The 42071-nt window shown below is 60.6% G+C and carries 38 protein-coding genes; 15 read left to right on the forward strand and 23 right to left on the reverse strand.

The genetic code is table 11. The annotated features are described in order from the left end of the window. The first annotated feature begins 159 nt into the window (after positions 1-159). From gluQRS to OKC27_RS18825, 7 genes are all read left to right on the forward strand, one after another. Positions 160-1068, forward strand: a complete 909-nt coding sequence (gene gluQRS, locus OKC27_RS18795; protein ID WP_270806589.1) for a tRNA glutamyl-Q(34) synthetase GluQRS — start codon at positions 160-162, stop codon at positions 1066-1068. 344 nt (positions 1069-1412) lie between these two features. Further along, positions 1413-2888 (forward strand): polynucleotide adenylyltransferase PcnB, encoded by a 1476-nt coding sequence (pcnB, locus tag OKC27_RS18800; protein ID WP_058052520.1) that lies wholly within the window; start codon positions 1413-1415, stop codon positions 2886-2888. Positions 2889-2899: 11 nt separating this feature from the next. Then, positions 2900-3409 carry a 2-amino-4-hydroxy-6-hydroxymethyldihydropteridine diphosphokinase gene (gene folK, locus OKC27_RS18805; RefSeq protein WP_234664634.1) on the forward strand — a complete coding sequence of 170 codons (510 nt, stop codon included), beginning with the start codon at positions 2900-2902 and terminating at the stop codon, positions 3407-3409. After that, positions 3406-4200, forward strand: a complete 795-nt coding sequence (panB, locus tag OKC27_RS18810) for a 3-methyl-2-oxobutanoate hydroxymethyltransferase (protein ID WP_042063124.1) — start codon at positions 3406-3408, stop codon at positions 4198-4200. Before folK ends, panB begins: the two co-directional genes overlap by 4 nt. Before the next feature lie 201 nt (positions 4201-4401). Then, complete coding sequence (panC, locus tag OKC27_RS18815; protein WP_270806590.1) at positions 4402-5259, forward strand: pantoate--beta-alanine ligase; 858 nt, start codon at positions 4402-4404, stop codon at positions 5257-5259. A gap of 24 nt (positions 5260-5283) precedes the next feature. Further along, positions 5284-5634, forward strand: a complete 351-nt coding sequence (locus OKC27_RS18820; protein WP_270806591.1) for a putative quinol monooxygenase — start codon at positions 5284-5286, stop codon at positions 5632-5634. Positions 5635-5778: 144 nt separating this feature from the next. Next, positions 5779-7143: a cation:dicarboxylate symporter family transporter gene (locus tag OKC27_RS18825; RefSeq protein WP_270806592.1), complete on the forward strand. Its 1365-nt coding sequence runs from the start codon at positions 5779-5781 to the stop codon at positions 7141-7143. Between the two features lie 82 nt (positions 7144-7225). On the opposite strand, the gene OKC27_RS18830 is transcribed toward OKC27_RS18825, so the two are convergent. From OKC27_RS18830 to OKC27_RS18840, 3 genes are all read right to left on the reverse strand, one after another. Continuing rightward, a complete protein-coding gene (locus OKC27_RS18830) occupies positions 7226-7753 on the reverse strand; it encodes a rhodanese-like domain-containing protein (RefSeq protein ID WP_042063117.1) in 528 nt (175 codons plus the stop codon). Positions 7754-7757: 4 nt separating this feature from the next. Next, the gene (locus tag OKC27_RS18835; protein WP_270806593.1) at positions 7758-8177 is read right to left on the reverse strand and encodes a MauE/DoxX family redox-associated membrane protein; all 420 of its coding nucleotides are present in this window, start codon (positions 8175-8177) and stop codon (positions 7758-7760) included. A gap of 120 nt (positions 8178-8297) precedes the next feature. Further along, positions 8298-8702 carry a hypothetical protein gene (locus OKC27_RS18840; protein WP_270806594.1) on the reverse strand — a complete coding sequence of 135 codons (405 nt, stop codon included), beginning with the start codon at positions 8700-8702 and terminating at the stop codon, positions 8298-8300. A 245-nt stretch (positions 8703-8947) separates the two neighbouring features. Between OKC27_RS18840 and OKC27_RS18845 the strand changes: the two genes are divergently transcribed. Beyond that, a complete protein-coding gene (locus OKC27_RS18845) occupies positions 8948-11050 on the forward strand; it encodes a hypothetical protein (RefSeq protein ID WP_270806595.1) in 2103 nt (700 codons plus the stop codon). A 73-nt stretch (positions 11051-11123) separates the two neighbouring features. Here the strand turns inward: OKC27_RS18845 and melA are convergent, their stop codons facing one another. From melA to hpt, 10 genes are all read right to left on the reverse strand, one after another. Next, on the reverse strand, positions 11124-12485 hold the full coding sequence (melA, locus tag OKC27_RS18850) for an alpha-galactosidase (RefSeq protein ID WP_270806596.1): 1362 nt from the start codon (positions 12483-12485) through the stop codon (positions 11124-11126). Positions 12486-12494: 9 nt separating this feature from the next. Further along, complete coding sequence (locus OKC27_RS18855; RefSeq protein WP_270806597.1) at positions 12495-13478, reverse strand: ABC transporter permease; 984 nt, start codon at positions 13476-13478, stop codon at positions 12495-12497. Next, complete coding sequence (locus OKC27_RS18860) at positions 13475-14233, reverse strand: ATP-binding cassette domain-containing protein (protein ID WP_270806598.1); 759 nt, start codon at positions 14231-14233, stop codon at positions 13475-13477. Before OKC27_RS18860 ends, OKC27_RS18855 begins: the two co-directional genes overlap by 4 nt. Then, entirely contained in the window at positions 14234-15244 is a 1011-nt protein-coding gene (locus OKC27_RS18865; RefSeq protein ID WP_270806599.1) for a sugar ABC transporter substrate-binding protein, read from the reverse strand. 134 nt (positions 15245-15378) lie between these two features. Beyond that, on the reverse strand, positions 15379-15636 hold the full coding sequence (locus OKC27_RS18870; RefSeq protein WP_270806600.1) for a DUF3343 domain-containing protein: 258 nt from the start codon (positions 15634-15636) through the stop codon (positions 15379-15381). Next, a complete protein-coding gene (locus tag OKC27_RS18875; RefSeq protein ID WP_270806601.1) occupies positions 15633-16415 on the reverse strand; it encodes an acyl-CoA dehydratase activase in 783 nt (260 codons plus the stop codon). The genes OKC27_RS18870 and OKC27_RS18875 overlap by 4 nt, the downstream gene beginning before the upstream one ends. Before the next feature lie 9 nt (positions 16416-16424). After that, positions 16425-17576, reverse strand: coding sequence for a double-cubane-cluster-containing anaerobic reductase (locus OKC27_RS18880; RefSeq protein WP_270806602.1), 1152 nt, complete (start codon positions 17574-17576; stop codon positions 16425-16427). Between the two features lie 218 nt (positions 17577-17794). Next, positions 17795-18568, reverse strand: coding sequence for an ABC transporter permease (locus tag OKC27_RS18885; protein WP_064341711.1), 774 nt, complete (start codon positions 18566-18568; stop codon positions 17795-17797). Next, a complete protein-coding gene (locus OKC27_RS18890; RefSeq protein WP_270806603.1) occupies positions 18565-19482 on the reverse strand; it encodes an ABC transporter ATP-binding protein in 918 nt (305 codons plus the stop codon). The genes OKC27_RS18885 and OKC27_RS18890 overlap by 4 nt, the downstream gene beginning before the upstream one ends. Positions 19483-19593: 111 nt before the next feature. Further along, a complete protein-coding gene (gene hpt / locus OKC27_RS18895) occupies positions 19594-20124 on the reverse strand; it encodes a hypoxanthine phosphoribosyltransferase (RefSeq protein WP_005335618.1) in 531 nt (176 codons plus the stop codon). Positions 20125-20325: 201 nt separating this feature from the next. Between hpt and OKC27_RS18900 the strand changes: the two genes are divergently transcribed. Further along, on the forward strand, positions 20326-20940 hold the full coding sequence (locus OKC27_RS18900) for a TetR/AcrR family transcriptional regulator (RefSeq protein ID WP_042656644.1): 615 nt from the start codon (positions 20326-20328) through the stop codon (positions 20938-20940). Positions 20941-21008: 68 nt separating this feature from the next. On the opposite strand, the gene OKC27_RS18905 is transcribed toward OKC27_RS18900, so the two are convergent. Further along, positions 21009-21620: a flavin prenyltransferase UbiX gene (locus OKC27_RS18905; protein ID WP_270806604.1), complete on the reverse strand. Its 612-nt coding sequence runs from the start codon at positions 21618-21620 to the stop codon at positions 21009-21011. Next, entirely contained in the window at positions 21617-22987 is a 1371-nt protein-coding gene (mpl, locus tag OKC27_RS18910; RefSeq protein WP_042030470.1) for a UDP-N-acetylmuramate:L-alanyl-gamma-D-glutamyl-meso-diaminopimelate ligase, read from the reverse strand. Before mpl ends, OKC27_RS18905 begins: the two co-directional genes overlap by 4 nt. A 258-nt stretch (positions 22988-23245) precedes the next feature. Between mpl and OKC27_RS18915 the strand changes: the two genes are divergently transcribed. Further along, positions 23246-23947, forward strand: a complete 702-nt coding sequence (locus OKC27_RS18915) for a phosphatase PAP2 family protein (RefSeq protein WP_270806605.1) — start codon at positions 23246-23248, stop codon at positions 23945-23947. A 70-nt stretch (positions 23948-24017) separates the two neighbouring features. Here the strand turns inward: OKC27_RS18915 and galE are convergent, their stop codons facing one another. The 7 genes from galE to barA form a co-directional block, all read right to left on the reverse strand. Continuing rightward, the gene (galE, locus tag OKC27_RS18920) at positions 24018-25031 is read right to left on the reverse strand and encodes a UDP-glucose 4-epimerase GalE (protein ID WP_270806606.1); all 1014 of its coding nucleotides are present in this window, start codon (positions 25029-25031) and stop codon (positions 24018-24020) included. A gap of 95 nt (positions 25032-25126) precedes the next feature. Next, positions 25127-26116, reverse strand: coding sequence for a hybrid-cluster NAD(P)-dependent oxidoreductase (locus OKC27_RS18925; RefSeq protein ID WP_270806607.1), 990 nt, complete (start codon positions 26114-26116; stop codon positions 25127-25129). A gap of 131 nt (positions 26117-26247) precedes the next feature. Next, on the reverse strand, positions 26248-27897 hold the full coding sequence (gene hcp / locus OKC27_RS18930) for a hydroxylamine reductase (RefSeq protein ID WP_270806608.1): 1650 nt from the start codon (positions 27895-27897) through the stop codon (positions 26248-26250). Positions 27898-28187: 290 nt separating this feature from the next. Next, positions 28188-28655, reverse strand: coding sequence for a Dps family protein (locus tag OKC27_RS18935; RefSeq protein WP_021229540.1), 468 nt, complete (start codon positions 28653-28655; stop codon positions 28188-28190). 155 nt (positions 28656-28810) lie between these two features. Next, positions 28811-29698 carry an N-acetylmuramoyl-L-alanine amidase gene (locus OKC27_RS18940; RefSeq protein ID WP_270806609.1) on the reverse strand — a complete coding sequence of 296 codons (888 nt, stop codon included), beginning with the start codon at positions 29696-29698 and terminating at the stop codon, positions 28811-28813. Between the two features lie 34 nt (positions 29699-29732). Further along, the gene (locus OKC27_RS18945; RefSeq protein WP_042063090.1) at positions 29733-30212 is read right to left on the reverse strand and encodes a DUF1456 family protein; all 480 of its coding nucleotides are present in this window, start codon (positions 30210-30212) and stop codon (positions 29733-29735) included. An 89-nt stretch (positions 30213-30301) separates the two neighbouring features. After that, entirely contained in the window at positions 30302-33019 is a 2718-nt protein-coding gene (gene barA / locus OKC27_RS18950; RefSeq protein ID WP_270806610.1) for a two-component sensor histidine kinase BarA, read from the reverse strand. Positions 33020-33172: 153 nt separating this feature from the next. Here barA and rlmD point away from each other — a divergent pair, with 153 nt between their 5' ends. The 5 genes from rlmD to eno all read left to right on the forward strand — a co-directional run bounded on the left by rlmD (position 33173) and on the right by eno (position 41288). After that, a complete protein-coding gene (gene rlmD / locus OKC27_RS18955; protein ID WP_270806611.1) occupies positions 33173-34495 on the forward strand; it encodes a 23S rRNA (uracil(1939)-C(5))-methyltransferase RlmD in 1323 nt (440 codons plus the stop codon). A gap of 432 nt (positions 34496-34927) precedes the next feature. Continuing rightward, the gene (relA, locus tag OKC27_RS18960; RefSeq protein ID WP_042063087.1) at positions 34928-37141 is read left to right on the forward strand and encodes a GTP diphosphokinase; all 2214 of its coding nucleotides are present in this window, start codon (positions 34928-34930) and stop codon (positions 37139-37141) included. Between the two features lie 180 nt (positions 37142-37321). Next, positions 37322-38119 (forward strand): nucleoside triphosphate pyrophosphohydrolase, encoded by a 798-nt coding sequence (gene mazG / locus OKC27_RS18965; RefSeq protein ID WP_270806612.1) that lies wholly within the window; start codon positions 37322-37324, stop codon positions 38117-38119. Positions 38120-38260: 141 nt separating this feature from the next. Beyond that, the gene (gene pyrG, locus OKC27_RS18970; protein WP_042656787.1) at positions 38261-39898 is read left to right on the forward strand and encodes a glutamine hydrolyzing CTP synthase; all 1638 of its coding nucleotides are present in this window, start codon (positions 38261-38263) and stop codon (positions 39896-39898) included. Positions 39899-39986: 88 nt separating this feature from the next. Continuing rightward, a complete protein-coding gene (gene eno / locus OKC27_RS18975; protein ID WP_042063085.1) occupies positions 39987-41288 on the forward strand; it encodes a phosphopyruvate hydratase in 1302 nt (433 codons plus the stop codon). Between the two features lie 123 nt (positions 41289-41411). Here eno and OKC27_RS18980 read toward each other — a convergent pair whose 3' ends face one another. Then, positions 41412-41897, reverse strand: coding sequence for a GNAT family N-acetyltransferase (locus tag OKC27_RS18980; RefSeq protein WP_270806613.1), 486 nt, complete (start codon positions 41895-41897; stop codon positions 41412-41414). Positions 41898-42071: the final 174 nt, after the last annotated feature.

Raw genomic sequence — 42071 nt, forward strand, 5'->3', positions numbered from 1 at the left:
AAGCCAAGGCCCCAGAGGTATAGTGTGAAAAAAGCCAATAAAAACAATGCCAGTCAGGCTTAACTGACTGGCATTAAGCTCGCGGGCTCCCTTTTTTATTGAGCTTTTGGCGGTCGCCCCCCAGAATGCAGCCTCAATGAATCGCTTACCCGAACAGTCATGCCCGTGAATACCCCGTCCTCACCCCTTGTGTGTCCCTATGTCGGCCGCTTTGCTCCCTCTCCTTCCGGCCCGCTCCACTTCGGTTCGCTGATCGCCGCCCTCGGCAGCTTTTTGCAGGCCAGATCCCGGCGGGGGCGCTGGCTGGTGCGTATCGAAGATATCGATCCGCCGCGGGAGATGGCAGGCGCGGCGGCTCTGATCCTCAAAACCCTTGAGGCATACGGCCTCGAGTGGGATGGGGAGGTGATGTTCCAGAGCGCGCGCCACGGCCGTTATGACGAGATCATCGACCAGCTCTACCGGGCTGGCGATCTCTACTGGTGCCGCTGTACCCGGCGCGAAATCATGGCTGCGGGCGGTTTCTACAGCGGCCACTGCCGCACTCTCGGGCTGGCGGCAGAGGGGTGTGCTGCCCGGCTGCGCCAGCACCATCCGGTCTACCACTTCGACGATCGCTTGCAGGGCCATATTGCGGTGCCAGCGGCGCTCGCCGAGGAGGATTTCATTATCCGCCGCCGCGACGGGCTCTACGCCTACAACCTGGCGGTGGTGGTGGATGATATGGACAGCGGCATCACCGAGATAGTGCGCGGCGCCGATCTGCTGGAGCCCACGGTGCGCCAGATTGCCCTCTATCAGACCCTGGGGGCGCCGGTGCCCGATTGGGTGCACCTGCCGCTGGCGGTGCTGGCCGATGGCAACAAGCTCTCCAAGCAGAACCATGCGCCGGCACTGGCACTCGATGAGGTGCGCCCGGCCCTGTGGCAGGCGCTGCACTTCCTCGGTCAGTGCCCGCCCCCCGAGCTGATGGCAAGCCGGATCGACGAGATCATAGGTTGGGGCATCGCCAACTGGCAGCTCGACCGGGTGCCCGCCAGCCAGAAGATCCCGCTGGACGTTGAGTAAAGAGAGCCGGTTTTCGTGTAATAGGACGTGAGCTGGGCGCAGATAGACCGCTATTTTGGCTGGCGACCTGTTTCATTCGGGTTCAATTGCCAGCACGGTTTTTCATTTGGTCAGGTGTGAGCTATGCACAGGTAGACCGCTATTTTTGCTGGCGACCTGTTTCATTCGGGATCAATTGCCAGCACGGTTTTTCATTTGGTCAGGCGTGAGCTATGTGCAGATTGACCGCTATTTTTGCTGGCGCCCTGTTTCATTCGGGATCAATTGTCAGCACGGTTTTTCATTTGGTTAGGCGTGAGCTATGATAGGCCGCTATTTTTTGGCCTCCCGTCAATTTAGAAGTCATGAAGAGGTGTACCATTTTTTCCCAGATCGCAAACTTTTGCCGCAAGGTGCTCGGCAAGGAAGATGGCGAGCAGCCGGTGGAATCCCCCATTCCAGCCCGTGTCGCCGGTCAACGTCGTACCTTAAGCCGTGATCAGCACCCTGTTTCGCGCAAAGAGATCAGCGAGAATGCCCTCAAGGTGCTCTATCGCCTGAACAAAGGGGGCTATGAGGCCTACCTGGTCGGCGGCGGAGTCCGGGATATTCTGCTCGGGAAGACGCCCAAGGATTTCGACATCGCAACCGATGCGACGCCGGAGCAGATCAAGGCGCTGTTCAGCAACTGCCGCCTGATTGGCCGTCGTTTCCGCCTTGCCCACATTGTCTTTGGTCGTGACGTGATCGAAGTGGCCACCTTCCGGGGTCACCACCATCAGGTCAATACCAGCAAACATGTGTCGGCCCAGTCTGATGAAGGCATGCTGCTGCGCGACAACGTCTACGGCACCATCGAAGAGGATGCCGAGCGCCGCGACTTTACCGTCAACGCCCTCTACTACAGCGCCAAAGATTTCACCCTGCACGATTTCGAAGGGGGGCTGGAAGATCTGGCCGAGCGCAAGCTTGAGCTGATCGGTGATCCCGAGACCCGTTATCGTGAGGATCCGGTGCGGATGCTGCGCGCCGTGCGCTTTGCCGCCAAGCTGGACATGACCATCAGCCCGCGAACCGCCGCCCCCATCAAGGAGCTGGCACCGCTGCTGCAAGACATCCCTGCTGCCCGCCTGTTTGAGGAAACGCTCAAGCTGTTCCTGGCTGGCGATGGTCTGGCGACCTACAAGCTGCTGCGCGAGTATGGTCTGTTCCAGCAGCTGTTCCCGCAAGTGGCGGCGCTGTTTACCCCGCACGGCAACTCGCCCTGTGAGCAGCTGATTGAGCTGGCGCTGATCGATACCGACACTCGCGTTCGTGAAGACAAGCGCGTCACCCCCGCCTTCCTCTACGCCACCCTGCTGTGGGGCGCTGTCGAGGCCCGTGGTCGAGTGCTGGAGAACGAGAGCGGCCTGCCCTGGTATGACGCCTTCATGCTGGCGATCAACGAGGTGCTGGACAATCAGGTGCGGATCATCGCCGTTCCCCGCCGTTTCACCACCGATGTGCGCGACATCTGGGCACTGCAACAGCGGCTGACCCGTCGTCAGGGCAAGCACCCCGAGCGCGCCATGGAGCATCCCAAGTTCCGCGCGGCGTACGACTTCCTGTTGCTGCGCAACCGGGTCGAGCGTGGTCTCGGCGAGCTGGCCAGCTGGTGGGAGCGCTATGTCGCCTCCAATCCGGATGTGCGCCCGCAACTGCAGCGCGAAGCGACCCGCCGCCCGGCGAGCGGTGAGCGTGCCCCGGCCGGTGAGGCCCGCAGCAACGATGGCGAGAAGCGCAGCAGCAACAGCCGCAACCGTCGTCGCCCCCGTCGCCGCAAACCGAAAGTGGCTGAGTGACAACAGACGTGATGACCGAGGTCTTCATCGCCATAGGTTCCAACCTGTCTGACCCGCTGGGTCAGGCTCGTCGCGCCGTTGCCGCGTTGGCAAGGTTGCCGGAATCTGTGCTGGTGGAGGCCTCGTCGTTTTACAGCAGCCGCCCCATGGGGCCTGCTGACCAACCGGACTACGTCAATGCCGTAGCCCGGCTCAACACCCGGCTGGCGCCCCTTGCGCTGCTGGATCAATTACAAAAAATCGAGCTGGAACAGGGACGTGTGCGCAAAGATGAGCGGTGGGGGCCGAGAACCCTGGATCTCGATCTGCTGCTCTATGGGGATCAGGTGATCAACCATGAGCGGCTGATCGTACCCCACTACGGCATGAAGGAGCGGGAGTTCGTGCTGCTGCCCCTTGCCGAAATTGCGCCTGCTCTGGTGCTGCCCTGCGGCACCCCGCTCGCCCGACTGGTTGCCCGCTGCCCGCACAATGATTTGGCCATCATTGCCCCGCGTGCAGATCTACAGGAGCCTCTATGAGCAAGATCACCACCGCCAGCCTGCTGAAAATGAAGCAGGACGGTCAAAAGTTCACCGCCATCACCGCCTATGATGCCACCTTTGCCAAGCTGTTCGACGACGAGGGCGCGCACGTGCTGCTCATCGGCGATTCGCTGGGCATGGTGCTGCAAGGGGGTCAGGATACCCTGGCGGTCAACATGGATGAGATGGTCTATCACACCCGCTGTGTGGCGCGCGGTGCCAGCAAGGCACTGGTGGTCGCCGACATGCCGTTCATGAGCTACGCCACGCCGGAGCAGACTTACCAGAACGCCGCCCGCCTGATGGCGGCCGGTGCCCGCATGGTGAAGATGGAAGGGGGCGACTGGCTGTGCGATTCCATCCGCCACCTCACCCGCAACGGGGTGCCGGTGTGCGGTCACCTCGGTCTCACCCCGCAATCCGTCCATGTCTTTGGCGGCTTCAAGGTGCAGGGGCGCGATGAGTTTCAGGCCCAGGAAATTTACCGTCAGGCCCTCGAACTGCAAGCGGCCGGTATCCAGCTGCTGGTGCTCGAGTGTGTGCCCACTGCGCTGGCCGAGCGCATCACCAAGGCGCTGCGCATCCCGGTGATCGGTATCGGAGCCGGTCCCGCGACCGATGGCCAGATCCTGGTGATGCACGATGCCTTTGGTGTCACCTCCGGCTATGTGCCCAAGTTCACCAAGAACTTCCTGGCCGAGACCGGTGATGTGCGTGCCGCCATCCGCCTCTATGTCCAGCAGGTGAGCGAGGGAAGCTTCCCCGGCCCGGAGCACTGCTTCAACTGATCCTGGCGGTTGCACGATGGGGGCTGCGGCCCCCGTCTCTGCTTGTCAGCCTCGTACAGTTAATCCGTATAGCTAATCCGTATCTTATTGATTCATCTAAAGGTGAACTGCTGATAGCCATGCTCGTGCCCCATCCCGCCCGAGCGCTAGCGGTGGATGCAACCCGTCTCTCTTTTTGATTTATCGGAAGGTGAACTGCTGATGTTGGTCGTAAATAATCCCGTCGTTCTGCGTGAGCAGATCAGCCAATGGCGCCGTGAAGGGCGTGCCATCGCATTCGTGCCTACTATGGGCAACCTGCATCAGGGCCACCTGACCCTGGTGAAAGAGGCGCACAGCCACGCCGAGAAGGTGGTGGTCAGCATTTTCGTCAACCCGATGCAGTTCGACAAGGCCGAGGATCTCGCCAACTACCCGCGCACTCTCGAGCAGGATTGCGCTGCGCTGGAAGTCGCCGGTGTCGATATGGTGTTCACCCCGACCCCGGAGATCATGTATCCGCAGGGGCTGGCGAGCCAGACCTTCGTCGAGGTGCCGGGCCTCTCCGGCCTGCTGGAAGGGGCGCTGCGCCCCGGTCACTTCCGTGGGGTCAGCACCGTCGTCACCAAGCTGTTCAATCTGGTGCAGCCGGATGTGGCCTGCTTTGGCCAGAAGGATTACCAGCAGCTGGCGCTTATTCGCAAGATGGTGGCCGATATGGCGATGCCCATCGAGATCGTCGGTGTGCCGACTGTGCGGGCCGAAGACGGGCTGGCGCTCTCCTCGCGCAACGGCTACCTGACTGCCGGCGAGCGGGCCATTGCCCCCGAGCTCGCGCGCACCATGAACTGGATCGCCGAGCAGATTGAAGCGGGTGACCACCACCTGCCCTCCTTGGTGGCGCAGGCCAGTCAGCGTCTCGACAATGCCGGTTTCCGTACCGATGCCATCGACATCGTCGATGCGGCCACCCTCGAATCCGCCACTGACGAGAGCGCGCAGCTGGTGATCCTGATGGCCGCTTATCTTGGCAAGGCCCGCCTTATCGACAATCAAGTGGTCACGCTGCAGCAAGCCTGAGCCCGCCACAACCAGGAGGACCTCATGTCCAAGAAGGTTTACTGCATTGCCCAATTCCTGCCGAAACCCGGTCAGGAGCAAGCCCTGTTTCAGGTGCTGCAGGCGCTCGAGCCCAATACCCTGCGTGAGGATGGCTGCCTGCAATATCGGGTCACCCGCCACATCCCGAGTCCGTTTGCCGAGGGGGAGAGCTTCCCCATCGTGTTCAACGAGATTTGGCAAGATATGGCAGCCTTTGAAGCTCACTGCCAGCGCGCCGAGATCTCCGCGTTCTTCGAGCGTTACTGCCTGGCCGATGATGGTTTGGCCGCCAAGTGGAATGTCTGCGTCTATAGCGACGAACCCGAACAGTACGACGCCCCCGTAAAGAAGTAATTCCCCCGATTGCCAGCGGACGCCCCCTCGGGCGTCCGCTGCTTTTTCACGCCTGCCATTTGGCGTTTTCCCCAGCGACCCTGCTCGCACCCGTTGTTTTCTCTCTCAACAATCGGCCCTGATGGCCGCTACAGGTGTTTATTTATGTTTACCTTGTTTGCTTCGTTGCTCTTCTGTCTGCTCTGTTTTGCCCTGACCCGGCTGCCCGCCACGGTGCCGTTGTCGCGCAAGGTGCTCGCCGGTCTGCTGCTGGGGGGGCTGTTTGGTCTCGGTCTGCAACTGGGCTGGGGCGCCGATGATGCCGGTGTCCAGCAGACCCTGGAGTGGGTCAATATCGTTGGCGGCGGCTATGTCAGCCTGCTCAAGGTGGTGATGATGCCACTGGTGTTCACCTCCATCCTCTCCGCCATCAACAAGCTGGAGCAGGCCCAGTCCCTCGGCAAGATCAGCGCCGTGCTGATCGGCTCCATGCTGACCCTGGTGATGATTGCCGGTGTGGTGGGGATGACCATCACCCATCTGAGCGGTCTCACTGCCGAGGGGCTGCTGAGCCACGGTAGCGACAGCGCCGCCCTGCAACAGAGCATGAGTACCATCGACAGTGCCCAGACCCTGCCCGCCCTGCTGCTCTCGCTGGTGCCCACCAACTTTGCCGCCGACATGGCAGGTAGTCGCGGCCTCTCGGTGATCGGGGTGGTGATCTTCACCGTGCTGGCCGGGGTTGCCCTGCTGCAGCTGAAGGCGGAGCACCCGGATGCGGGGGCTCGCGCCGCCGTCGCCATCGATACCCTGCAGCTGTGGGTGATGAAGATGGTACGGGTGGTGATTGCACTTACCCCCTATGGCGTGATGGCGCTGATCGCCCGGGTGGTGGCGCACTATCCGCTGAGCGAGATCCTCAATCTGCTCGGCTTTATTCTGGTCTGCTATGTCGCCATTCTGGCGATGTTTGCGGTACACATGGTGATCCTGCTGCTGCTCGGCCAGAACCCGCTGCACTATTTGCGGGAAGTGTGGGGCGTGCTCACCTTCGCCTTTATCTCCCGCAGCAGCGCAGCTTCCATTCCGCTTAGCATCGAGACCCAGCAGCGCCTTGGGGTGCCCGCCAGCATCGCCAACTTTGCCGCGTCGTTCGGTGCCAATCTGGGTCAAAATGGCTGCGCCGGTATCTATCCGGCCATGATGGTGGCGATGATCGCCCCCATGCTCGGCATCAACCCGTTTGATCCCCTGTTCCTGCTGACCCTGCTGCCGGTCATTGCGCTCGGCTCCATCGGGGTGGCTGGCGTCGGCGGCGGTGGCACTTTCGCCGCGCTGATCGTGCTCTCCACCCTCAACTTCCCCATCGCGCTGGTGGGGGTGATGATCGCCATCGAGCCGCTGGTGGACATGGGCCGTACCGCCCTCAACGTCAACGGCTCCATCATGGCGGCGATGATCACCAAGCGCTTGCTGGGCAAACAGCAGTTGGCCGAGACGCAGGTGTTGGAGCAGCAGGCCGCCAGCTAACCCCGAGCGTTACCCAATATGAAAGAAGCCCGCAGTTGCGGGCTTCTTTATGTCGGCTGTGTTGCCCTGTGGGCAGGCGCGGTTACTCGGCAGAGACGGGGTAACCGGCTCCTTTCCAGGCGAAGATACCGCCCGGCACCCGATAGACCTGCTGATAGCCCTGAGTCACCGCCCAGGCGGCGGCGTTGTGGCTGCGACCGCACTTGACGAAGCCGCAGTAGATCACCACAGGGCGGGACTTGTCTTCACCCAACAGCGCCTGGAACTGCTCCGCCGTGCCGCTTCCCTCGACGATCTCGCTCCAGTTGTCGCCAGACTTGGCCTCCTTCACGAAGACAAAGTTCTTGGCGCCCGGGATGTGCTCTTTCTTGTAGGAGTCCTCATAGGGCATGGTGTCGATGATCACCAGCTCCTCGCCCTTGTCCATCCGGGTCTTCAGCTCGGCCACGGTCAGCAGCTGATAGCCCCCCTGCTGTGTCTCTTGCGCCAGTTGTACCGCCGACTGCTCCAGCTTCACCTCCTGCTCGAACTGGTTGTCGCCACAGCCACCGAGGGCAAAACTGGCGGCGATCAGCGAGGCCAGCAGGGTGCGGGATCGCAATGTCATCATGTCACTACTCCTTAGGAACGGGAAAAACGGGACGGGAAGTTCGCAGCAGGGCGCCCGCAAGCGTCAGTAGCAGCAGATCCCGCAGGATGGCCTCCGGCAACGAGCTGAGATCAGCCCTGCCAAGACAGCCGCAAGAGATGTCGAGTCCGATGGCAACGCCATAGCTCAACACCGGAATAAACAGGGCGAGCAGCCCGATCACCAGCCACAATCCCCAGCGCCGGTTGGCGATGACTGCGAGCCCGGCACAGAGCTCCAGCGTGATCAGCCCCCAGGCCACCGGCGGGATCAGTGACGGCCAGATCAGCCCGAAGGCCGCGATCTGTTCGACAAACAGGGCGGGGGATACCAGCTTGAACCCGGCCGAGGCGACGAAGAAGCCACCCAGTGCCAGATTGGCCAGCATGCGCAACAAAGCAGGCATGTTCTACCTCTTTATAGAGAGGGGTGAATTCTAACAATTCCCGATTGAGCCGCAATGGCTAACCCCATACCGAACAAGATAAATCTCGATTTTGCGGGACAGTGACCAGAATGGAGTGCGCTAGACCCTGATGGTGGCGGTTGTGGGGGCGTGTTGTTGCAGTGTCGATTGTTCCCGATCGTGCTGATGGGTCAGCAGTTCGGCAGCCAGCTCGACGGCCCGCTCGAGCAGTACCAGCAGGCTGTCGATCGTCAGGTGATCGAGCCACTCGCGGGCCCAGATCAGGGTCTCTCCCTGCCCGGTCTGATCCAACAGAAACACCGGCTCGTCGCCAAGGTGGTTGAGCAGGGGCGTGTTAGGCATGGCGTGACCCGGTAGCAGCAGATAGATCACCAGATGGCCCTCATCCTCTGCCAGCGTTAGCACCAGCTCATCGTTGATGGCCAGGGTGGTGACTGTCTGTCCGGCCACCGGGACCGGAAGTCCAAGTTGTGTGTACAGGGCGGTGATGAGTGTGTGATACATGGCCAAACCTCGGGCAGGGGGAGAGTGACACCCTATGCGGCTGATCGGTGGCTGATTATCACTTGTCGTCATTTTTTTATCGTTTTTGGTCGGAGGGGCGAGTGGTTGTGCCGAAATTGTGAGCTGACAGACATCTTTTACGGGTCAGTCCGAATCCTAAAAAAGCGGGACCATCGCTGACAGGGTGACAAGGGGGGGCGGCGTACGCTGAGGCTCTTCTCTCTCATCAACGCAGGTTTCTTGCCATGAAAATTGCCTCCCCAGATATCGATGCTACCCGCCATCAGCGGCCAACCCCTGATGCGACAACGCCTGCTACCGCTCGCCTTGGCAACGCCAGATTGCGGCTGCTGGATGCCGGTAACCGGGAGTTTGAAAAGGGGATCCGCCGTGGTGTTGGCCATCGGCAGAGCCCGGAGCTCAAGGCGGTCAAGCAGGCGGTGCGGCACTACCAGGCCCAGCCAACGCCTTCACTGGCCGGGCTGGCGAAGATCGAACAGGCGCTGCAGTTCTGGATCGAGTCGGGCAAGAACCGCTCCCGTCAGCAGGATCCCGTATTGCAAAAACTGGTCGATGACATCGCTGTCCGCCGTCAGGCATTGGCGCAGGGCGGCAAGCCTCCCTTATTTCAGCTGGCGTGGGTCTGCAACGAACAGGGGAGGGTCAATCAGCCTATCGAGAGTAACCAGCAGATCCGCCAGTGGTGCAGCGAGTTGGCTCGCCTGCAACAGGAGGGGGCCAACGACCTGTTCAAGCGGGAGCTGCAAGGGGGGCTCGATCTGATGTTCGGGGTGAGTGAGGGGATGATGGCGCGACGGCTGGAACGGGCGCCGACCCGTGAAGAGGTCGCAGCAAGTCACGAGTGGCAGCTGTTTTGCGGTACCTTGCGTCAGTCTCTGCCCGCATTGGGTGAGCTCAAGCCACAAGCCACTGCCGAGGAGAATGGCCGCGATATCCTGCTGACCCACAGTCAGTTGCTGGAGCTGGGTCACCTCAAGGAGGTGCTGGATCTCAGCATTCAGCAGCAGGTGAGCCAGCAGGGGGAGATTGGCCTGCTCAGGACCGAGCTGCTGACCGCGCTGGTGGATGGACTGGATGAGCCATGGCTTGCACGCCAGGCGCAGGATAAGGCGCTCTGGCAGGAAGAAACCACGTCAGGCAAGCACTATCAGAGCGGCGTGCGGGCCGAGCTCAAGAGCCCCCTCTCTGCCGCCAGCAAGGAGCTGAAACCGGGTGAGCCTGTGAGCCAGAAGGCCTTTGGCGGGCTAGGGCTGGTCAGTGCAAGTGCGCTGGTGGAGGCCTTCGCCAAGATCGAGATTGGCAAGTGGGAGGGGCGTCGCGACACGCCGGTAGGAGAGTTTGCCGGCAAGGTGGCCCTGACTCAGGAGAACAAGGCGAGTGCCAAGGCCGAGCTGGTGATTGGCAAGGCGGAGGGCTCATTGGTGTTCAATCCGGTGAACAAGATCGTCAATGATACCGACGGGTCGCGTTACACCCCGGGTCCCCATGACCTTAGTCTGCTGCGTATTGGTGCCAGTGCCGAGCTGGTGAGCAGGCTGGGGCTGTCGGTGGAGGGGAGTTGGACCATCGGCAATCTGCTTAACGCCAAGTTGGCAGGCTCGGCCGAGGTGGGGGTCAACGCCAAGCTGGAAGCCGGTGCTGCGGCTATCATGACCCCCAATGGGCCAGTGGTCAGCGTGACGGCCAACGCCTCGGCCTTTGCTGGTATGAAAGCGGAGGGAAGCGCCCAGCTCAATCTGCTCAAGAGCCAGTATGCGGATGCCTATAGCCTTTCGGCCAAGGTACGCGCCTCCGCCAATCTGGGTGTCGGTGCATCGGCTGGTGCCACAGCGGCTTTCGGGCCGGAGGGGGCCAAGTTCCATACTACCCTTGGCGTGACGTTGGGTGTGGGTTCCGATGTCGGCTGGGAGGGCGGAGTCAACGCCATGGCAACCAAGGCTTATGCACTGGAGCTGGCCGCTCGTGCGGTAAGCAACTTTGATCAGCGCAAAGGGGAGCTGCTAGATGGACTGGCGATGGCGGCAGGGAATGAAAACCGTCTCGTCGAGCTGGCCCAGCGGGTCGCTAGCCGGATTGCCGCCCTCGGCGGCCAGTTGGACGAACTGCAGCTGGCGGCCAGCGAGAACCGGATCCGGATGCAGGAGAGCCCGACCGATCCCGATATCGCCGCTGGCCGCACCGCCATGGCGCAGGCCATCGACGATGCCTTCGGGCAGGAGCGGGTCGATGAACAGGGGGTCGTCACTGTCCCCGAGCGGGCTACCGAGCGCAACGAGAAGTTGGAGCTCACCGCCCGGTTGCTGCGGGATCACGCCATCAAGGTGTAACCGCCAGTGTGGGCAGTTGATCAAAAAGAGGGGCTCCCGCGCGGGAGCCCCTCTGTCATTGCGGCGTACCGGTTCAGGCGAACTGGGGTAGCCACTGACGTTGGGCAGCGTACATCTCGTCGAACATCTGCTGGATTTGCTCCAGGGTACAGACGGTGGCGGTGACCGGATCGAGGGCCAGCGCGTAGCGGGCGGCATCGAGATCGCCGGTCAGGGCCGCCTGCACAATCAGCTCCTGCACCGCAGTGTTGCTCTTGCACAGGCTGGCGCACTGGGTCGGCAGCCGCCCCATCGCCTGCGGTTGCAGCCCCTTCTCATCGACCCAGATCGGCACCTCTACCACGCAGTCGGCGGGCAGGTTCTCCACCAGCAGTCCCTCGGGCTGGCAGTTGGCCAGATTGCCGTTGATGCGGGTGCGCTCGCCGCTCACCATGGCGTGGATCAGCTTGGGCCCGTTGAGCATGTTGGGGGCGATGACGAAGGGTTTCTCCCCCGCCAGCTGGGCGGCGATCTCCGCCTTGCCGGCAGCGTGGACCTGCTCTTCCAGGGCCAGCAGATTCCAGCGTTGGGGCAGGAAGTGGTTGATCATCGCCTCGTTCTTGCGGAAATAGGGCAGGTAATCGCTGCAGTGCCAGTGGTTCTCGGTGCACCAGAGGCCAAAGAACTTCAGCACTTCGCAGCGCACGCCGTCCGCCTCGCGGGTTTTCGGATCATTCACCAGCGCCCGGATCTTCGGCTGCATATCTTCGCCATGGATGGCAAAGCGGGTGATCCAGGTCATGTGGTTGATCCCGGCGAACTCGTACTCCACCTCGGCGGGTACATCGTGATACATCAGGCGCTGCCAGCGTTCCGGGGTGGAGGGGTGATCCACCCAGGGGCCGACCCCCAGATAACCGGCCAGTTGGGCGACGGTGTAGCGCACCCCGTAGCAGAGGCCGATGGACTGGATGGTGCTTGCCTCCTTGGCGGCCCAGGTGAGGGGCGCCAGCGGGTTGGCGTAGTTGATGAAGATAGCGTTCGGACAGAGTTCCTCCATATCCCGCAGGATCGCCAGCATGGGCGGAATGTGGCGCAGGGCGCGGAAGATGCCGCCCGGTCCCATGGTGTCGCCCACTTCCTGGATCACCCCGTATTTGGCCGGGATCGCCATGTTCAGCTTCCAGGGGGCGAGGCCGCCCACCTGAATGGCGCTGATGACGAAGTCCGCATGGCGAATCGCATCGCGCTGGCTGGTGGTCTGGCTCACCTGCATCGGCAGGCCGGATTGCGCCACCATCATGGTGATGAGACGGTGGCTCTGGGCCAGCACCTCGGGATTGAGATCCATCAACACCAGCTCGGTGCCCGCCATGGCAGGGTAGGAGAGCAGAGCCGAGACGATCTGGCGGGTAAACATGACGCTGCCTGCGCCAATAATGGTGATTTTGCTCATGTCAGAACCTTATTTGAAAAAACGGGAACGCCAGCGTCCCTGTTGAAGTTGCAGCATGCTGCCGTGGATCATCAGGGCGGCGAGGATCATCACCCCGTAGACCAGTCGGGTCCAGAAGCCGTCGAGACCGGCGCTGATGATGCCCGCCTCCAGCATGCCGATGATGCAGGCGCCAAACAGGCTGCCCAGCAGAGTGCCTCTGCCCCCCAGTACCGAGGTGCCGCCGATGAACACGGAGGCAAAAACCAGCAGCATGTAACCCTGCCCCTGATTGGGCCACCAGCTGCTCATCTCGACGCTGATCAGCACCCCGACCAGCGCGGCGAGCAGCCCCATCAGCATGAAGAGGCCGAGCCGCATCCGGTTGACCGGCACCCCCATCAGGCGGGCTGCCTCCGGGTTGTCGCCGATGAAGTTGATGTTGTCACCCAGCTCGTGATGGGCCAACAGCAGCCAGAGCAGCAGTGCTGCCAGCAGGCTCCAGAGAGCCTGGGCGGGCAGCCACTCCCACGCTCTGCCAGTCAGCAGGGTATGGAGCAGGGTGTCGCGGATCTCGGGCAGGCTGAGGGCCAGCCCGTCGGCCAGCACAGTGGTGAGGCCGCCGATAAAGAACTGGGTACCGATAGTGGCGATGATGGAGGGGATCTGGAACTGCACGATCAGCAGGGCATTGAGCAGCCCGCATAGCAGCCCGCCCGCCATCGCCCCCAGCAGCGCCAGCAGCGGCGAGCCGGTGTGCTGGAACAGCCAGGCGAAGATAAATCCCCCCAGCGCGATAACCGCCGGAAAGCTCATGTCGATCTCGCGGGCGATGATCAACAGGGTCATGCCCAACGCCAGCAGGATGGTCAGCGGAATAGTCGAGAGCAGGGAGGTGTAGATCCGGCCATGGAAAAAGGTGACCGGACTGATGCTGGCAAACAGCCCCCACAACAGCAACAGGATCAGCCCGGTCAGTAAAGGCGCGCGATGGGCGAGCAGGACGTGTCTCATTGGCTGCCCCTTCTGACGGCATCCAGCAGCGCCTGTTGCAGGGCTGGGAGGGTCATGTCGGCCTTGTGGTACTGGGCGACGATGGCGCCCCTGTCCATCACTACGAAGCGGTCGGCAACCCGGTAGGCATCGGCCATGTTGTGGGTGATCAGCAGGCAGGCGCGGCCCTGGGCCCGCAACTGTTCGATAAAGCTGAGCACCTTCTCTACCTCACCGAGGGAGAGGGCGGTGGTCGGCTCATCGAGGATCACCAGCCGGGCATCAAACAGCATGGCGCGGCCGATGGCCAGCCCCTGCCGTTCGCCGCCGGAGAGCAGGCTGACCGGCGCATCGACGTTGGCACCGATGCCGCGAAAATGGAGCACCCGCAGCAGCTCGGCGGCCCGGCGTCGCTCTTCTTGCCGGTCGATAAAGCCCCAGCGATTGCGCAGATGGCGTCCCAGAAAGAGGTTGCGCCAGACGCTCTGCTGCTCGCCGAGGGCGCCGCTCTGATAGACGGTCTCGATGCCGAGCCGACGGGCGGTGGGCACATCGTAGCGATCGCCTGCCACCGTCTGCCCGGCAACGGTCAGGGTGCCGCTGCCGAACGGTTCGGCACCGGCAATGACCCGGATCAGGGTCGATTTGCCCGCGCCATTGTCGCCAAGCAGGGCCACCACTTCACCCGCCCGCTGCTGGAAATGGATATCCCGCAGGGCCTGCACCGGGCCGAACCATTTGTTCAGCCCGTGCAGCTCGAGGGCCAGTGGCGCCATTTAGCGCAGACCTTTGGCCGCCAGCGGGGCGATGAGCGCGATGTTGTCTTTGGTGACAAAACCGGCCCCGGTGTTGATGTCCAGCCCGGCAAAGCCGTAACGCTCGCTCAGCACCAGCTGGACCACCGATAGGTAACCCATCAGGTAGGGTTGGCAATCGGCTACCAGTTGCACATAACCGGACTGGATCCCGTCTGCGGTGGCGGGGGAGAGGCTGAAACCGGCGACAAACAGCTCACCGGGTTTGACGGCGGCGTTGCGCAGGAAGTTGCCCATCTGGGCGGTCAGGGCACCGTGATCCACCAGCACCATCTTCACGTCGGGGTGGGTTGCCAGATAGGAGGTGACGACCGGGGCACCCAGGGACGGGTCTTTGTCCACTTCCTGCGAGATCTGGATGAAGTCGACCTTCATGCCCGCCTCTTCCAGGGTCTTGATCAGGCCACGGGTAGAGTCGCTGCGCTGGGCGATATCCTTGATGCCCCACACCATGGCGCGGTCACCCTTCTTCAGGCCGCTGCGGCGCAGGGCCTCTTTGGCCAGATTGATGCCGCGGGTGGCGTTGTTGTCGCCCACGTAGCCAAAGCCGTTGCTCAATTCATTGGCCATGGTGCCGGAAAGCTCGGTGTCCACCGACGTCACCTTGATCCCCTTGGTGATGGCGTCGGCAATCAGCGGCTGGTAGGCGCTGTCACCGGGGTGGCCCATCACCACGATGCCGGTGGGCTTGGCGGCCACTGCCTGCTTGAAGTTCTCGATCATTTTCTGGGGTTGCCAGTCGGAGTAGACCAGTCGCAGATCCACCCCCAGATCTTCAGCCGCCTGTTTGGCGCCATTCTGCACCACGGTGACGTAGGATTCGCCGACCGGGCCGCCGAGATCAAACCAGATGGTCATATCCTTGCCGGAGGGGGCCGCGCCCACCTGGGAGGCGAGCCGGCAGCCGGACATCAGCAGGCCGGTCAGCCAGCGTTTGGCCGTGTGAGTATTGCCAGTGTGCGTGTTGTGCATTGTGTTTCTCCTTGTTGTAAATGTGGGCGCGGTGGATCGTCTGCGGTGAGGCTCAGGCCATTCAAAGCGCCGGGTAAATGTGGTTGCTGCCACGATCGGGTGTCGGGCGGTCAAATGGGGTGGGCCCAGCAGGCTCACGCGGCCGGATAGCGGGCCAGCTCCTGATAGTCGCCGTCCGCTTCGCAGCGAAAGACGGCGGCGGTTTCGCCGCGCTGGCACCACTGTTGCCATTCCTCAGGCGGGCAGTGGAGGCGGATGGCGAGGCCGCAGCCAGCGCTGAGCTGGCGCGGTACGTCGCAGACCCGAAATGACTGGCCATGCTGCTCCAGCCGCTTGCGCAGCCTGACCGTGCCGAGGGTGGAGTGGAACAGGTAGAGGAACTCCTGATTCATGGTTTGGCTCCCGTGCTGGCGCGCGCGCCAAACAGCGCGGCCCCCAGCGCACCGGCAAACTGGGCATCCGGATGGGTGGCGACCTCGCAGCCCAGCCCTTCGGCCAGATAGTGGCGGAAGGTGGCACAGTGGCTGACGCCGCCGGTGAAGAGCACCGTCGGTCTGGCGCCGAGGCGGCCGATGAAGTTGGCACTGCGCCGGGCCATGGATCGGACGATGCCAGCGAGGATCGACTCGGCCGGAATACCCGCCGAGCGCAGGCTGATCGCCTCCGATTCGGCAAACACGGTGCACATGCTGCTGATGTCGTGGGGCTCGGCCCCTTGCAGCAGTTCGTCAAGCTGCTCGACCCGCGCCCCCATGGTGCGGGTGATCACCTCGAGAAAGCGGCCGGTACCGGCGGCGCACTTGTCGTTCATCAGAAAGTCGGTGAGGTTGCCGTCGCCATCGAGCTGGATCACCTTGCTGTCCTGGCCGCCGATGTCGATGACGGTGTGTACCGATGGGCAGAGCAGGCGGGCACCCAGCCCGTGGCAGGAGATCTCGGTAACCCGGCGATCGGCGAACGACGCCAGATCCCGGCCATAGCCGGTCAGGGTCAGATGGGGGCGTTCTGGCAGATCGGCCGAGAGTTCGGCCCAGCCTTGCTCGATGGCGGCCAACGGACGAAAGGGGGTCGGCACCAGAAAACGGCGGACGATGCGTCCGCCATCCCGGCTGTCGAACAGGATCCCTTTGGTCGCGGTGGAGCCCGAGTCAATCCCGATGGAGAGTGACACGGCGCCTCCTTACAGCATTTCGATAAAGGCGGCCAGCCGGGTTGCCAATTGTCCCTTGTCGGCGCTGGAGTAGTCGGTCTCGACAGCCATGTAGGGGATGCCGTGGCGTTCGCGCACGTGGCGCTTGATGGCCAGTGACTCCACCGCATAGGTGTGGCAAGCCTGCAGGATCACGTCGATCACCCCGTCCGCCTGATACTCCTCCACCATCTGGCTCAGCAGCGTCATGCGCTGGTGGTTGGGGGAGATGCAGGAGCAGCCGATGGCCAGATACTTGTCGGTCAACGCATCGAACGGGTCACCCTGTTCGCTGACGCACTGTTCGGTCGCCTTGGCGCCGGTGCAGTTCTCGTAGCCCACCACCCAGCCACCGTGCTCCTCGATAAGGCGCACCACCTTGTCGGCGGCGCCGCCGATGGGGCAGCCGGTAATGAGAATGCGCGGACGGGCGTCGAGCCGCTTGCCGTCGGCATACTCGGCCTTGATGCGGCGAGTCATCTCCTGCAGCTCGCTGATGAGCTGCTCCTTGTCGAAGCGGAAGGTGGCGCCATAGACCACCTTGAGCAGGTCGGTGCCGCTCAGTGCCGGGGGATTGAGCTGGCCCAGCCGGTAGAAGTCGGCCAGCGCGCGGCGTTCGCGGTTTTTCAGCACGATCGCCTCGTGCAGCGCTTGCTCGCTGATGGGGTTGCCGAACTGCTGCTCCAGCAGCGCCTTGAAGCGGACGATCTCGCTGCGCCACAGGGTGCGGGAGGCCTCGTCATCGGCGCGGTTAGGCAGTTGCATCACGTGCACCGGTTTGAACTCGGCCATGTACTCGTACATCTTCTTCTTGCCGTCGCAGGTGGTCTCACCCACCACCAGATCGGAGAAGTAGAAGTAGGGGCACTTGTCGGTCTTGCCGAAACCGTAGCTGCTCTTGATCAGCGGGCAGAGGTTGCGGGGCAGGTCTTTCTCGGCCTCTTCGATGGTCTCGTCGCTGGTGGAGCAGAGCGATACCACCACGGCGCCGGCGGCCATCGCCACTTCTTGTGGCATAAAGGTGCAGTAGGTACCAACCAGGGGGATCTGTCGCTCCTTGAGTGCCATCACAGCCAGAAAGCCCTGACGACGGGCATCTGAAAAACTCTCGAAAATGGCTGGCAACTCGGTGATCAGTGACATAAGCGATCCTGTCCTGCTGGGAAATGAGAGAGAGGAAGAGGCCGTCCATCACGGCTCTTCCAACCGCGGGAATTATACCTTTGGGGGTAATCCGAAAATTGCGGTGGATCACAAGGTGCCGGATAAAGCCTTAATAACAGGGAGGTTATCTGATGTGTGATGAAGAGAGGGGGGATGAGAATAAACAATGGGCACCGCGAGGTGCCCGTTGCATGTCATCAGTGACGCAGCCCGGTGCCGCGAGAGATGAGCCACCAGGCGATACCGTAGAGGGCCACGATAAAGCCGATGATGATGAGGTAGGCGGTGCCGAGCGGCACGTCGGAGATACCGAGGAAGCCGTAACGGAACGCGTTCACCATGTAGATGATGGGGTTCACCTGGGAGACCCCTTGCCAGAACGGGGGCAGCAGGCTGATGGAGTAGAACACCCCGCCCAGATAGGTGAGCGGCGTCAGCACGAAGGTGGGGATGATGCTAATGTCGTCGAAGGTCTTGGCAAACACCGCATTGATCAGCCCGCCCAGCGAGAAGAGGATCGAGGTGAGCAGCACGGTGAAGCAGACGCTGAACAGATGGTGGATCTGCAGCGGTACGAAGAACAGCGACACCAGGGTGACGATGAGGCCGACACAGAGGCCGCGCGCCACGCCACCGCCCACGTAACCGGCGATGATGACGTAGTTGGGCACCGGCGCCACCAGCATCTCCTCGATATTGCGCTGGAACTTGGCGCTGAAGAAGGAGGAGGCGACGTTGGAGTAGGAGTTGGTGATCACCGACATCATGATGAGGCCGGGCACGATGAACTCCATGTAGCTGAAGCCACCCATGTCACCGATGCGTGAACCGATCAGGTTGCCGAAGATGACGAAGTAGAGGCTCATGGTGATGGCCGGTGGCACCAGGGTCTGGATCCAGATCCGGGTAAAGCGGCTCACTTCCTTGGCCAGAATGCTCTTGAAGGCGATGTAATAGATGGCCAGATTCATGCTTTTCTCCCCTCTTCGACCAGATTGACGAACAGCTCTTCCAGCCGGTTGGCCTTGTTGCGCATGCTCACGACCTGCACCTGCTGGTTCGACAGCTGCTCGAACAGGCTGTTGAGTGACTGGCTCTTGTCGAGATCCACCTCGAGGGTGCGCTCATCCGGCATGCGGCCGTTGAACTCTGGCACCTCGGGTACGGCAGAACCTGGCGCAAGGTCGAGCAGGAAGGTCTCGCGACCCAGCTTGCCCAGCAGGTTTTTCATGCTGGTGTTCTCGATCAGGCGACCCTTGTCGATGATGCCGATGTTGCGGCAAAGCATCTCGGCCTCTTCCAGATAGTGGGTGGTGAGGATGATGGTGACGCCCTGCTCGTTGAGCTCCTTGAGGAAGGTCCACATGGAGCGGCGGATCTCGATATCGACCCCGGCGGTCGGTTCATCGAGGATCAGCAGTTTGGGCTCGTGCATCAGGGCGCGGGCGATCATCAGGCGGCGCTTCATACCGCCGGAGAGGGTGCGGGCAGGCATGTCGCGCTTTTCCCACAGATCGAGCTGGCGCAGGTACTTCTCGGCGCGGATCTTCGCTTCCGCCTTGGGTACGCCGTAGAAACCGGCCTGATGGGTGACAATCTGGATCACCTTCTCGAACTGGCTGAAGTTGAACTCCTGCGGCACCAGCCCGAGTTGGGCCTTGGCCTGTTCCAGATCGCTGTCGATGTCGTAGCCAAACACCTTCACCTTGCCGGCGCTCTTGTTCACCAGCGAGCTGATGACGCCGATGGTGGTGGACTTGCCCGCGCCGTTCGGGCCGAGCAGGGCGAAGAAATCCCCCTGCTTGACGCTAAGATCGATGCCTTTAAGGGCTTCGACGCCCCCCTGATAGGTCTTTTTCAGGCCGCTGATTTCCAGTGCGTTCATTGCAACCTCTGTGATGGTTGAATCCGGCTCGATACAGAAAAGGCGGCCAAGGCCGCCTGCACAGAGTAAAGGGCGCAAGGCCACTTCACCCGTGATATTCCTGAACCTGGCTTACTCCTGGGGTACCACTTTGCCGATAAACGGCAGGTTGCGGTACTTCTGGGCGTAGTCGATGCCACAGCCGACCACGAATTCGTCCGGGATGGCGAAGCCAATCCAGTCGACCGGCACCTGCACCTCGCGGCGGGAGGGTTTGTCCAGCAGGGTGCAGATGGCCAGGGATTTCGGCTCGCGCAGGGAGAGGATCTCGCGCACCTTGTTGAGGGTGTAACCGGTGTCGATGATGTCTTCCACGATCACCACATCCTTGCCCTTGATGTCATCGTCCAGGTCTTTGAGGATGCGGACGTCACGGGTGCTGTGCATGCCGGAGCCGTAGCTGGAGGCGGTCATGAAGTCCAGGGTGATGGGCAGCTGGCACTGGCGGCAGAGGTCGGCCAGGAAGATGCAGGAACCGCGCAGCAGCGCAATCATCACGACTTCGTCAGAACCCTGATAGCGGGCGGTGATCTCTTCACCCAATTTGGCGATCCGGGCGGCTACTTCAGCCTCGGAGATCATCACCTCGACGGTGTGTTTCATCACTTACTCCCATAAGGCCAAAGGGGATTTGGCCGTTCATGAATATCAAAACCGATGATTCTACCACTCATGTCGAAGGGTGCTAGAGATACGTGGTGCTTTTATCGGCTTATTTTAATTGATAGAGTTAGCAGGCACTCAGGCATGATTAGTTAAAATACTATAAACACCATAATCAATAACTATTAGATGATAAAAACTATGGAACCACGCGCAGAAATAAGACGTCGTACCCGGCTGTCGCCGGAAGCTCGTCGCTCCCAATTGATGGAATGTGCCATCGAGGTGTTCTCCCGTCGCGGCATTGGCCGTGCCGGTCACGCCGAGATTGCCGAACAGGCCAAGGTCTCTGTGGCTACCGTCTTCAACTATTTCAACACCCGCGAGGAGTTGGTAGATGAGGTGCTGGCCGAGATCGAACGCTTTGTGAACCAGATGCTGTCGCAGGCATATGGTGACCAGGGCTCAATTTTCGACAAGATCCAGCGTCATGTACGCCTCTCTGTCGATGCCGCCTACGATCAACCGGATTATGCCGGTATCTGGCTGGAGTGGAGTTCATCGGTTCGGGAAGAGGTATGGCCCCGCTATACCCGGCTGCTCGATCAGTGCCTTGAGCTGATCGCCAGCGAGCTGCAAACCGCCATGGATGCAGGGGAGATCACCAGCGTGCTGTCGGCACAGGATCTGGCCCGCTCTTTGACCGGTTTTGGCTATGTGATGATGCAGATGATCAATCAACCCCAGCGCCCGGCGCGCGAAGAGGTGACTGATTTCCTGTTCAAGTACGTGACGGCACCTATTCAGGCTTGCTGATACGGCTTAACGAAAAAAGGCGCCCCTCATCGAGGGGCGCCTTTTTTTATCCGGTTTATCTGGCTAGCTCAGCCGTGGCCATAGCCCCAGCGGTTGGTCAGCTCATGCTCGACACCCAGATGATCGAGGATGCGGGCGACCATAAAGTCCACCAGGTCCTCGATACTTTTCGGTTCATGATAGAAACCGGGGGCGGCAGGCATGATGGTCACCCCGAGCCGCGCCAGTTTCAGCATGTTCTCCAGATGGATCGCCGAGAAGGGGGTTTCGCGGGGCACCAGGATCAGCTGGCCGCGCTCCTTGATCACTACATCCGCCGCCCGCTCCAGCAGATTGTCGGAGGTGCCGTTGGCAATGGCCGAGACGGTGCCCATGGAGCAGGGGCAGACCACCATCTGCTTGGGCGCTGCCGAGCCGGAGGCGACCGGCGAGAACCACTCCTCCTTGCCGCAGGCCACGATCTGCCCCTCCTGGGCGCCATATTGGCGACAGAGATAGGCAGAGAGTTCCTTCGGCGAGCCGGGCCAATCCTGCTGCTGCTCGGTCTTGAGTACTACCCGTGCCGCCGAGGAGGCGAGCAGGTAGACCCGATAGTCCGCCTGCACCAGACACTGGAGCAGGCGCAGGGCGTAGGGGGCGCCGGAGGCACCGGTCAGCGCCAGGGTGATCGCTTTGTTCATAGCTCGCCGTGGTAATCCTTGAGGCGGGCGATCAGCTTGTCATGAATGCCGCCGAAGCCGCCGTTGCTCATGATCAGAATATGGTCGCCATCGCGGCTCTCGGCCACCAGCCGGTTGATCAGGGTCTCCAGATCGTTGAACACCTTGGCGGGTCGGGTCATATGGGCCGTCACCTCGCCGAGATCCCAGCCGATGTTGGGCGGCTGGAAGAAGAACACCTCGTCGGCGCCATCGAAGCAGCCAGCCAACTCCTCCTTGTGAACCCCCAGCTTCATGGTGTTGGAGCGTGGCTCCAGCACCGCCAGAATGCGGGCCTCACCCACCTTGGCGCGCAGGCCGCCGAGGGTGGTCTCGATGGCGGTGGGGTGGTGGGCAAAGTCGTCATAGACGCTGATGCCGGCCACTTCCCCTTTCAGCTCCATCCGCCGCTTGGGGGATTTGAACTGGCAGAGCGCCGCGATGCCGTGCTCCACCATGACGCCAGCATGGCGGGCGGCCGCGATGGCCATCAGGCCGTTGTTGACGTTGTGTTCGCCGATGCACTCCCAGTGCACCTCACCCTGTTTTTCGCCATCCAGCCAAACTTCGAAGGCGGAGCCGTCATCGGCCAGTTTGACCGCCTTCCACTTGGCGTCGTCCTGACCGACCAGCTCCACTTCGCTCCAGCAGCCCATCTTGCGCACGGCGGTGAGGTTGTCATCGGCTTGCGGGAACAGCACCCGGCCATTGCTCGGTACGGTGCGCATCAGGTGGTGGAACTGGCGCTGGATGGCGGCAAGATCCGGGAAGATATCCGCGTGGTCGAACTCCAGGTTGTTCATCACCAAGGTGCGCGGGTGGTAGTGGACGAACTTGGAGCGCTTGTCGAAGAAGGCGCAGTCATACTCGTCCGCTTCGATGACGAAGAAGGGGGCGGAGCCCAAGCGGGCCGAGACCGGGAAGTTGCCCGGCACGCCGCCGATCAGGAAACCGGGCTCCAGCTTGGCGTACTCCAGCACCCATGCCAGCATGCTGGCGGTGGTGGTCTTGCCGTGGGTGCCGGCAACGGCCAGTACCCAGCGATCTTGCAGCACGTGCTCCAGCAGCCACTGGGGGCCGGAGATATAGGGCAGATTGCGATCCAGCACATATTCAACACAGGGGTTGCCGCGGCTCATGGCGTTGCCGATCACCACCAGATCCGGCGCCGGATCAAGCTGAGAAGGATCATAGCCTTCGGTCAGTTCGATGCCCTGTTGCTCGAGCTGGGTGCTCATGGGGGGATAGACATTGGCGTCCGAGCCGGTCACCCGGTAACCAAGCTGTTTTGCCAACACCGCCAGACCACCCATAAAGGTGCCGCAGATCCCGAGAATGTGAATATGCATACCGCTTCCTTTCGCAGTAAAGGGAAGTGCGCATTCTAGGGGGTGTTGCGGTGGTGGCACAAGCCGCACTCATGGTGAGAGACCCACAGATGCGGCACCGGAGGCAGAAATCTTGTCGCCGTCGGGGTGTGCGAGACTGGAATGGGTTGCTGGGCTTTCTTTGAGGCTTGATTTTGTGTCGCACTTTCTTACAATTCTTCGGTTTTGTGACGCACTCTACAGTTTTACCATATCGCACTTTTCCAACGGAGAGTCTCCATGGGCAAGTTCCTGCTTTGCTATCTGGTCGGTGGTCTGCTGGCCATCAGTTGGGCTGCGCTGCCCGCTCATGGTCCCTGGGATCAGTGGGACCTTGCGATTTTTCATACCGTTAACGGCTGGCTCGGGCAGTCGCCGTTGTGGGCCGATCTGGTGGCCATCACCAATAACCGGCTGTTCGATCTGGCGGTACTCGCCTGCATGGGGCTGATCCTGGCCCGCTGTTTCTTCGCCCGGGATCTGGCGGGGCGTCGCCAGCTGGTGGCGATGGGCATTGTGATGCTGCTGAGTGCGCTGGCGATCAATCAGCTTGGTCATCAACTGCCGGTGGAGCGCCCCAGCCCGACTCTGATGGTGGCCGATGCGCTGCGGGTGACCCAGATCAGCGGCATTCCGACCAAGGACTCTTCCGGCGATAGCTTCCCGGGGGATCACGCTCTGTTCCTGATGATCTTCGCCGGTTTTGCCCTGCGCTATCTGCCGCGCTGGGCCGGTGTCAGTGCATTGCTGATGGTGCCGATCTTTTCCGCGCCGCGCATTCTGGCGGGCGCCCACTGGTTTACCGACGTCTATGTCGGCGCACTGGGGCTGGCGACCCTCTGCCTGCCCTGGTTACTGCTGACCCCGATGGCGGATCGGCTGATCGCGCGAATCGTTCCCTATCTCGCACCATTGCCGTTGCTGCGCAGCCAGACCCACTGATTGAGCGTCGCAAAATAAAACGCCCCGACATCTTGATGTCGGGGCGTTTTATTATCAGCCCGCTAGAGTATCAGCCTTGATAGCCGTTCGGGTTGTTGCTTTGCCAGCGCCAGGTATCGACCATCATCTGCTCCAGACCTCGCTCTGCCTGCCAGCCCAGCTCGGCACGGGCCAGCGTCGGCTCGGCCCAGCACTCGGCGATGTCGCCCGGGCGACGGGGTTTGATCTGGTAGGGAATGGGGCGGCCGCTGGCGGCCTCGAACGCCTTGACCATCTCCAGTACCGAGTAACCCTGACCGGTGCCCAGATTGTAGGTGAAGACGCCGGTATCGCTCTTGATGCGCGCCAGTGCTTTCAGGTGGCCGATGGCCAGATCCACTACATGGATGTAATCGCGCACGCCGGTGCCGTCTGGCGTCGGGTAGTCATTACCAAATACCCCCAGCTCCTTGAGCTTGCCGACACCCACCTGGCTGATATAAGGCAGCAGGTTGTTGGGGATGCCGTTGGGATCTTCACCAATCAGGCCGCTTTCGTGAGCGCCGACCGGGTTGAAGTAGCGCAGCAGCACGATGGCCCAGCGGGGATCGGACTTTGACAAGTCGCGCAGGATCTCTTCCACCATCAGCTTGGAGCGACCATAGGGGTTGGTGGCACTGGTGGGGAAATCTTCCCGTAGCGGTACCGAAGCGGGATCGCCATAGACGGTGGCAGAAGAGCTGAACACCAGCCGGAAGACGCCCGCCTTGGCCATCTCTTCGCACAGTACCAGAGTGCCGCTGATGTTGTTCTGGTAGTAGGTGAGCGGGATCTGGCTCGACTCTCCGACTGCCTTGAGGCCCGCGAAGTGGATCACCGATTCGATCTGGTGGTTGGCAAACAGCTGCTGCAGGCAGGCTCTGTCCAGCACATCCCCTTCGACGAAGGTGACCGGCTGGCCGGTGATCTGCTCGACCCGCTTGAGTGACTCCGGTGAGGAGTTGGAGAGGTTGTCGAGTACCACGACCTGCTGCCCCGTGCCGAGCAGCTCAACCAGGGTGTGGGAGCCGATATAGCCGGCGCCCCCTGTGACCAGTATTGTCATTTTTTATCCCGTGTTCTGGTGAAACTGGGGGCAGAGTCTACCCGTCCTGCCTGCTCTGGAAAAGCTTGGGATGCCAATGAACCCCTTTGTGTATCTCAATAATCGAGACTGATATCCCCTTTCACGGTGCAGGAGCAGGCCAGGGCCACGCCGCTCTCCAGATCCTGCGCACTCAGCGTCATCACGCTCTGGCGCTCGATGTCTCCCTCTGTAGTACAGCGGCAGGCGCCGCAGACACCGGCGCGACAAGCTGCCATCATGGTTTCACCCGCCATTTCTAGCGCCGCCAGCAGGGTCTGGCCCGGCAGGATCTTCACCTTTTTGCCGCTCTTTTTCAGGGTCAGCCAGAAGTGGTCGCTGGTGGTCGTGGCGGGCTCTGCGGGGGGAAGACCAAAGGACTCCTGATGCAACTGCTCCGGTGGCAATCCCAGCTCCGCCAGCATGGTGCTGACCGCCGCCATATAGGGGGTTGGGCCGCAGAGATAGACATGGCGCTCGTGCAGGTCAGGGGCCAGTTCGGCCAGCATGGTGGGGGTGAGTCGGCCAATCCAGGGGTGGTCAGCCGGAGCTTGCTCCAGCACGAATGCATGACGTAGCCCGATATGTGCCTCAGCCAGCACAGTCAGCTCCTCGGCAAAGATCACATCTGCTGGCGAGCGGGCGCTATGGATAAAGCGGATATCGGCGTCCGGCCGTTTGGCAAACTCGTCCCGCAGCATGGCCCACATGGGGGTGATGCCGGAACCAGCACTGAGCAGCAGCGGCCGCTGGCAAGGGAGGTTGGTCAGGTTGAACTCGCCGAACGGGCCATCGGCCCGGATCTTGTCGCCCACTTGCAGGGTCTGGTGAAGATGGCGGGAGACCCGCCCCACATCCTTGATGGTGACCTGCCAGCATGAATCCTGCGGGCTGGAGGAGAGGGTATAGGCGCGGCACTCCGGCTGGCCGTCGATCTCGGTATGCAGGGTGATGCACTGGCCAGCCAGTACGGGAGGGAGGCTGCCAGCAAGCGGCGCCAGCTGCCAGCTCACTACGTCGTGGGTGTTCTGTTGGCGGCCAATGCAGGTGAGCGTGAGAGAGGTCATCACAAGGCTCCTTAGGTTTGAAACGGGTTGAAAAACGTCTGATGGAAAAGCCGGATCCAGAAAAAAGGCGAGCCGGGCGGCTCGCCAAACGCTTACAACATACTGAGCGTGTAAGGCGGATATGGAACCGCTCAGGCCGCCAGGATCTCGGCCAAGTCAGCCTCGGCCGTGGTGGTCCCTTTCAGGCCAAACTGCTCCTCCAGCACCTTGAGCAGGGCCGGGGTGAGGAAGGCGGGGGCGGTCGGCCCGGTACGAATGTCTTTCACCCCAAGGGAGAGCAGGGTGAGCAGAATGACGATGGCTTTCTGCTCGAACCAGGAAAGCACCAGCGTCAGCGGCAGATCGTTGACCCCGCACTCGAACGCTTCGGAGAGCGCCAGCGCCAGCTGAATGGCGGAGTAGGCATCGTTGCACTGGCCCACGTCCAGCAGGCGCGGAATACCGCCGATGTCGCCAAAGTCGAGCTTGTTTAACTTGTACTTGCCGCAGCCCAGCGTGAGCAGCAGGCTGTCGCGCGGTGCCGCCTTGGCAAACTCGGTGAAATAGGCTCGCTCGGCCTTGTCGCCGTCACAGCCACCCACCAGGAAGAAGTGGCTGATCTCCCCGGCTTTTACCTTCTCAATCACCGCGGGTGCGGCCTGCATCAGGGCGTTGCGGGCAAAGCCGATGGTGATGAAGTGCTCGAGCTCGGTGTGTTTGAAGCCATCGAGTGCCAGAGCCTTGGCGATCACGGCGGAGAAATCATCCCCTTCCAGATGAGTGACGCCCGGCCAGCCGACGATGGAGCGGGTGAAGATGCGGTCGCTGTAGTTGCCCACGTTCGGGTCGATGATGCAGTTGGAGGTCATCACCACGGCGCCCGGGAAGTTGGCAAACTCCTTCTGCTGGTTCTGCCAGGCGGAGCCGTAGTTGCCCACCAGATGGGGGTACTGTTTGAAGAAGGGGTAGGCCAGTGCGGGCAGCATCTCGCCGTGGGTGTAGACATGAATGCCGGTCCCCCTGGTCTGCTCCAGAATGAGCTTGAGATCCATCATGTCGTGGCCGGAGACCAGAATGCACTTGCCGGGGATTGGCGTGACCCTGACCCGGGTGGGCTCCGGGTGGCCGAAGGCGCTGGTTTCACCCAGATCCAGCATCTCCATGATTTTGAAGTTGAGCTGACCGATCTCCATGGCACAGTTGAACAGCCGACCCATTTCGCTCGGGTCTGTGCTGAGCCAGCTCATGATGCGGTGGAATTCGGCGGCCACCTCGTCACTCTGCTGATCCAGCACCCGGGCGTGCTCCATGTAGGCGGCGGCACCCTTGAGGCCGTAGAGGCAGAGCAGACGAAGCCCCATGATGTCTTCATTCACCTCGTTCTTGCCCCGATTGGGGGCGGCTGGCGCGGCATGGGCAAGTTGTTCCAGCAGCTCGGCACCGGGTTCGAAGTAAGCGGAGTGTGGCAAGTCGTTGACCTGCACCGCCATGGCGGCCAGACGATCGGCCAGCTGCTGGCGATAGGCGAGGGCCTGATTGACATAGGCCACGATGCGATTCGAGTCGAAGTTGACGTTGGTGAGGGTGGCGAAGAAGGCCTTGGGCACGAAGGCATCGATCTCGCGATCTATGATGCCCTGCTCGCGGGCGGCCAGCGCCCAGGCGCTGAGTCCCTGCAGGGTATAGATCAACACATCTTGCAGATCCGAGGTTTCCGCCGTCTTGCCGCACATACCTTGTGCGTAGGCACAGCCGTTGCCTGCCGGGGTACGAATTGTCTGTTCACATTGCACACAAAACATCATGCCTCTCCTAATTGGACATTTCAGTTGTTTGTTTTGTGGCGATTCTATTCCCCTCGTGAAAAACTTAATAGACATTCAATTTGCCAATTAAGGTTCCCTTGATGCAGATCAAAAATAAAAAAAAGCCGCCCAAACAGGGCGGCAAGCGGGTGGATAAAAGGAGAGACAACTCAGGTTTGCAACAGAACATAACAATCAAGCGGGGTGGGCCGGGGTCTGGTCAGGTGCCCCCAGCCCGCTACTTACTCAAGCAAGCATACGTATGCTGTAGCTGGCTTGGTTCACTATCAGGCCAGATAAGCGCGCAGCATCCAGACCAGTTTTTCCTGCTGTTGCACATAGTCGGAGAGGATGGAGGCGGTGCCTTCATCACCGGCTTCGGCGGCCTGACCCAGAATGCGGCGCTGGGCAACCAGCAGTTCGCGGAAGCTCTCCAGCAGGGATTCGACACAGGCGCGGCCATCATGCAGCCCTTTCTGCTCGGGGATGGCAGAGACTTTCAGGTAGTCGCTGAAGCTGTGCATCGGCACCCCATCCAGCGTCAGGATCCGCTCGGCCAGCGCATCGACTTTCAGCAGCAGGTCGTTGTAAATCTCTTCAAATTTCAGGTGCAGTTCGAAGAACTGGTTGCCACGGATATTCCAGTGGAAGCCGCGTACGTTCATGTAGAGGATCTGGTAGCTGGCCAGCAATTTGTTCAACTCGGCTGCCAGGGCTTGTGATTGAGCAGTATCAAGACCAATCGGGCTTTTCATCATTCACCTCCAGATTTGGAAATCAGTTTTAAATTCTCTTTTGGAACGCAGTCAGAATAACGCCTTGCAAAATGCAGGGACAATTGCTTGTGCCTAACTGTTTGATAGCTAACGGCTATCAAACAGTACGCAGCAGCGGGGACAATGGATGAGGATTAGGGGAAGTATTTTTCGAGCAGCGCCATCAGGATGGCCTGACACTCGCGGTCCGCTTCGCTATCGACCTTGCTGGCGCGAAAGTGGAGCTGAAAGGCGCGCATGACGGCGCGGCTCTGCTCATCCCACTGGCCGGTCTGGGGTAGGCCGTAGCCATAGCGGGCCAGCTGTTGTTGCCACATTGCCGCATCCCAGTCGGGCAAGGGGCTGGCCAGTAGCGCTGCTACCCGCTCTTCATCGGGCCAGGCGCCGACCCCGTACGTCAGATAGAGCTGGCGCCAGGGGAAGTGGGGGCCGGGATCCTGCTTGCGCTCGGGGGCGACATCGCTGTGGCCCAGCACCTGGGTCGGTGGAATGCGGTAGCGGGCGACCAGCTCCCGACTGAGGGCGCCGACGGCGGCAATCTGCTGCGGGGTATAGGGTTGCCAGCGGCGGGCATCGGGGGCCAACGACTCATCTTCCGCTGGATAGCCGAGGTTGACGATCTCGATGCCAAGGGAGCTGGCATTGAGCCCGGCATATTGGTGCCAGCGGCTGCGCCCTGCATGCCAGGCGCGCGCACTGTCCGGCACCAGCTGATAGACCGGCAGCGGGGTCTCGTGGCTGTCGCGGGGGATCAGGTAGTGGGCGCTCACCTTGTGCTCCGGCTCGGTCAGCAGGCGCAGGGAGTTGGCATCATCTTCGTCGGTGTAGTGGAGGATCAGAAAGGCGATCCGCTCGTTCTGGTTGGCGCTCTGATAGCGGGTCGAGAGCTGGTATTCGGACGGGGTGCAGGCGCCCAGTAGCAGAACTAGTGGCAGAAAGAAGAGGGGAAGAAGACAGCGCCAGCGCCATCCCCCTGCGACAGCCAGTCTGCTGAGCGTGGGGGGAGTGAGTCGCTGGCACATGTCGAAGGCCCTGCCCGGTCAGTCGCGCTGCTGGTTAGCTGCGGTACTTGGCAGTGAGGCCAATCAGGAAGTTGCGCAGGATCTGATCCCCGCAATCCTGATAGTGCTTGTGATCCTTGGAGCGGAACAGGGCACTGAGCTCGGACTTGGAGAGGTTGAAGTCGGCGAGCTTGAGCGTGCCGAGCATATCCTCTTCCTTGTAGTTGAGGCCGATGCGCAGCTTGCGCAGGATCATGTTGTTGTTGATCCGGTTCGGGATCACCTGGGCCGGGGCATCTTCCCGCACACCACGGCGCGCGATGATGAAGCCATCGAGGAACTGGCTCAGGGCCGAGTCGGGACAGGCGACATAGCCTGCCTCTTGCTCTTCACCTTCCGCCGCCTCTTTCATCAACCAGCTGTGCAGCTGGGCGTGAGTGACCGTCAGGTTGCCCTTGGCAAACATCTCGACCATCTCGTCGTTGCTGATGGTGAGGGCGTAGCGCAGACGGCGCAGAATATCGTTGTTGGTCATGCTGACTCCTGTGTAAACGGCGCAACTTTACCATCTGGCGGCCCTCGCGTCAGAAAAAGCGGGGGCCGGTACAGTTCGGGTCAAGCCAATCAAGCCTTACCGAGATAGCGGGGCGCCTCCTGGCGCACCAGTTCCAGCGCATCTTGCAGCTCCAGCAGCTCGGGTTCCAGCTCGCTGACCGGTACGCCGTCGCGCAGCTGTTGCTCCAGCTGGGAGAGCAGCCGTTGCAGCCCCGGCACCCCGGAATAGGCACAGCCACCGTTGAGGCGGTGGAGCTGGGCCAGCACCTCGCTATCTTCAATTTCGCCAGCCAGTGCGCTATCCAGCACCGGCTCGACTTCGTCGAAACTGGCCAGCAGCATGGTCAGCATCTCTTTGGCGAGATCCTCTTTGCCCGCTGCCTGACGCACCGCCAGCGCCCAGTCTATCTGCTGGGCACCGTCATTCTGGTGGCGGCGATAGGCAAAGTCGGTGATGAGCTGGGCCAGCATGGTCTCGTCGATGGGCTTGGCCAGATAGTCGTCCATCCCCTGGCGGATCAGGCGCTCACGCTCGCCGGGGATGGCGTGGGCGGTCACCGCCACGATCGGGGTGGTGGTGTTGAGTGACTGGTTGCGGATCGCCTGGGTGGCGCTGATGCCATCCATGATCGGCATCTGGATATCCATGAAGATGATGTCGAATGGCTGGCTCTGGGCCTGCTTGACCGCCTCCTTACCGTTTTTGCACACCACCACCTGACTCACCATCTCCTTGAGCATGGCGGCGATCAGCTTGAGGTTGGCTGCATTGTCATCCACCGCCAGCACCTTGATCGGCTGCAACTGACGCGGCGCGGGTTGGGCGGGCAGCTTCTGGCGGCTCGCCTCGGGCGAGAGCAGGGCGTGCAGCAGCTTGCGGTGGTTGACCGGTTTGGAGAGGCAGTGCTGGGCGCCGTGGGCCAGCATCGCCTCGTAGAGCGCTGGCTCGTGGCTGCTGAGCAGCACTATGGTGTTCTGCTGCTGGCCGCTCAGGCTGTCGAGGCGGCCAATCACCTGCTGTGGCGTATGCAGGGTGCTGCTGCCGATGATCACCATCTCTTGCTCGCTCATTTCGGGCCAGGGGTCATCGCTGGTCAGTGGCTGCACGTCGAGCTGCCACTCCGCCAGCAGGGCGAGCAGGGAGGCTTGGGCGAAGGGATCCGGCTCCAGCAGCCAGAGCCGTTTGCCACGGATCCGATCCAGCGGCAGTTGATCGCTCTGGGGCAGGGGCGAGACCTCCACATCGAGGCTGAACGAGAAGATCGAGCCCTTGTCCAGCTCTGACTCGAAGCGGATCTGGCCGCCCATCTGCTGCACCAGCTTCTGGGTAATGACCAGGCCAAGACCGGTGCCGCCATAACGGCGGGAGATGGAGGAGTCGGCCTGATTGAAGGCCTGGAACAGTTGGCGCTGCTGCTCTTGCGAGATGCCGATACCGGTATCACGGATCCGGATGTTGAGTCTCACCTTGTGGTTGCCGCTGCCTATCTGCTCGATATGGACATCGACGTTGCCCTGCTCGGTGAACTTGATGGCGTTGCCGGCGAGGTTGGTCAGCACCTGCTGCAGCCGCATGGGGTCGCCGGTGAGGGAGTCCGGCACGTCGGCATCTACCCGTAGCGAGAGCTCCAGTTGCTTGTCGTGGGCGCTGGGGCCGAGCAGGTGCATGGTCTCGTTGAGGGTGTCGCGCAGGCTGAAAGGGATATGCTCCAACTGCAGCTTGCCCGCTTCCAGCTTCGAGAAGTCGAGGATGTCGTTGATGATGCCAAGCAGGTTGCGCGCCGACTTCTCGATGGTCTGCATGTAGTCGGTCTGGCTCGGGGTCAGGCTGGTTTTCAGCAACTGGCGGGTAAAACCGATGACCCCGTTGAGCGGCGTGCGCAGCTCGTGGGACATGTTGGCGAGAAACTCCGATTTGACCCGCGCCGCCTCTTGCGCCCGTTTCTTGGCCATGTCGAGCTCGACGTTCTGGATCTCGATCTGCTCCAGGGTTTCGCGCAAATCCGAGGTGGCCTGATCGATATTCTGCTGCATCTCTTCGTGATATTCGGAGAGCGCCTTGGCCATGGCGTTGATGCCGTTTTTAAGCATATCCAGCTCGCCGGTCAGCTCGCCGCTGACCCGGGTATCGAGCCGCCCCTCCCTGATCTTGTGCACCGCCTGCACCATGTTGGTGATGGGCTGGGTCACGCTCTTGACCAGACGGAAACCAAACAGGGTACTGAAGGCGACCCCGATGAGCACCATGATCACCGCAAAGAAGGTGTCGCGGTACTGCAGCAGCATGGCCCGATCGGTCGCCATCTGCATCGAGATGTAGCCGATCATCGGCGGCTCTACATCGCTGGGTAGCGGGAAGCCATCGAGGCTGGTTTCGGCCTGGATCGGGGTGCGCAAAATGATGTCGTCCCCCTGAAACGTCACGCTGGTCAGATCCGGAATCGGCTCGCCATCGGGCAGTCTGAGCCGGGTGAAATCCCGGTGATAGTTCGAGGTAACGAACAGCTGGTTGTCCTGGGTGAAGACCGCGATGGACTTGATGAAGGGGGAGTTCTTGCGATGGGTCAGGCCAATCAGCCGCTTGAGGGATTCGCGACTGTGTTGGGTCATGCCATATTCACTGGCGATCGCCAGTGGTTCGATGATGTTGATCCCCTGATCAATGAGGTTGTTTTCCAGCTGCTGGTAGCGGTGGAAGGTGAAGTAACCGGCCATCAGGCCACCGATGATCAGGGTCGGCAGGATGGTGAAGGCGAGAACGCGTGCTCTCAGGCCATATTTGGTCATACGAACAGGCCACCAGTGAACAGGGTTGGCGATAGGGTTGATGGCAATGCACGGGCTCTCAGGCCGTATTTGGTCATACTATTATTCTTGTGGGACAATACCCGGCAGCAGATTCCACAATCATGACATAGCCACCTATAGGCACCAAGTTTTATGGCCCAGTTTTTCAAGCCCCAAAAGAAGTCCACCCAGCTCCAACGCATTGAATTTACGATAGACACCCTCGATCACCACTGCGTCGGTATCGGTCGCCATCAGGGCAAGGCGATCTTCGTCGAAGGGGCTCTGCCCGGCGAGACCGTCAAGGCGCGCATCACCGAAGAGAAAAAACAGTATGGTCACGCTGCCTTGCAACAGGTGGTGACCCCGGCGGCCAACCGCATCGCCCCCTTTTGCAGCCACTATCGCGAGTGCGGCGGTTGCAGTGCCCAGCACATGTCGGTTGCCGATCAGCAAGCGGCCAAGGCGGCCGGGCTGGTCAGCCTGTTCGAGCGGTTGGGCAACATCAAGGCACCAGCGCTGGAGCCGGTACTGACCGGTGAAGATCGCGCCTACCGCCGGGTCTGTCGTCTGGCCATCAAATTTGACAAGAACGGTCGCTGCACCCGGGTCGGTTTCCGCCGCCGCAACAGCAACGATCTGGTGGAGATTGACGGTTGCCCGGTGCTGGCCGAGCCGCTCTCTGCGTTGATCCCTGCACTGCGTGACTGCCTCAATCGCCTCAAGAGCCAGCGTGAGCTGGGCCATGCCGAGCTTATCCAGGCCGAGCAGGGGATCATGATGCTGCTGCGTCACACCGGCCGCCCCAATGAGGCGGATCGCGCCCTGCTGGTGGAGTTTGCCAAAGCGCAGGGGATCGACCTCTATCTGCAGGCTGCTGATGAACGCATCGAAGCGCTGCAGCAACAATTTTCCCCATCCTACTCGCTGGATGGCCTGTCTCTTGCATTTGCTCCCGGTGATTTCATTCAGGTCAACGGCCCCATCAACCAGAGCATGGTGGAGCAGGCGCTGACATGGCTCGGGGCGAGCAAGGATGACAAGGTGCTCGATCTCTTCTGCGGTATCGGCAACTTCACCCTGCCGCTGGCCCGTCAGGCTCGCGAAGTGGTGGGGGTCGAAGGTGAACTGGCCATGGTGCAGCGGGCCGAAGAGAACGCCCGTCGCAACGGCATCACCAATGCCCGTTTCTACAAGGCCGATCTGAGCGATGACATCGTCGGCATGTCCTGGGCGCGGGAAGGGTTTGATCTGGTGCTGCTGGATCCGGCTCGCCCCGGCGCGCTGGAAGTGATGGGGCACGTCGTGAAACTTTCACCCAAGCGGGTGGTCTACGTCTCCTGTAACCCGGTCACCCTGGCGCGTGACAGCCAGGTGCTGGTGAAAGGGGGTTACCGTCTGGTACGCCTCGGCATGCTCGACATGTTCCCTCACACCGGCCATCTGGAGTCCATGGCACTGTTTGAACGGATCTAGGCTGTGGGGTATCCAGATGTTCCGTAGCAGCGGTCATCTGGAGTCCATGGCGCTGTTTGAACGGATCTAGGCTGTGGGGTATCCAGATGTTCCATAGCAGCGGTCATCTGGAGTCCATGGCGCTGTTTGAACGGATCTAGGCTGTGGGGTATCCAGATGTTCCGTAGCAGCGGTCATCTGGAGTCCATGGCACTGTTTGAACGGGAGTAAATGACTCATCAGTTTGGCGATGCCTGATTGGTCATCCGGCTGTTTGATCAGATGTGATTGGGGTAATCTAGACCCTTGTCGTTCGGCAGGGCCTGTTGGCGCGCTCTATTGTCTTTCTGGACAATATGCCTTGAAAAGTGCGCTGGATATCCCCATTTGAGGCAATCTCATGAGAGGGAGAAAGTGACAGCTTTCGGCCCGATAATTTAAAGGATTGATACCATGGTTGCGGTTCGCGATATTCATTTGAAAGACAACTTCACCCTGGAGGAGTGGGTCGGCTCGCTCTCCTTGAGTGACAGTGACAAGGATCAGCTGCGAACCGTTTACCAGTACTGTCTGACGCTCGGTGACGAGGCGCTGACCAGCAAGTTGCTGGTGCGCGGCATTGAAATGGTGGGCATCCTGCAGATGCTCAGCATGGATATCGGTACCCTCAAAGCGGCCATCATCTACCCCTTCGTCGAAGCCGGTCTCATCAGCCAGGAGCGGATGGACGAAGACTTCGGCTCCAAGATCGCCAAGCTGGTGGAAGGGGTGCTGGAGATGGAAGCCATCCGCTCCCTGCAGACCCTCCATCGCAGTGAAACCTCGCCTGAGCAGGTAGACAACGTGCGCCGCATGCTGCTCGCCATGGTCGAGGATGTGCGTGCCGTGGTGATCAAGTTGGCGGAGCGAATTGCCTGCCTGCGTGAGGCAAAGACGGCAGATGAAGAGACCCGGGTGCTGATGGCCCAGGAGATCACCAACATCTATGCGCCGCTCGCCAACCGTCTCGGCATCGGCCAGCTCAAGTGGGAGCTGGAAGATCTCGCCTTCCGCTACCTGCACCCGGATACCTACAAGCAGATCGCCAAACAGCTCGATGAGAAGCGGCTCGACCGCGAGCGCTACATCCGCGAGTTCGTGCAATCCCTGCGTAATGGCCTGAAAGAGGCCGGGGTGGAAGCGGAGGTTTATGGCCGTCCGAAACACATCTACAGCATCTGGCGCAAGATGCAGAAGAAGCACCTCGAATTCAACGAGCTGTTCGATGTGCGCGCGGTGCGGGTAGTGACCAAGCGGCTGCAGGATTGCTATGCGGCGCTCGGTATCGTTCATACCCAATTCCACCACATTCCCCGCGAGTTTGACGACTATGTCGCCAACCCCAAACCCAACGGCTATCAGTCGATTCACACCGTAGTGGTGGGGCCCGAAGGCAAAACCGTCGAGATCCAGATCCGTACCGACCAGATGCATCAGGATGCCGAACTCGGCGTCGCTGCCCACTGGCGTTACAAGGAAGGCGCGCAGGCTGGCGGCAAGGCCAATACCTTCGAAGACAAGATCGAGTGGCTGCGCAAGCTGCTCGCCTGGCAGGAGGATCTCTCCGAGAGCGGCTCCCTGCTCGAGGATCTGCGCAGTCAGGTGTTCGAAGACAGAGTCTACGTCTTCACCCCGAAAGGGGATGTGATCGACCTGCCGGCGGGCGCCACCCCGCTCGACTTTGCCTATCACGTCCACAGCATGATCGGCCACCGCTGCATCGGCGCCAAGATTGACGGCCGCATCGTGCCGTTTACCTACGCGCTGCAGACCGGCGATCAGGTTGAGGTGATCACCCAGAAAGAGCCGAACCCGAGCCGCGACTGGATGAACCCCAACTCCGGCTTCCTGCGCTCCAGCCGGGCGCGGGCCAAGGTGGCAACCTGGTTCAGAAAGCTGGATCGGGACAAGAATATCGTGGCCGGTCGCGAGCTGTTCGAGAAGGAGCTGGATCGCCACAACCTCAGCATGTCCAAGATCGACAAGGGCAACATGCTGCGGCGCTTCAATCTGGAGAGCACCGACGATCTGCTGGCCGGTATCGGCAGCGGCGATATCCGCATCAATCAGGTGCTCAACTATCTCGACACCTGCTACAACAAGCCGACGGCGGAAGAGGAAGATCGTCGCCTACTGGAGAAACTGGAGCAGAAGGCCAACGCGCCAATGCGCCACAAGCCCAAAGACCACATAGTAGTGGAAGGGGTCGGCAATCTGATGACCCATATCGCCCGCTGTTGCCAGCCGATCCCGGGGGACTCCATTCAGGGCTTCATCACCATGGGGCGCGGCGTCTCCATCCACCGGGAAGATTGCGAGCAGCTCAAGGAGCTCTCCCGTCGCAACCCGGAGCGGCTGATCGATGCGGTGTGGGGGGAAAACTACTCCGGTGGCTACGGCCTCACCATCCGGATCATCTCCAACGATCGCTCCGGCCTGCTGCGTGATATCACCACAGTGCTGGCCAACGAGAAGATCAATGTGATGGGGGTGCGCTCGCGCTCCAATGTGCGCGAGCAGACCGCCGAGATCGACATGGAGCTGGAGATTTACAACATCAACGCCTTCAACCGGGCGTTGGCCAAGCTCAGTCAGCTTAACGACGTGATCAGCGCCAAGCGGCTGTAATTATCGAACCGACCGGCCCCAGTGGCCGGTCTGCATTTCCGACCCTTTTTGAACGAATCAACAAGCGAATATCCCATGTCCCAACGTTACGACCTCTCCCAATTGCTCGACATGAGATTGTTCGGCTGTGCGGCGTGATGTCGCTTTATCCCCATTTAACGAATCGAAAGTGAGTAGCTCATGTCTCAACGTTACGACCTGCCCCAACTGCTCGACATCATGGCTCGTCTGCGCGATCCGCAAAACGGCTGTCCCTGGGATCTGAAACAGGACTTCCAGAGCATAGTGCCGCACACCCTGGAAGAGGCCTATGAGGTGGCCGATGCCATCGAGACCGAGGATTGGCAGGGGCTGAAAGGGGAGTTGGGGGATTTGCTGTTTCAGGTGGTGTTCTACGCCCAGTTGGGTAAAGAGCGGGGACTGTTCGATTTCGCCGATATCGTCGACACGGTGAGCGAAAAGCTCATTCGCCGCCATCCCCATGTGTTTTCCGATGCAGATCTTTCCAACGAGCAGGCGGTAAAAGCGAACTGGGAGGCGGAAAAAGCCAAGGAGCGAGCGGCCCTCGATCAAGAGAGCGTGCTGGATGACATCCCGCAGGCGCTGCCGGCGCTGACCCGCGCTGCCAAAATTCAGAAACGCTGTGCCACCGTCGGTTTTGACTGGAAGACGCTGGGGCCGGTGGTGGACAAGATCCACGAAGAGATCGACGAGGTGATGGAAGAGGCGCTGATGGCGGATGTGGACGAGGCGCGGGTGAGCGATGAGCTCGGCGATCTGCTGTTTGCCACCGTCAATCTGGTGCGTCATCTGGGCAAGGATCCGGAGCAGGTGCTGCGGGGCGCCAACGCCAAGTTCGAACGTCGTTTTCGTCAGGTTGAGCAGTTTATCGCCGCAGAAGGCTTGAAAATGACCGATTGCACCCTCGAAAAGCTCGATGCAGCCTGGGATCGCGCCAAGGAAACCGAGCAAAGTTGATTTGGCGCAAGATGGGGGGGCGGTGAGCCTGATAGATTTTTGCTCATTGTTTGGGAGAGGGGTTTTTGGTATACTGTTTCCCCGTCCTGCTTCATCCCCGAAGCACCCCTTAAAATTCCCTAAACTTCTTTCAGGTTCAGCATGACGACCAAATATATTTTTGTTACTGGTGGCGTTGTTTCATCCCTCGGCAAAGGCATTGCCGCAGCTTCTCTGGCAGCCATTTTGGAAGCCCGTGGTCTGGATGTGACCATCATGAAACTGGACCCGTACATCAACGTGGATCCGGGCACCATGAGCCCGACCCAGCATGGTGAAGTGTTCGTAACCGAGGACGGGGCCGAAACCGATCTGGATTTGGGCCACTACGAGCGTTTCATCCGCACCAAGATGACCCGTCGCAACAACTTTACCACCGGCCGTATCTACGCCGACGTACTGCGTAAAGAGCGTCGTGGTGACTATCTGGGCGCCACCATTCAGGTTATCCCGCACATCACCAACGCCATCAAAGAGCGGGTGATTGCCGGTGCCGAAGGCCATCAGGTTGCCATCGTCGAAGTGGGCGGTACCGTAGGTGACATCGAGTCCCTGCCGTTCCTCGAAGCCATTCGTCAGCTGGCTGCCGAAGTGGGCCGCAACAACGCCATGTTCATGCACCTGACGCTGGTTCCTTACCTGGCTGCTGCCGGTGAAGTGAAGACCAAGCCGACCCAGCACTCCGTCAAAGAGCTGCTCTCCATCGGTATCCAGCCGGATGTGCTGATCTGCCGCTCCGACCGTGCCATTCCGGCCAACGAGCGTGCCAAGATCGCCCTGTTCTGCAACGTGCCCGAGCGCGCCGTCATCTCCATGAAAGACGTCGACTCCATCTACAAGATCCCGGCACTGCTGAAATCCCAGAATCTGGACTCCTACTTCACCGAGCGTTTCGGTCTGGAGTGCAAAGAAGCCGACCTGTCCGAGTGGGAACAGGTTGTCTTCGAAGAGGCCAACCCGACTGCAGAAGTGACTATCGGTATGGTCGGCAAGTACGTATCCCTGCCGGATGCCTACAAGTCCGTCAACGAAGCACTCAAGCACGGTGGTCTGAAGACTCGTCTCTCCGTCAACATCAAGTACATCGACTCCCAGGACATCGAGACCCGTGGCTCCGAGCTGCTGGAAGGTCTGGATGCGATCCTGGTACCGGGTGGCTTCGGTGAGCGTGGCGTGGAAGGCAAAATCCTGGCTGCCCAGTATGCCCGCGAGAACAAGATCCCTTACCTGGGTATCTGCCTCGGCATGCAGGTTGCCATGATCGAATTCGCTCGCAACGTGGCGGGCATGGCTGGGGCTCACTCCTCCGAATTCAAGAAAGATTGCGCGTATCCGGTCGTCGGCCTCATCACCGAGTGGGTGGATGAAGAAGGCAACGTCGAGACCCGTACCGAGAAGTCTGATCTGGGCGGTACCATGCGTCTGGGTTCCCAGCTCTGCCACCTGGTCGAAGATTCCAAGGTGCGTCAGATGTACGGCAGCCCGACCATTTACGAGCGTCACCGTCACCGTTACGAAGTAAACAACAAGCTGCTGCCGCAGATTGAAGCGGCAGGTCTGAAAGTGACCGGTCTCTCCGCCGACAAGAAGTTGGTGGAAATCATCGAGATCCCGGATCACCCCTGGTTCGTGGCCGCGCAGTTCCACCCGGAGTTCACCTCAACTCCCCGTGATGGCCACGCTCTGTTTGCCGGTTTTGTGAAGGCGGCAGGCGAGTATCAGAAGCGTAATTTGAAGTAATTTAAAATAAATGCGGTTGGGGCCTGTGCCACAGCCGCTTTTTTTGGCATATTTTTGTTGTTTTTTTACGAAACCTGAGGAAATACACATGTCCAAGATCGTTAAAGTGATCGGTCGTGAAATCATCGACTCCCGTGGTAACCCGACCGTTGAGGCCGAAGTTCACCTGGAAGGTGGTTTTGTTGGTATGGCAGCCGCTCCGTCTGGCGCGTCTACCGGTTCCCGCGAAGCGCTGGAACTGCGTGACGGCGACAAGAGCCGTTTCCTGGGTAAAGGCGTGCTGAAAGCCCTCGAAGCCGTAAACGGCCCGATCGCTCAAGCTCTGCTGGGTAAAGATGCCAAGGACCAGGCCACTGTTGACCAGATCATGATCGACCTCGACGGTACCGAGAACAAATCCAAGTTCGGCGCCAACGCCATTCTGGCTGTTTCCCTGGCTAACGCCAAAGCTGCTGCTGCTGCCAAAGGCATGCCGCTGTACGCCCACATCGCCGAGCTGAATGGCACTGCTGGTGTTTACTCCATGCCGCTGCCGATGATGAACATCATCAACGGTGGTGAGCACGCCGACAACAACGTCGACATCCAGGAGTTCATGATCCAGCCGGTTGGCGCCAAGACCCTGAAAGAAGCTGTCCGCATGGGCGCTGAAGTGTTCCACAACCTGGCCAAAGTGCTGAAGTCCAAGGGCTACAACACTGCAGTCGGTGACGAAGGTGGTTTCGCTCCTAACCTGAAATCCAACGCCGAAGCACTGGAAGTTATCGCTGAAGCCGTTGCTGCTGCCGGTTACAAGCTGGGCACCGACATCACTCTGGCGATGGACTGTGCTGCTTCCGAGTTCTACGACGCAGAGAAGAAAGAGTACAACCTGAAAGGCGAAGGTCGTATCTTCACCTCCAACGAGTTCTCTGACTACCTGGCTGACCTGACCACCAAGTTCCCGATCGTCTCCATCGAAGATGGCCTGGACGAATCTGACTGGGACGGTTTTGCTTACCAGACTGCTGAACTGGGCAAGAAAATCCAGATCGTGGGTGACGACCTGTTCGTAACCAACACCAAGATCCTGAAGCGTGGTATCGACAACGGCGTTGCCAACTCCATCCTGATCAAGTTCAACCAGATCGGTTCCCTGACCGAAACTCTGGCTGCCATCAAGATGGCCAAAGACGCTGGCTACACTGCCGTCATCTCCCACCGCTCCGGTGAGACCGAAGACGCGACCATCGCCGACCTGGCTGTTGGTACCGCTGCTGGCCAGATCAAGACCGGTTCCATGAGCCGTTCTGACCGTGTTGCCAAGTACAACCAGCTGATCCGTATCGAAGAAGCTCTGGGTGCCAAAGCTCCTTTCCGCGGTCTGAAAGAAGTTAAAAACCAGGCTTAATTTGCTGGTTTGCCAGCCTCGGCTGGAATGAAAAAAACCGGAACCCTTGGGTTCCGGTTTTTTTATGCCTGAGCCTTGCCACAACAGCCTGAGAGGCGAGTGCGTAGTGCCTCTGGTCTCGGGTCAGACAAAGGGGAGCGTGCGCTGATAGCGCCCTGCATGCGCCTTGAAGCCCAGCTTTTCAAACAGGGTGATAGAGCGGACGTTATCTGCATCGATATCTGCGGTGAGGCGGGTGACTCCCAGCGTGCTGGCGTGGGCGAACAGCAATCCGAGCGCTTCCGACATAAACCCTCTGCGCCAGTAGGCCGCATTGAGCAGGCAACCCACTTCGCAGCAGCGGCCCGCCTCGCTGAAACTGTGCAGGCCGCAGGTGCCGATCACCTTGTTGCTTTCCCGCTCGACAATCGCCCACTCCAGCGACTCCCCCGTTTGCTCCAGCCGCACTACGCTCGCCATCATCTGCGCCACCATGGCGGGAGAGGTAAAGCAGGGATCGGAGGCAAACTCCATGGTCAGTGGACTGCCATAAATCTCGAACAGATCGGCAGAATCCTGCGGGCCAATGGTGCGTAGCACAATCCGAGTGCCGGTAAAATCAGGCTTCATAAACCTCCTTTGGATGTGTTACGCCAGCAGAGATGTATGGTGGATGTCCGGCTTTCCTTTAAAGTACTCGTCCCAGCAATTTTTCTTTAAGACGTAATCATGTACAGGATCTTTAGCGGCAACCAATTGAAATAGATATAAAAAAGGCTTCGTTTGTGATCTGATTTTATCGCC

This window comes from Aeromonas sp. QDB62 (assembly GCF_027705695.1).
Lineage (GTDB): Bacteria > Pseudomonadota > Gammaproteobacteria > Enterobacterales > Aeromonadaceae > Aeromonas > Aeromonas allosaccharophila.

Bases quoted from the DNA above. Each gene is read 5' to 3' on its own strand.
- gluQRS (WP_270806589.1), top strand. From the start codon at position 160: ATGCCCGTGAATACCCCGTCCTCACCCCTTGTGTGTCCCTATGTCGGC.
- pcnB (WP_058052520.1), top strand. From the start codon at position 1,413: ATGAAGAGGTGTACCATTTTTTCCCAGATCGCAAACTTTTGCCGCAAG.
- folK (WP_234664634.1), top strand. From the start codon at position 2,900: ATGACCGAGGTCTTCATCGCCATAGGTTCCAACCTGTCTGACCCGCTG.
- panB (WP_042063124.1), top strand. From the start codon at position 3,406: ATGAGCAAGATCACCACCGCCAGCCTGCTGAAAATGAAGCAGGACGGT.
- panC (WP_270806590.1), top strand. From the start codon at position 4,402: ATGTTGGTCGTAAATAATCCCGTCGTTCTGCGTGAGCAGATCAGCCAA.
- OKC27_RS18820 (WP_270806591.1), top strand. From the start codon at position 5,284: ATGTCCAAGAAGGTTTACTGCATTGCCCAATTCCTGCCGAAACCCGGT.
- OKC27_RS18825 (WP_270806592.1), top strand. From the start codon at position 5,779: ATGTTTACCTTGTTTGCTTCGTTGCTCTTCTGTCTGCTCTGTTTTGCC.
- OKC27_RS18830 (WP_042063117.1), bottom strand. From the start codon at position 7,753: ATGATGACATTGCGATCCCGCACCCTGCTGGCCTCGCTGATCGCCGCC.
- OKC27_RS18835 (WP_270806593.1), bottom strand. From the start codon at position 8,177: ATGCCTGCTTTGTTGCGCATGCTGGCCAATCTGGCACTGGGTGGCTTC.
- OKC27_RS18840 (WP_270806594.1), bottom strand. From the start codon at position 8,702: ATGTATCACACACTCATCACCGCCCTGTACACACAACTTGGACTTCCG.
- OKC27_RS18845 (WP_270806595.1), top strand. From the start codon at position 8,948: ATGAAAATTGCCTCCCCAGATATCGATGCTACCCGCCATCAGCGGCCA.
- melA (WP_270806596.1), bottom strand. From the start codon at position 12,485: ATGAGCAAAATCACCATTATTGGCGCAGGCAGCGTCATGTTTACCCGC.
- OKC27_RS18855 (WP_270806597.1), bottom strand. From the start codon at position 13,478: ATGAGACACGTCCTGCTCGCCCATCGCGCGCCTTTACTGACCGGGCTG.
- OKC27_RS18860 (WP_270806598.1), bottom strand. From the start codon at position 14,233: ATGGCGCCACTGGCCCTCGAGCTGCACGGGCTGAACAAATGGTTCGGC.
- OKC27_RS18865 (WP_270806599.1), bottom strand. From the start codon at position 15,244: ATGCACAACACGCACACTGGCAATACTCACACGGCCAAACGCTGGCTG.
- OKC27_RS18870 (WP_270806600.1), bottom strand. From the start codon at position 15,636: ATGAATCAGGAGTTCCTCTACCTGTTCCACTCCACCCTCGGCACGGTC.
- OKC27_RS18880 (WP_270806602.1), bottom strand. From the start codon at position 17,576: ATGTCACTGATCACCGAGTTGCCAGCCATTTTCGAGAGTTTTTCAGAT.
- OKC27_RS18885 (WP_064341711.1), bottom strand. From the start codon at position 18,568: ATGAATCTGGCCATCTATTACATCGCCTTCAAGAGCATTCTGGCCAAG.
- OKC27_RS18890 (WP_270806603.1), bottom strand. From the start codon at position 19,482: ATGAACGCACTGGAAATCAGCGGCCTGAAAAAGACCTATCAGGGGGGC.
- hpt (WP_005335618.1), bottom strand. From the start codon at position 20,124: ATGAAACACACCGTCGAGGTGATGATCTCCGAGGCTGAAGTAGCCGCC.
- OKC27_RS18900 (WP_042656644.1), top strand. From the start codon at position 20,326: ATGGAACCACGCGCAGAAATAAGACGTCGTACCCGGCTGTCGCCGGAA.
- OKC27_RS18905 (WP_270806604.1), bottom strand. From the start codon at position 21,620: ATGAACAAAGCGATCACCCTGGCGCTGACCGGTGCCTCCGGCGCCCCC.
- mpl (WP_042030470.1), bottom strand. From the start codon at position 22,987: ATGCATATTCACATTCTCGGGATCTGCGGCACCTTTATGGGTGGTCTG.
- OKC27_RS18915 (WP_270806605.1), top strand. From the start codon at position 23,246: ATGGGCAAGTTCCTGCTTTGCTATCTGGTCGGTGGTCTGCTGGCCATC.
- galE (WP_270806606.1), bottom strand. From the start codon at position 25,031: ATGACAATACTGGTCACAGGGGGCGCCGGCTATATCGGCTCCCACACC.
- OKC27_RS18925 (WP_270806607.1), bottom strand. From the start codon at position 26,116: ATGACCTCTCTCACGCTCACCTGCATTGGCCGCCAACAGAACACCCAC.
- hcp (WP_270806608.1), bottom strand. From the start codon at position 27,897: ATGTTTTGTGTGCAATGTGAACAGACAATTCGTACCCCGGCAGGCAAC.
- OKC27_RS18935 (WP_021229540.1), bottom strand. From the start codon at position 28,655: ATGAAAAGCCCGATTGGTCTTGATACTGCTCAATCACAAGCCCTGGCA.
- OKC27_RS18940 (WP_270806609.1), bottom strand. From the start codon at position 29,698: ATGTGCCAGCGACTCACTCCCCCCACGCTCAGCAGACTGGCTGTCGCA.
- OKC27_RS18945 (WP_042063090.1), bottom strand. From the start codon at position 30,212: ATGACCAACAACGATATTCTGCGCCGTCTGCGCTACGCCCTCACCATC.
- barA (WP_270806610.1), bottom strand. From the start codon at position 33,019: ATGACCAAATATGGCCTGAGAGCACGCGTTCTCGCCTTCACCATCCTG.
- rlmD (WP_270806611.1), top strand. From the start codon at position 33,173: ATGGCCCAGTTTTTCAAGCCCCAAAAGAAGTCCACCCAGCTCCAACGC.
- relA (WP_042063087.1), top strand. From the start codon at position 34,928: ATGGTTGCGGTTCGCGATATTCATTTGAAAGACAACTTCACCCTGGAG.
- mazG (WP_270806612.1), top strand. From the start codon at position 37,322: ATGTCTCAACGTTACGACCTGCCCCAACTGCTCGACATCATGGCTCGT.
- pyrG (WP_042656787.1), top strand. From the start codon at position 38,261: ATGACGACCAAATATATTTTTGTTACTGGTGGCGTTGTTTCATCCCTC.
- eno (WP_042063085.1), top strand. From the start codon at position 39,987: ATGTCCAAGATCGTTAAAGTGATCGGTCGTGAAATCATCGACTCCCGT.
- OKC27_RS18980 (WP_270806613.1), bottom strand. From the start codon at position 41,897: ATGAAGCCTGATTTTACCGGCACTCGGATTGTGCTACGCACCATTGGC.